The sequence below is a fragment of the Aerococcus sp. HMSC10H05 genome (assembly GCF_001806975.1).
GTDB lineage: Bacteria > Bacillota > Bacilli > Lactobacillales > Aerococcaceae > Aerococcus > Aerococcus viridans_B.
In genome coordinates this window covers 57,672-112,184 of the sequence record NZ_KV786992.1, presented here as the reverse complement: position 1 = coordinate 112,184, position 54,513 = coordinate 57,672, and the positions used below count along the sequence as shown (strand labels likewise).

58 protein-coding genes, 1 tRNA gene, 1 pseudogene and 1 riboswitch (1 of these 61 cut by a window edge) are annotated in these 54,513 nt (G+C 37.0%); of the genes and pseudogenes, 34 read left to right on the top strand and 26 right to left on the bottom strand.

Annotated features, from left to right (window positions below; translation table 11 throughout):
- Window positions 1-254: 254 nt before the first annotated feature.
- On the bottom strand, window positions 255-1,751 hold the full coding sequence (locus tag HMPREF3116_RS06715; protein ID WP_083272797.1) for an ISLre2 family transposase: 1,497 nt from the start codon (window positions 1,749-1,751) through the stop codon (window positions 255-257).
- A 91-nt stretch (window positions 1,752-1,842) separates the two neighbouring features.
- On the opposite strand from HMPREF3116_RS06715, the gene HMPREF3116_RS06710 reads away from it, so the two are divergent.
- From HMPREF3116_RS06710 to HMPREF3116_RS06690, 5 genes are all read left to right on the top strand, one after another.
- Window positions 1,843-3,870: a DHH family phosphoesterase gene (locus HMPREF3116_RS06710; RefSeq protein WP_070468593.1), complete on the top strand. Its 2,028-nt coding sequence runs from the start codon at window positions 1,843-1,845 to the stop codon at window positions 3,868-3,870.
- 2 nt (window positions 3,871-3,872) lie between these two features.
- On the top strand, window positions 3,873-4,325 hold the full coding sequence (gene rplI / locus HMPREF3116_RS06705; protein ID WP_070468591.1) for a 50S ribosomal protein L9: 453 nt from the start codon (window positions 3,873-3,875) through the stop codon (window positions 4,323-4,325).
- A 119-nt stretch (window positions 4,326-4,444) separates the two neighbouring features.
- On the top strand, window positions 4,445-5,833 hold the full coding sequence (gene dnaB / locus HMPREF3116_RS06700; RefSeq protein WP_070468590.1) for a replicative DNA helicase: 1,389 nt from the start codon (window positions 4,445-4,447) through the stop codon (window positions 5,831-5,833).
- Between the two features lie 18 nt (window positions 5,834-5,851).
- Complete coding sequence (locus HMPREF3116_RS06695) at window positions 5,852-7,144, top strand: adenylosuccinate synthase (RefSeq protein ID WP_070468588.1); 1,293 nt, start codon at window positions 5,852-5,854, stop codon at window positions 7,142-7,144.
- Window positions 7,145-7,444: 300 nt separating this feature from the next.
- Window positions 7,445-7,517: transfer RNA gene (locus tag HMPREF3116_RS06690), tRNA-Lys, on the top strand.
- A gap of 466 nt (window positions 7,518-7,983) precedes the next feature.
- Here HMPREF3116_RS06690 and HMPREF3116_RS06685 read toward each other — a convergent pair.
- From HMPREF3116_RS06685 to HMPREF3116_RS06640, 11 genes are all read right to left on the bottom strand, one after another.
- Window positions 7,984-8,547: a hypothetical protein gene (locus HMPREF3116_RS06685; protein ID WP_070468586.1), complete on the bottom strand. Its 564-nt coding sequence runs from the start codon at window positions 8,545-8,547 to the stop codon at window positions 7,984-7,986.
- A gap of 10 nt (window positions 8,548-8,557) precedes the next feature.
- The gene (locus HMPREF3116_RS06680; RefSeq protein WP_070468584.1) at window positions 8,558-8,923 is read right to left on the bottom strand and encodes a hypothetical protein; all 366 of its coding nucleotides are present in this window, start codon (window positions 8,921-8,923) and stop codon (window positions 8,558-8,560) included.
- A 141-nt stretch (window positions 8,924-9,064) separates the two neighbouring features.
- Entirely contained in the window at window positions 9,065-9,628 is a 564-nt protein-coding gene (locus HMPREF3116_RS06675; protein WP_070468582.1) for a hypothetical protein, read from the bottom strand.
- Window positions 9,629-9,642: 14 nt separating this feature from the next.
- Window positions 9,643-9,834 carry a hypothetical protein gene (locus HMPREF3116_RS09215; RefSeq protein ID WP_070468581.1) on the bottom strand — a complete coding sequence of 64 codons (192 nt, stop codon included), beginning with the start codon at window positions 9,832-9,834 and terminating at the stop codon, window positions 9,643-9,645.
- Between the two features lie 82 nt (window positions 9,835-9,916).
- Window positions 9,917-10,075, bottom strand: a complete 159-nt coding sequence (locus tag HMPREF3116_RS09000) for a hypothetical protein (protein WP_168125807.1) — start codon at window positions 10,073-10,075, stop codon at window positions 9,917-9,919.
- Between the two features lie 124 nt (window positions 10,076-10,199).
- Window positions 10,200-10,625 carry a hypothetical protein gene (locus HMPREF3116_RS06665; protein ID WP_070468580.1) on the bottom strand — a complete coding sequence of 142 codons (426 nt, stop codon included), beginning with the start codon at window positions 10,623-10,625 and terminating at the stop codon, window positions 10,200-10,202.
- Window positions 10,626-10,937: 312 nt separating this feature from the next.
- A complete protein-coding gene (locus HMPREF3116_RS06660; RefSeq protein ID WP_070468578.1) occupies window positions 10,938-12,260 on the bottom strand; it encodes a virulence-associated E family protein in 1,323 nt (440 codons plus the stop codon).
- Window position 12,261: 1 nt separating this feature from the next.
- Entirely contained in the window at window positions 12,262-13,137 is an 876-nt protein-coding gene (locus tag HMPREF3116_RS06655) for a primase C-terminal domain-containing protein (protein ID WP_070468576.1), read from the bottom strand.
- Window positions 13,138-13,305: 168 nt separating this feature from the next.
- Window positions 13,306-13,590, bottom strand: coding sequence for a hypothetical protein (locus HMPREF3116_RS06650; RefSeq protein WP_070468575.1), 285 nt, complete (start codon window positions 13,588-13,590; stop codon window positions 13,306-13,308).
- Between the two features lie 185 nt (window positions 13,591-13,775).
- Window positions 13,776-14,054 (bottom strand): helix-turn-helix domain-containing protein, encoded by a 279-nt coding sequence (locus HMPREF3116_RS06645; protein ID WP_070468573.1) that lies wholly within the window; start codon window positions 14,052-14,054, stop codon window positions 13,776-13,778.
- 223 nt (window positions 14,055-14,277) lie between these two features.
- Complete coding sequence (locus HMPREF3116_RS06640; RefSeq protein WP_070468571.1) at window positions 14,278-14,490, bottom strand: helix-turn-helix domain-containing protein; 213 nt, start codon at window positions 14,488-14,490, stop codon at window positions 14,278-14,280.
- A gap of 146 nt (window positions 14,491-14,636) precedes the next feature.
- Here HMPREF3116_RS06640 and HMPREF3116_RS06635 point away from each other — a divergent pair, with 146 nt between their 5' ends.
- The 8 genes from HMPREF3116_RS06635 to thiW all read left to right on the top strand — a co-directional run bounded on the left by HMPREF3116_RS06635 (window position 14,637) and on the right by thiW (window position 20,857).
- Entirely contained in the window at window positions 14,637-15,338 is a 702-nt protein-coding gene (locus HMPREF3116_RS06635; protein WP_070468569.1) for a helix-turn-helix domain-containing protein, read from the top strand.
- Window positions 15,339-15,386: 48 nt separating this feature from the next.
- Window positions 15,387-16,553, top strand: coding sequence for a tyrosine-type recombinase/integrase (locus HMPREF3116_RS06630; RefSeq protein ID WP_070468567.1), 1,167 nt, complete (start codon window positions 15,387-15,389; stop codon window positions 16,551-16,553).
- Window positions 16,554-16,847: 294 nt separating this feature from the next.
- A riboswitch (TPP riboswitch) is annotated at window positions 16,848-16,936 on the top strand.
- 122 nt (window positions 16,937-17,058) lie between these two features.
- Window positions 17,059-17,631, top strand: a complete 573-nt coding sequence (locus HMPREF3116_RS06625; RefSeq protein WP_083272795.1) for an ECF transporter S component — start codon at window positions 17,059-17,061, stop codon at window positions 17,629-17,631.
- A complete protein-coding gene (locus HMPREF3116_RS06620) occupies window positions 17,628-18,983 on the top strand; it encodes an ATP-binding cassette domain-containing protein (protein WP_070468563.1) in 1,356 nt (451 codons plus the stop codon). Before HMPREF3116_RS06625 ends, HMPREF3116_RS06620 begins: the two co-directional genes overlap by 4 nt.
- A 5-nt stretch (window positions 18,984-18,988) precedes the next feature.
- On the top strand, window positions 18,989-19,192 hold the full coding sequence (locus HMPREF3116_RS09210; protein WP_246819065.1) for a hypothetical protein: 204 nt from the start codon (window positions 18,989-18,991) through the stop codon (window positions 19,190-19,192).
- 6 nt (window positions 19,193-19,198) lie between these two features.
- Window positions 19,199-19,651 (top strand): energy-coupling factor transporter transmembrane component T, encoded by a 453-nt coding sequence (locus HMPREF3116_RS09205; protein ID WP_256365718.1) that lies wholly within the window; start codon window positions 19,199-19,201, stop codon window positions 19,649-19,651.
- Window positions 19,651-20,340: a thiaminase II gene (tenA, locus tag HMPREF3116_RS06610; protein ID WP_070468562.1), complete on the top strand. Its 690-nt coding sequence runs from the start codon at window positions 19,651-19,653 to the stop codon at window positions 20,338-20,340. The genes HMPREF3116_RS09205 and tenA overlap by 1 nt, the downstream gene beginning before the upstream one ends.
- Window positions 20,336-20,857: an energy coupling factor transporter S component ThiW gene (thiW, locus tag HMPREF3116_RS06605; protein ID WP_070468601.1), complete on the top strand. Its 522-nt coding sequence runs from the start codon at window positions 20,336-20,338 to the stop codon at window positions 20,855-20,857. Before tenA ends, thiW begins: the two co-directional genes overlap by 5 nt.
- A 215-nt stretch (window positions 20,858-21,072) precedes the next feature.
- Here thiW and HMPREF3116_RS06600 read toward each other — a convergent pair.
- The 3 genes and pseudogenes from HMPREF3116_RS06600 to HMPREF3116_RS06590 all read right to left on the bottom strand — a co-directional run bounded on the left by HMPREF3116_RS06600 (window position 21,073) and on the right by HMPREF3116_RS06590 (window position 23,552).
- Window positions 21,073-21,930 (bottom strand): annotated as a pseudogene (locus tag HMPREF3116_RS06600) (aldo/keto reductase).
- Window positions 21,931-22,130: 200 nt separating this feature from the next.
- Window positions 22,131-22,646: a type 1 glutamine amidotransferase domain-containing protein gene (locus HMPREF3116_RS06595; RefSeq protein ID WP_070468560.1), complete on the bottom strand. Its 516-nt coding sequence runs from the start codon at window positions 22,644-22,646 to the stop codon at window positions 22,131-22,133.
- 252 nt (window positions 22,647-22,898) lie between these two features.
- Complete coding sequence (locus HMPREF3116_RS06590; RefSeq protein ID WP_246819063.1) at window positions 22,899-23,552, bottom strand: deoxynucleoside kinase; 654 nt, start codon at window positions 23,550-23,552, stop codon at window positions 22,899-22,901.
- A 168-nt stretch (window positions 23,553-23,720) separates the two neighbouring features.
- Here HMPREF3116_RS06590 and HMPREF3116_RS06585 point away from each other — a divergent pair, with 168 nt between their 5' ends.
- The 8 genes from HMPREF3116_RS06585 (at window position 23,721) to HMPREF3116_RS06555 (ending at window position 29,626) form a co-directional block, all read left to right on the top strand.
- The gene (locus HMPREF3116_RS06585) at window positions 23,721-24,497 is read left to right on the top strand and encodes a threonine/serine exporter family protein (protein ID WP_070468556.1); all 777 of its coding nucleotides are present in this window, start codon (window positions 23,721-23,723) and stop codon (window positions 24,495-24,497) included.
- Window positions 24,497-25,021, top strand: coding sequence for a threonine/serine exporter family protein (locus HMPREF3116_RS06580; protein WP_070468555.1), 525 nt, complete (start codon window positions 24,497-24,499; stop codon window positions 25,019-25,021). The genes HMPREF3116_RS06585 and HMPREF3116_RS06580 overlap by 1 nt, the downstream gene beginning before the upstream one ends.
- A gap of 127 nt (window positions 25,022-25,148) precedes the next feature.
- Window positions 25,149-25,736, top strand: a complete 588-nt coding sequence (locus HMPREF3116_RS09200) for an alpha/beta fold hydrolase (protein ID WP_246819062.1) — start codon at window positions 25,149-25,151, stop codon at window positions 25,734-25,736.
- Window positions 25,690-26,331 carry an alpha/beta fold hydrolase gene (locus HMPREF3116_RS09195; RefSeq protein WP_246819061.1) on the top strand — a complete coding sequence of 214 codons (642 nt, stop codon included), beginning with the start codon at window positions 25,690-25,692 and terminating at the stop codon, window positions 26,329-26,331. Before HMPREF3116_RS09200 ends, HMPREF3116_RS09195 begins: the two co-directional genes overlap by 47 nt.
- Window positions 26,332-26,421: 90 nt before the next feature.
- On the top strand, window positions 26,422-27,246 hold the full coding sequence (locus HMPREF3116_RS06570) for an immunity protein Imm33 domain-containing protein (RefSeq protein WP_070468553.1): 825 nt from the start codon (window positions 26,422-26,424) through the stop codon (window positions 27,244-27,246).
- Window positions 27,247-27,285: 39 nt separating this feature from the next.
- Complete coding sequence (locus HMPREF3116_RS06565; RefSeq protein ID WP_070468551.1) at window positions 27,286-27,654, top strand: CidA/LrgA family protein; 369 nt, start codon at window positions 27,286-27,288, stop codon at window positions 27,652-27,654.
- Window positions 27,654-28,346 carry an LrgB family protein gene (locus HMPREF3116_RS06560; protein ID WP_070468549.1) on the top strand — a complete coding sequence of 231 codons (693 nt, stop codon included), beginning with the start codon at window positions 27,654-27,656 and terminating at the stop codon, window positions 28,344-28,346. Before HMPREF3116_RS06565 ends, HMPREF3116_RS06560 begins: the two co-directional genes overlap by 1 nt.
- A gap of 260 nt (window positions 28,347-28,606) precedes the next feature.
- The gene (locus HMPREF3116_RS06555) at window positions 28,607-29,626 is read left to right on the top strand and encodes a branched-chain amino acid aminotransferase (RefSeq protein WP_070468547.1); all 1,020 of its coding nucleotides are present in this window, start codon (window positions 28,607-28,609) and stop codon (window positions 29,624-29,626) included.
- A 308-nt stretch (window positions 29,627-29,934) separates the two neighbouring features.
- Here HMPREF3116_RS06555 and HMPREF3116_RS06550 read toward each other — a convergent pair whose 3' ends face one another.
- The 3 genes from HMPREF3116_RS06550 to HMPREF3116_RS06540 form a co-directional block, all read right to left on the bottom strand.
- The gene (locus HMPREF3116_RS06550) at window positions 29,935-30,438 is read right to left on the bottom strand and encodes a nucleoside 2-deoxyribosyltransferase (RefSeq protein ID WP_070468545.1); all 504 of its coding nucleotides are present in this window, start codon (window positions 30,436-30,438) and stop codon (window positions 29,935-29,937) included.
- Window positions 30,439-30,507: 69 nt separating this feature from the next.
- Window positions 30,508-31,173: an HD domain-containing protein gene (locus HMPREF3116_RS06545; RefSeq protein WP_070468543.1), complete on the bottom strand. Its 666-nt coding sequence runs from the start codon at window positions 31,171-31,173 to the stop codon at window positions 30,508-30,510.
- Window positions 31,174-31,201: 28 nt separating this feature from the next.
- Window positions 31,202-31,876 (bottom strand): deoxynucleoside kinase, encoded by a 675-nt coding sequence (locus tag HMPREF3116_RS06540; protein WP_070468541.1) that lies wholly within the window; start codon window positions 31,874-31,876, stop codon window positions 31,202-31,204.
- A gap of 420 nt (window positions 31,877-32,296) precedes the next feature.
- On the opposite strand from HMPREF3116_RS06540, the gene HMPREF3116_RS06535 reads away from it, so the two are divergent.
- Window positions 32,297-34,402, top strand: coding sequence for a copper-translocating P-type ATPase (locus tag HMPREF3116_RS06535; protein ID WP_083272792.1), 2,106 nt, complete (start codon window positions 32,297-32,299; stop codon window positions 34,400-34,402).
- Between the two features lie 319 nt (window positions 34,403-34,721).
- Here HMPREF3116_RS06535 and dhaL read toward each other — a convergent pair whose 3' ends face one another.
- From dhaL to dhaM, 3 genes are all read right to left on the bottom strand, one after another.
- Window positions 34,722-35,297, bottom strand: coding sequence for a dihydroxyacetone kinase subunit DhaL (gene dhaL / locus HMPREF3116_RS06530; RefSeq protein WP_070468539.1), 576 nt, complete (start codon window positions 35,295-35,297; stop codon window positions 34,722-34,724).
- A gap of 24 nt (window positions 35,298-35,321) precedes the next feature.
- The gene (gene dhaK, locus HMPREF3116_RS06525; protein ID WP_070468538.1) at window positions 35,322-36,314 is read right to left on the bottom strand and encodes a dihydroxyacetone kinase subunit DhaK; all 993 of its coding nucleotides are present in this window, start codon (window positions 36,312-36,314) and stop codon (window positions 35,322-35,324) included.
- Between the two features lie 76 nt (window positions 36,315-36,390).
- Window positions 36,391-36,777 carry a dihydroxyacetone kinase phosphoryl donor subunit DhaM gene (dhaM, locus tag HMPREF3116_RS06520; protein ID WP_070468537.1) on the bottom strand — a complete coding sequence of 129 codons (387 nt, stop codon included), beginning with the start codon at window positions 36,775-36,777 and terminating at the stop codon, window positions 36,391-36,393.
- Window positions 36,778-36,996: 219 nt separating this feature from the next.
- Here dhaM and HMPREF3116_RS06515 point away from each other — a divergent pair, with 219 nt between their 5' ends.
- Window positions 36,997-38,181, top strand: a complete 1,185-nt coding sequence (locus HMPREF3116_RS06515; protein WP_070468536.1) for a MalY/PatB family protein — start codon at window positions 36,997-36,999, stop codon at window positions 38,179-38,181.
- A gap of 90 nt (window positions 38,182-38,271) precedes the next feature.
- On the opposite strand, the gene HMPREF3116_RS06510 is transcribed toward HMPREF3116_RS06515, so the two are convergent.
- Window positions 38,272-39,177, bottom strand: coding sequence for a cation diffusion facilitator family transporter (locus HMPREF3116_RS06510; RefSeq protein ID WP_070468535.1), 906 nt, complete (start codon window positions 39,175-39,177; stop codon window positions 38,272-38,274).
- Window positions 39,178-39,390: 213 nt separating this feature from the next.
- On the opposite strand from HMPREF3116_RS06510, the gene HMPREF3116_RS06505 reads away from it, so the two are divergent.
- The 8 genes from HMPREF3116_RS06505 to HMPREF3116_RS06470 all read left to right on the top strand — a co-directional run bounded on the left by HMPREF3116_RS06505 (window position 39,391) and on the right by HMPREF3116_RS06470 (window position 46,666).
- Window positions 39,391-39,765: a MerR family transcriptional regulator gene (locus HMPREF3116_RS06505; protein ID WP_070468534.1), complete on the top strand. Its 375-nt coding sequence runs from the start codon at window positions 39,391-39,393 to the stop codon at window positions 39,763-39,765.
- Between the two features lie 70 nt (window positions 39,766-39,835).
- On the top strand, window positions 39,836-41,056 hold the full coding sequence (locus HMPREF3116_RS06500) for an LL-diaminopimelate aminotransferase (RefSeq protein ID WP_070468532.1): 1,221 nt from the start codon (window positions 39,836-39,838) through the stop codon (window positions 41,054-41,056).
- Between the two features lie 202 nt (window positions 41,057-41,258).
- A complete protein-coding gene (locus HMPREF3116_RS06495) occupies window positions 41,259-42,101 on the top strand; it encodes a MetQ/NlpA family ABC transporter substrate-binding protein (protein ID WP_070468530.1) in 843 nt (280 codons plus the stop codon).
- Window positions 42,102-42,546: 445 nt separating this feature from the next.
- The gene (locus tag HMPREF3116_RS06490) at window positions 42,547-43,536 is read left to right on the top strand and encodes a mannose/fructose/sorbose PTS transporter subunit IIA (protein WP_070468528.1); all 990 of its coding nucleotides are present in this window, start codon (window positions 42,547-42,549) and stop codon (window positions 43,534-43,536) included.
- A gap of 19 nt (window positions 43,537-43,555) precedes the next feature.
- On the top strand, window positions 43,556-44,365 hold the full coding sequence (locus tag HMPREF3116_RS06485) for a mannose/fructose/sorbose family PTS transporter subunit IIC (protein ID WP_070468526.1): 810 nt from the start codon (window positions 43,556-43,558) through the stop codon (window positions 44,363-44,365).
- 12 nt (window positions 44,366-44,377) lie between these two features.
- Window positions 44,378-45,325, top strand: a complete 948-nt coding sequence (locus tag HMPREF3116_RS06480; RefSeq protein WP_070468525.1) for a PTS system mannose/fructose/sorbose family transporter subunit IID — start codon at window positions 44,378-44,380, stop codon at window positions 45,323-45,325.
- A 1-nt stretch (window position 45,326) separates the two neighbouring features.
- Window positions 45,327-45,710, top strand: coding sequence for a DUF956 family protein (locus tag HMPREF3116_RS06475; RefSeq protein ID WP_070468523.1), 384 nt, complete (start codon window positions 45,327-45,329; stop codon window positions 45,708-45,710).
- 5 nt (window positions 45,711-45,715) lie between these two features.
- Entirely contained in the window at window positions 45,716-46,666 is a 951-nt protein-coding gene (locus HMPREF3116_RS06470; RefSeq protein WP_070468521.1) for a type I phosphomannose isomerase catalytic subunit, read from the top strand.
- A gap of 103 nt (window positions 46,667-46,769) precedes the next feature.
- Here HMPREF3116_RS06470 and HMPREF3116_RS06465 read toward each other — a convergent pair whose 3' ends face one another.
- A complete protein-coding gene (locus HMPREF3116_RS06465) occupies window positions 46,770-47,561 on the bottom strand; it encodes a formate/nitrite transporter family protein (RefSeq protein WP_070468519.1) in 792 nt (263 codons plus the stop codon).
- Between the two features lie 357 nt (window positions 47,562-47,918).
- Here HMPREF3116_RS06465 and HMPREF3116_RS06460 point away from each other — a divergent pair, with 357 nt between their 5' ends.
- A complete protein-coding gene (locus tag HMPREF3116_RS06460) occupies window positions 47,919-48,410 on the top strand; it encodes a cupin domain-containing protein (protein ID WP_070468517.1) in 492 nt (163 codons plus the stop codon).
- A 209-nt stretch (window positions 48,411-48,619) separates the two neighbouring features.
- Here HMPREF3116_RS06460 and pgeF read toward each other — a convergent pair whose 3' ends face one another.
- Window positions 48,620-49,387, bottom strand: coding sequence for a peptidoglycan editing factor PgeF (pgeF, locus tag HMPREF3116_RS06455; protein ID WP_070468515.1), 768 nt, complete (start codon window positions 49,385-49,387; stop codon window positions 48,620-48,622).
- A 124-nt stretch (window positions 49,388-49,511) separates the two neighbouring features.
- Between pgeF and HMPREF3116_RS06450 the strand changes: the two genes are divergently transcribed.
- Window positions 49,512-52,439, top strand: a complete 2,928-nt coding sequence (locus tag HMPREF3116_RS06450; RefSeq protein ID WP_070468513.1) for an insulinase family protein — start codon at window positions 49,512-49,514, stop codon at window positions 52,437-52,439.
- Between the two features lie 83 nt (window positions 52,440-52,522).
- Here HMPREF3116_RS06450 and HMPREF3116_RS06445 read toward each other — a convergent pair whose 3' ends face one another.
- On the bottom strand, window positions 52,523-52,714 hold the full coding sequence (locus HMPREF3116_RS06445) for a hypothetical protein (protein WP_070468511.1): 192 nt from the start codon (window positions 52,712-52,714) through the stop codon (window positions 52,523-52,525).
- 14 nt (window positions 52,715-52,728) lie between these two features.
- Complete coding sequence (locus HMPREF3116_RS06440; RefSeq protein WP_070468508.1) at window positions 52,729-53,400, bottom strand: hypothetical protein; 672 nt, start codon at window positions 53,398-53,400, stop codon at window positions 52,729-52,731.
- Window positions 53,401-53,823: 423 nt separating this feature from the next.
- On the opposite strand from HMPREF3116_RS06440, the gene HMPREF3116_RS06435 reads away from it, so the two are divergent.
- Window positions 53,824-54,513, top strand: partial view of an alpha-amylase gene (locus HMPREF3116_RS06435; protein WP_371440307.1) — the 5' portion only. 867 nt of this gene lie beyond the right edge of the window; only the first 690 of its 1,557 coding nucleotides appear in the window; the start codon lies at window positions 53,824-53,826; the stop codon falls past the right edge of the window.

Genomic DNA, 54,513 nt, shown 5'->3' with positions numbered 1-54,513 from the left:
TTATTAAAGGCACTTGTAATGGAGGGGGCTTTTTGGCGCACGATTTCGTTAGAAATATACAAGATTGAAAATCGTGTATAAGTGCGCCCTTTGTCTTGAACTTAGCACGTTACACCAATTTTTTTAAATGGTGTATAAGGGTTGCGTCAAGTTACTGTTGGATTTTATTTCCCCAGTTAATTTTGTGCTTTTCTCTGCCTTAGACCATATAAGCGGAAGTTCCGCCTATATGGTCTAAGGCAGAATGCTGCTATCTAGCTAAAAGTACGTTTCAATACACCTAACGGTGAAGAAGATGAACCATAATTCACTATTGAGCCATTGTGAATAGCTGTATATTCGGCTTTCTTAGCACCGGTAATACGGTCATCTAGTTGAATAACCTTTCGTTCTTTTTGTTTCTGTTTATTTGTCAATAATACTAACTGATCAATTTGTCCACCATTTAATTTATAGACTCTTAACTTAGCGATATTTTCAGCACCTTTTATAGACCATCCTAAGGGTCTTGAACTCAATCTACTACTTAAGATATGACTAACGTGCCCTTCAGCACTACATGAAATATAACCAGGCCTATATTGATTTTGAATGGCGGTCCAATGATTGAGTAGATATTTTCGATTTGCTTCTAGCGCTTTTTTCTCACTACTTGAGAGATCAGGATCAGATAAACGTGGATCAAAATATCGTTTCACTTTTCCCTTTTGATTAAATCTAATCCATCTCCGTAGAAGACCTAAGGTCTCTTTTGCTTTAGGACCTAAACCAACTACACTACGCACTGTAGCCTGTTTAGTATGGAATGGGTCTAAGACAAATGTTGTATTGGCAGGAAGATAATCCACACCAGATTTTATCCAACTTGCGCCATCACCACTTAAAAATATTTGCTTTATATTTTGAGTATCATAAGTTTCTTCAATAAATGCTGAAACTTCTAGCCAAAGTTCATCATTATTTGGATACCAACCCGTAAAACATCGCTCTATATTTAAAACATGTCTTTTATCAGTAGATTTTTCATGATTAAAACCAGTCTGAACATAGACTAACTTCATTTGTTTATTTGAACTATCTTGCATAGCAACATGATCTTCATCGGCTTCAATATACAGATATTGTGGTGTTCTTTTTTCAATCGTTTCTTCTAACGGAAGTTCAATACTTTCTCTAGAAAGTTTATGAACTAAATTATACGTGGTTTGCTTACTATGAATACTGATATTTTCTATTTTATCGATAGCTTGTTGGTACGACATATCCTTCGCATTTTCTATGATTTGACTTTGTAGGTTATTATCAATCCTCTGATGAGGTTCAATTTCTAATAAGTCATCTAATAAATACGTAAAGTTATCTGTAGTTTTATTCCGATAGTAAGCTCTGGAATACTCAATATCACCGAATTTAGTGGCAATGACCTTAAGGTCATTACTACGATGAATCCAATAGTTCTGCTTTCTATCAGAACTTTCTCGAATAACCTCTTCTACATCTGAAAGTACTGACTGCACCATTTCTACAATTAATTCATTTAAACTTTTTTCAGTTAATTTTGTCATTTCATCAAAATTTATAGTGTTATTAATTAGTTTGTTAAAAAGAAATGATTGTAAGTCTGTCACTGTTTGATTAATATATGCTAAACTAAGCAAAGGAATCCCCACTTTCGATTTTTGGTTTGCGCTTAAATTGTAACATGGGGGTTCTTTTTTTATGCTCAATTTTCCAACAGTAACTTGACGCATCCCAACACATGTATAAATATGAATGTTTTTTAAGATTATGTTAAAATGGTATATATTAAAGTGCCGAATTTTTACCTAAAGGAGATTATTTATGAAAAGAGAGAATTGGCAGCCTAAAATCCCTTCTTTCTTATTGAAGTCGGCAATTATATGGCCACTTATTATTGCATTATTATTATTAATTATTGTTATTGGTATTAGTGCAAGCGTTAGTTTACAAATGGGTTTTGTAATTGTTAGTTTGATTATAGTAATAATAGGCCTACTTGGTTTTAGCTTGGTCCAGATGTTAAATGCTATTAGCGAGTACATCTTAGGATTGAGTAATCAAATTAAATCTGTCCAAAGTGAAATTCTATTAAATATGCCTATTGGCATCGTTGTCTTCGATGAAAATGAACCAATTATTGAATGGGTTAACCCATTTTTACAAAAATATTTTTATCAGAAAGAAATTATTGGATTATATATTAATGATTTGGATGAAGATATTTTTGAATTATATAAAGAATTTCAAGAAGATTCTTCATTAAACTCAAAACGATTTCAATGGAAAAATGCACATTTTGAAGTGACTTATTTAAGAGATGAACATGCCCTATATTTTATTGATACTACGAAGTATGGCATCATTGCAGAGAATGCAGATTTAGGTCGTATTGTGATTGGTCATATTGTAGTTGATAATTATGATGAAACTGTTTCTTCCATGAATGATAGAAGAAAATCAACTATCGATAACTTAGTGACTAGTGATTTATCTAAATGGGCTAAACATTATGACTCTTATATTAAGCGCTTGGATGATGACCATTTCTTGTTAGTGTCGACTTATGGTCAACTGATACGAATGGAGGAAGATAAGTTTGTGGTAGTAGACAATCTTCGGGAAAAAACCTCAAAGGCGAATACGCCGCTAACTATTTCCATGGGGATTTCGTATCAAGAAAAAGAAGATGTTATTGATGTAGGAGAAATTTCTGATCAAGGGCAATCAAACTTAGATCTTGCACAAAGTCGTGGTGGAGATCAAGTTGTTGTAAGAACTAAGAATCAAAAAGCACGTTACTATGGTGGTAAGACTAACCCAATGGAAAAACGTACTCGTGTGCGTTCACGTCAAATTGCCAATACTATCTCTACAATGATTCAAAACGCATCTTCTGTATTTGTTATGGGGCATGATTATCCAGATATGGATGCACTCGGTGCGTGTTTAGGTATTCGACGAATTGCACAAATGAATAACCAAATGGGCTATGTTATTATCGATGAAAGTCGGATTAATGATGATATTGAACGTTTATTAGTAGAATTACGCAAGGATGAAACCATCGCTGAAGCTATTATATCTCCTGAACAAGCAGAAGAATTAATGGCACAAGATTCACTATTGTTCTTAGTAGATGTTCACCGACCTTCAATCACTGTGGCACCTGACTTGATAACTCCAAATAGACCTGTTATTATTATTGACCATCATCGTAAGGGAGAAGAAGTACCGGATAATATATTATTAGAATATATTGAACCATATGCTTCTTCAGCAAGTGAATTAATTACAGAGTTTTTTGAATATCAAAATCAAGAAAGTGAGCCAATTCAGCGTATTGAAGCAACTGCTATGTTAGCAGGTATGATTGTTGATACGCGAAATTTCTCTTTACGAACTGGATCAAGAACTTTCGATGCTGCAAGTTACTTAAAATCTGTAGGGGCTGATTCTTTTATGATTCAAAACTTACTGAAGGAAGATTTAGCGGACTATATTAAACGTAATGAGTTGATAGAAAATGTTGAACTCATTTCAGGCAACCTTGGTATTGCAAGTGGTGAAGATAAAGAGGTCTATGATTCGGTTACTGCAGCTCAGGCAGCAGATACCTTATTATCAATGCGTAATGTGGATGCATCATTTGTAGTTTATTTAAGGGAAGATGGTCGTGTAGGCATATCCGCACGTAGTCTTGGAACGATTAACGTTCAACGTATAATGGAAGAATTAGGTGGCGGTGGTCACTTATCGAATGCTGCTACACAAATTTCAGATGTGACTGTCTCTGAAGCAGTAGACATGTTAAAATCTGTTATTATGGTTAAAGACGAGGAGGACGAATAATTATGAAGGTTATTTTTCTACAAGATGTTAAAAATCAAGGTAAAAAGGGTCAAATAAAAGAAGTCCCTAATGGTTACGCACAAAACTTTTTATTAAAAAAAGGTTTAGCAAAAGAAGCTACTGCTAGTGCTATTTCTGCACAACGAGGCAAAGAAAAGGCTAATGAAAAACAAGCACAAGAAGAGTTGCAAGAGGCAAAAGATTTAAAAGCAAAAATCGAAGACGAGGAAACAGTCGTTACGATTACAGCTAAAGGTGGCGAGGATGGTCGTTTATTCGGTTCAGTCCCGTCTAAACAAATTGCTACAGGAATGTTGAAGCAATATGGTATTAAGTTAGACAAACGTAAAATGGATTTGAATGAACCTATCCGTACATTTGGATATACAAATGTACCTGTAAAATTACATCATGAGGTTGAAGCAACTATTCGCGTACACATCGTTGAAGAGTAGGGCTGGTCTTTCTATAGATAGGAGGCTTGGATTTGAATCCCAGCCTCCTATTTTATTTGAATTTATTATCAATTTGATGCTGCTTTTTTGTATAATAGTTAGGTAATGGAGGTGCTGATGTGGCGGAGAATTTAGAACATACTACACCGCCTCAAAGTATAGAGGCTGAGCAAGCTGTGCTCGGTGCCATTTTACTTGATTCCGATGTGTTCATTTCAGTGCTAGAGTATGTTTCTGCCGATGATTTTTATAGTCGTGCAAATCAACTTATTTTTGAAGCGATGGAAGAACTAAACCGGGATGATGAGGCAATTGATGCGTTAACAGTTCAACAAAAATTAAATAACATGCACATGCTTGAAAATGTTGGCGGCTATGAGTATATTTTCCAACTGGCAAATGATACACCAACTGCAGCGAATGCGGAATACTATGCTCGTATAGTTGAAGAAAAATCTTTATTAAGAAAGCTAATTCAAGCATCTAATAAAATTGCCCGCGAAAGTTTTGAGCAAGAAGAGTCAGTATCCGTTATTCTAGATGAAGCTGAAAAATCTATCTTAAAAGTAGCTGAGAACCGAAATCGAAATGGTTTTATCCATATTCGAGATGTCGTGTTTGAATCTATGCAAAATTTAGATGACTTATCTAAAAATGGTCAAGAGGTAACCGGTATTCCAACTGGTTATCCTGATTTAGATGCCATGACAGCTGGATTGCAACCAGAAGAATTAATTATTTTAGCTGCACGTCCGGCCGTTGGTAAGACTGCTTTTGCTTTGAATATCGCACAAAATGTTGCGACAAAGCAAGATGGCGTTGTTGCAGTCTTTTCTTTGGAGATGGGGGCTGAATCTCTGGTTAATCGTATGATTTGCGCAGAAGGGAGTATAAATGCAGGTCATTTACGGACTGGTCAATTAACGGAAGATGAGTGGTCAGATTTGATTGTTGCTTCAGGAGCACTATCTGAAGCAGATATTTATATTGATGATACACCGGGTATTCGAGTAACTGAAATTCGTTCTAAGAGTAGACGTCTACTTAAAGAACGCGGGCGACTTGATTTAATTGTGATAGATTACCTTCAATTGATTGAAGGTTCAGGTAAGCGAAATGAAAATAGACAACAAGAAGTTTCTGAAATTTCTAGACAATTAAAGAAAATTGCTAAAGAATTACACGTACCTGTAATTGCTTTATCTCAATTATCACGTGGTGTTGAACAGCGTCAGGATAAACGTCCAGTTCTTTCTGACATTCGTGAATCGGGATCTATTGAACAGGATGCGGATATTGTAGCCTTCCTGTATCGTGATGATTATTACGAACGTGGTGATGGTGAAGATGATGATGGTGGCGAACCGAAACTAGAAGATAATATCGTTGAGGTTATTATTGAAAAAAACCGATCCGGTGCGCGTGGAACAGTGAAACTTATTTTTACAAAAGAATTTAACAAATTTTCATCAGTGAGCTTTAGAACTGATGATGAAATGTTTGCATAACAGAGAGGAAAATCATTTATGTCAGGGATTGTCGTAGTAGGTACACAGTGGGGAGACGAAGGAAAAGGTAAAATTACCGACTTTCTAGCCAAAGATGCATCTGTGATTGTACGTTACCAAGGTGGGGACAACGCAGGTCACACGATTCAATTTGATGGCACCAAGTACGCATTACATTTAATTCCATCGGGTATCTTTTCGTCTGAGAAGTTATCTGTTATCGGTAACGGCGTTGTTATAAATCCGAAAGCATTGATTAAAGAATTGAATTACCTAAAAGACCATGGCATTGATGTAAAAGGCTTACGCATTTCAGACCGTGCCCATGTGATTTTACCTTACCATATTGAATTAGACCGCCTTCAAGAAGAAGCTAAAGGTGACGAGAAAATTGGTACGACAATTAAGGGGATTGGACCAGCTTATACTGATAAAGCTAGCCGTAGTGGTATTCGCGTATGTGACTTATTGGAAAAAGATACTTTTGCAGCGAAGTTAAAAGCTAATCTTGATTATTACAATCAAATTATTACTAAAATATATGGCGACCAACCGATAGATTTTGAAGAAGTCTATGCTGAATACTACGCTTATGGTCAAGAAATTAAGCACTTTGTAGCAGATACTTCAGTGATTATTAATGACTACTTAGACCGTGGTGAAAATGTATTATTTGAAGGTGCTCAAGGAAATCTATTAGATATCGACCAAGGTACATACCCATATGTAACGTCATCTAACCCAGTTTCAGGTGGTGCGACAGTTGGTACTGGTGTTGGACCAACACGCTTTAACAAAGTTGTTGGTGTAGCGAAAGCTTATACTTCTCGTGTTGGTGAAGGTGCCTTCCCAACTGAATTATTTGATGCTGTGGGAGATCAAATCAGAGAAGTTGGGCGCGAATTTGGTACAACTACTGGCCGTCCACGCCGTGTTGGTTGGTTTGACTCTGTTGTGATGCGTCACTCTAAACGTATCTCTGGATTAACTGATTTATCGTTGAATTCAATCGATGTATTGTCAGGGTTAGAAACAGTGAAAATTTGTGTAGCCTATGAAACAGCAGACGGTACACGTATTGAACATTATCCAGCTAGTTTGCAACAATTAGCTGAATGTACACCAATTTATGAAGAGTTACCAGGTTGGAATGAAGATATTACTGCTTGCAAGACTTTAGAGGATTTACCAGCAAATGCACGTCAATATGTTAAACGTGTATCGGAATTAGTTGGTGTAAATATTGCGACATTCTCTGTGGGTCCAGATCGGACGCAAACAAATATTTTAGAAGATATTTGGAATAGTTAATTTAATTAAAAAGTGGGACTATGGAGGGTTCCATGATTGGTTGGATTTGCTTCCGATTCATTTGGAATATTACTGGTGAATTACGTGAAAAGATGGCAGCTTGGAAAGACAGCCGTACTGCTGATCTAGAGGACTAGCTTATTCATATGTTTTAGTAAACTTAGTGGCCAAGGAATGAAGTATGAGCTTATCCTTGGCCATTTTTATGATAAAAAAGTATGATTTTTAAGTGTAATGTCTTGCATGTTTGTCAAAATGGGTGTAAAATTTTAGTGTTGCAGATGACAAATCAATCAATTCGGACTGGTAGCTCAGTTGGTAGAGCAACGGACTCTTAATCCGTGGGTCCAGGGTTCGAGCCCCTGTCAGTCCATAAGGTGCTTTTTAAAGAAATGAAAAGTAACATAAACCATTGATATAATAGGGTTTATAGAAAAGTTGAGAAACATTGAGTTAAAAAATCTCATGAGTAATCATGAGGGATATCATGAGAGATTATAGGAACTCAAAATAAAAGAGTGCTACCCATTTTCAAGATAGTAAAATTCGCTATTGGCTATATAGGCTAATAGCTTTTTTTATTCTTCTAAAGTCGTGCTTTACTACATTAGGGTGCAAAATACCCTTTAGGGGCTCCGATTATTATGAATACCTTACGAAAACCTTACTGTATACCCAACAATACCCAACAATCACCTTGGTAAAACCTTGCTATTTCATAAAATTCATGCCCTAAACTTGCCCTGTTAGCACAATCCCCTCTTATTCTCCAACCATTTCTATGTTTACCTTACCAAAACCTTACCTACCTTTGGAAAACCTTAGGTATTCTTAGGGTATTATGCCAATAATGCCATTAGTTCATCTTCAACATTACTCAACACGCTTATCTTTGTTTCTTTTGGCGTATCCCAATCGTCACTATTCAACATTTGCGTTATATCGTCCTCATTTAAGTCAAGGCTAGCAATTTCATTATCAGCTTGTTGCTGTGCCAAGGTACGCTTATGTTGGGCAATATAGTAATCGATTTCCTGTATCTCTTGGTAAATCATAGCCTCATAATCGGTTAAAGTATCGTGTTTTAAGAGGGTTTTAAGCGTTGGGTAGTCAATGGTAGGTAAAACCTCTTTAAACAGCTTGTAACGCATTCTAAGCGCCTGTAATTGCCTATCAAGGGCTTCTTTTTCCATTACCAATAGAATGACAAAACGTTCAATATTTATAGCATGCGTATAATCATCAATTGTAAAACCGTACTTTGCTGTACCTGTAAATGAATGCTTGTTATAAGCCATTGTTCTGTGTTCTTGGCACTTTGCTTCTAGTCGCTTGATATTATAGGGCAAAGCAACATAACCCCGTATAGCATGCTTAATTTCCTTGTCAGTTACACCTACCATTTCGCCCCTCCTATCTTCTTGAATACTGTTCTTCTGACTCTTCGAAATAATATTCATACATCAGTAAGCAAACCTGTGTCATTTGTTTGTTGAATTCTTTTCGGCTTATCCCCACCATTTCGCAATAATCATCATACTTCATGAGTTTATTCGTGTATGCAGTCCCTACATGTCTTTTATTTCCATACGCTTCAACTATTTCAGTATGTTCATAGAAAAAACTATAAATAAACTGTAATAGTGGCTTAGGCGCTTTCTTTAACGTGGCCATTATTCTGTTATAGTCATTAATTTCAAACTTGCTTAATTCATCTTTGTATGTGGCATATATCTTCCACTTTTTAAGTACATATTTAGGTCTGCTATGAAAAGACACGGTAAGCCTCCTTTCTTCTCTCTTTGTTCATTCTCTTTTTTTAATGTGTCGGAAATGACGGAATGATTATTCTTCAGGGTATATACCATAGCATTACCTAGCATAAAGGGTAATTTACACTATCAATATCATACAATTGGGCTATTTTTCAGCAAGAATTTTCTTTGCTTTATTTGCTAACTGTTTTAATTCCGTCAACGTGTTATTGCTCATAGCTAGTGAATTATGTATATGAGAAGATTCATACACATTATGTTTGTTATCGCCTAATGCTTCACTAAGTCCTAGCTCCTCGGCTGTGTTATATGTCTGTTGATTGCGTGTGTTTACTGCCTGTTGGTAAGCGATGCTCATATCAACAAAAGTTACGAATAAGGCTCTATATTCATCTCTTAGGTTAGTAAATTCTTTATCTTCATTCACTAGGGCTGATTGCATAGCTATATACGCTTGGTTTACATCAACAGGGTTAAAATTGGTAGTTTTTAATGTACGGTCTAATTGATTAATAGTTGATTTTAGTTCAGTAATATAAGCTTTTATATCATTTCTTCGCTTGCTATCCTTAAAGTTAAGCTCTTTATCCTCTAGGGTGATTAGCTCTTTCTCCAACTTCGCTAGTTCTTCTTGATACCCTTTCAAGGCTTCACGTTTTTGGATATATGGTTTTAAAGTATCTTGAAATTGTTGTTTTTCTTTTTGCATGTTTATTCCCTCCGTTATTTAAATAAGTTCATATTTTCAGCAATTAATTTTTGGCGTTCTTTAGTATCTTTTACTTTTAGAATGTCAGATTTTGTTAAGGTTGGCTGTTCCTTTTGTTTACGCAATACTTCAATTTCTTTTAGCAATTCCACATTTTCGCTTGCGAGCTTAGCATTCTTCTCTACTAAAGTTTGGTAGTTTTCCATTTATTTAATCTCCTCTATCCATTAAAAAAAGGAGGACAAAAACACGTTTAAATGTTCTTGCCCTCCGTTGTTCGGTCAGACGTTATTTAGTTTGTTTTACTTCCTCTATTAAGGTTGCTTTTCCATTAGCATACTTGATTGTTACACTCCCAAAATCGGGCGCCTTTACTCTCTCTATTTTACCATTTTTAGTAAGAATAATATATCCGTCTAGCACTAGTTGCTCTAGGTTCTCACTCATATATTCACCCCTTTTTTAATGTGCCAGAAAAGGCAGAATGTTAGCAAAGGTTAGCTCTTGTAACCCTCTCTTTTTAATGGCTCCAATTTATCCGAATACTACTTTTTACTACAATAATCGAGGTCTATGTGTTCTTTATCTCTTTTGTTGGTTTACGTTCATAATCAAATTTGAAAGTGGTTTGAATAGGTCTGTTAGCTGGTGTAAGCTTGTATTTTTCTTTGTAAGCCTGTGCGGTTTGAATATCACTATTTCTAACCTTATTTGCACGTAATATCATGGAATTGGCTTGTTCCTCTAGTGAACGAATGCCATTTAGCTTTTCTTCTTCTGTTTCTGGTATGTAATACCCGCTATGCGTGCTATCTCGTGAGGAACAAATAACAATGCCGTACTTCATAATTAAATCATTGATAAGGAGGTAAAACTCTCTATCCGTTATACCCCCTAAAATAACTAATTCATCTTTACTAATCATTGTTGCTGACCCAATTGGAATAGCACTTAAAATTAATTGATACTTTTCAGGTAGTTCAACAAGTTCTTGCATGCTCTCACTCCTTTTTTTGTCCTACATTTTCCAACATTTTATCTAGGTTGTAATTAGTGTAATTACTTATAATTACATTTTTAACCGCTTGAAAACGTTGTTATATTAATGTTTATATTAATTTTGTAATTTGTAATTTGTAATTGCGTAAAACTTTCCCTAATATATTTTTTATACGTATACCTATATATCTATATAAATATAAAAATTTATAAAATAGTAATTACATAATTACAAATAGACCTCCGTCTTACTCCCACAAGGGGGAAAATGTAATTTCATCTATAATTACAAGCTATTACAAAATTACACTTATGCTTTTCGATAACCTTGTTCTGCCTTTCCATTAATGCGCACAGTTTGATAGCTCCATTCGGGTTGGTTATCCATATATCCTTTTATCTTTGCGTACTTACCTTGTGCTTGGTGGTAACTAGCATTAAGGTTAAATACAACGGATAAAATTTCCTTAGTGGTTGTACGGTCTATGTGGTGACCACCACCAAAATATTCGCCGTTTTGATAATTAAGGTAGCTCTTACGTTTATCTTCAAGCTTTAAGTTGTTCCAATGTTCACTTACTGGCATATTCAGGTAGTTTTCTATTTCCTCTATATCCAACCCTTTGAATTGGGCATTTCCTCTATATGTTTCGGCTATTTTATTGATTGCTTCATTTCGGTCAACGTGAATTTGGGCTTTTTCCTCAAAATATAGGTGTTTGGCTTCTGCCCATATTTGTTGAATAGTATCGTCTGTTAAATCAAACGGGCTTTTTGTAGCTTTATCCGCCTCTAACGGGATAGGGAAGAACCGTCTGTTACCTGTAAAGTCTGTTAGATACTCATTAGCGTTCGTTGTCCCTATAAAGACGTTCGTACGTGGTAGGGTGCTTACGTTCTTCTCATAAGGCAACCTTACTTTGTCCTCTGATGAGCTTAGAAAGCCTTTGGTGTTCTCTATTTCTGACTTTCTAAGACTGGCTAACTCGCTTAGTTCTACTATCCATGCGCCTATCAGTAATTGGTTATCATCTTTGTGTTGCCCCATGCCTTTTAGGCTGTCTACAAAATACTCTCCCGCTAACTTACCTGCTAAAGTGGACTTACCCGCCCCTTGTGAGCCCTCGAGAATGGGGACAATTTCAAACTTGATACCTGGATAGTAAACACGGGCTATACCACCACATAACCACCGCTTAGCCACCTCCCTGTTGTATTCATCATCAGTCGCTCCTAAGTAGTCTATAAATAGGGTTTCTACACGTTTTACGCCGTCCCATGGCTTAGCCTCTATAAAATCCTTTATCGGGTGGTAGGGTTTATCTTGGGCAATGGTCATCACCACATCCTCAATATCGTTCTGAACAAATTTCAAGTTATATTCATCATCAATTTTCACCCTAAGCACTTTTAAGTGCATTTCATCAATAGGTCGTTTGTTAATAGTCGGTATTCTCGCAAATTCATCAAACCCTAGCTGTTGCCCAATAGGTAACATGCTGATGATTACACGTAAGTTGTATAAAGACTTGGTAATGTTGCCGTTACTACTTTTACGGAACAGCCCCGTGGTGTTGCTCTCTTTCTGAACATTTTCAATTTGTTGAATAATATCTTGGGGAAATTCTGCCATATTATGCCCCCTTTCTTTGTTTTCGTTCTTCTGCCCTTACAACACTATTAATCACGTTTACTAGCTCATTGTGTGGAAATGGTGGCGTACAGTGATTGTCTGCCCAATCGACACATAGATTGTAAATAGCATGGGCGTTTACATTCGCTTTAATCAATATGCCAACCGCTTGGGTGAAGAAAACGTTCCTTCCAGGCTCTTGAATACCCTCCATATAAACTTGGTCTAATAATTTTGGTATGCGCCCCTTAGATTGCGGGTTAAACGATTTCATTGGCGGGGTAGGTTCTTGTTTTTTATCAGCAATAATCGGATATGGTTTCCCTGTATCGTTTATCACTACCTCGTAAGGTAATCGCCCATTGTCTACTGGTAGCCCCTGTAATTGAGAATAGGTACTTGCTGATTGGTCACAATATTCACTCGGAAACAGGCTATATACTTGCTGTGTGGTCGCTTGGGTTTCCGCTTGGGTCATTGGGCTTGGGGGTGCAAGAACAACCCGTATACGCCCTGAATTAGGGCTATTTCGTATCGTTCCCCATGCCATATATTGGTAGTCTGAAAGTTTTTCATGTATCATCTTTAGCATATCTTCATACGGCATAGGCTTAGCGTTCGCTTGAGCTTCAAAATCAAGCGTAATAAGCGTTCTGTTAACTAAATTAGCGTTGTTTCTACCCTTGCTTATATTTCTAAGCGTACCGCCTAAAAAATAGGTCATACCTTTCTTTATTTCCTCTAACTCGGTATCTTCTCCTTGCACTTTCATAGGGGTAGAAGAATTTAACAAAGCTTTCAAGGTATTAAAATCAGTTCCTTGTTGATTAAGTGGTGTTAACTCTTTTGTATTTAAACCTTTGCTAATATAAATCACTCTTTTACCCCCTAATCGAATAAGCCCCATTGTGCACATTTTAGGAGGCTATAAGCCCCAACTAGACCGCACGCAATTGCTAGCTTCATATCTACAAACAATATAAGTATTAATGATAATGAGAACGTATAGCACCATTGCCATTGCTTAAAATTCTTGAATTGTTGCTTAGTCATCATTTTTTGCATGGGCAGTATCCTCCTCGATTTCAATATTATTCAAATCTTGAATTTCTAGTAATTTAGAAAGCGTGTTGTCACTTAGATAGGTCATATAGTCAATTAAACGTGCTGTTTCTGTGGCTAGTGCAACAGCGCTATTATGGTCGTTATTTTGTTTATATTTCATAACATACTGGTCTATTTTGGCTAGATATTCATATAGCATTTTATTTTCTAAAATAGCCCCATAAGTTACGGTATTCAGGTTGTCTTTATGTTCTAATTTATCCATGTTCATGCTCCTTTATATACAAACATTGTTTTTGAGTTAAGTTTTCTGTATAATAAAGGCATAAAAAGGCTTAAAACTGTGGTTAGTTATTAGCTATTGGACTTAGGGAGTTGGTGCTCTGCTAAGTCTTTTTTTATGCCCTAAGTTTTGTTTTTTTCTAGTGAATGTGGGTAGCACTCATTTATTTAATTTACTCTGTGTTGTGATATAAAATTATTCAATTCTACTTTCTTTATGTATTGCTTGTTATTTACCCGATATACAGGTAAACCCTCAGCAATGAAGTTATTCATAAATGTGTTGTTTGATACGCTCACGAATTGACATGCCTCTTTAATCGTTAAATACTCTTTCATATAGCCAAAATCGCGTTTTGCCTCCTCCATTGCGGAAACATATACGTCTTTTAATTCCTCTTTCAGACGGTCATTAAATTCGGGAGGAATTTGCAATTGTAAACTCATTTATTTTTCTCCTTTCTTTCCTCTATACCTACTTGTTTGCCGTATTCGTAAACTTCTAGCAAACTATTGATAAATTCTTATCTTGCGTTACTGTCTGCCATTGATAACAATGCTATGTTTTCCGAATGAGAAAAAAATATACCAATCACATTCTTACGTTCTTCTTCCGTTGCCACGTTCTCACCACCTTTCAATGCCTTTAGGTGTCAGGTTTTGTCAGGTTCTATACCTCTACTACATAAGGCACTCTAGCTAGTAATTCATCTAGTGAGCAACCTAGGTAATCGGCAATTTTTATAAGTGTCATGCTATTAGGGTCATCTACCCGTTCGTAATACAAGCGAGTCAGTGTCGATTTTGCAATACCAGTAGCTTTGTGCACGTCTGAAATTTTTTTATGTTTAATTGCAAGAATGATAGAAAAATTATTTTTCATTTAAATACTCTCCTTTCCTTTAGTCACGTTCGGTCATGACTATATATGACCATAATAGAGCATAAAAAAACTAATTGCAAGCAAAAATGACTATTCGTGACCATATTTTTTTGGTAAGATTAGATTAAAGGGAATGAGGTGAAGTTATGAGTGAAACTTTAGGAAAAAGAATTGAAAGTATTAGGCTTGAGTTAGGCTTAAATAAAACAGAATTTGGTAAACTGTTTAACACAACGGGTAGCCTAGTGAAAAAATGGGAAAATGACCAAGTTGTACCTAATGAAAGTAGGCTTCTAGCAATCGCTAATTTGAAATCGTGGTCAGTAGAAGAATTGCTACATGGTACTTATGACGAACGTTTTATAAAACTAAAAATAGAAACGGCTTTGAAGTATTTTGATTATGAGGCTGATGAAAGTAAAAACGACGAAATTATTGAAGAGGCTATTAGAATTTATAATGAAAATAACGAATTATATCATTTTGACCATATTCAAACTGGATATGCAAATATAGAAGAATTAAGTGCTGTTGCACAAGCGTTAAAAAATTTAAAAGTTAAAAGTGAAATTTCTTCAACAGTAATAGAATTGGCTTTGTTACTGGGATATGTAGAAAAAATTGTTAATGACAAAATTACATTATCTGTTCTTTATTCCAATGTTGACGTTTCGGCGAAAAATATTTCAAGAATTGAGAATGTATTCAAAAGTATATACAGTGAATTATGGGAGTATTCAAAAAATGTAAGTAATGACCCCAATAATCAATTTAATATTTTGTTTAAATCAGCTAGTGATTATATTCTTGGTGAATTAGATTTACTTGATATAGAACGAAATATTTAAAAACTTTTCCTTTCTTGAATGTGGGTAGCACTCTAGAAAGGTGATAACATGGCAAGTTATAAAGAATATTCAACGTCTAAGGGTAGTTTTTGGCATGTTAGGGGGTATTTAGGCATTGACCCGCTGACTGGTAAACAAGTCTATGCTAATAGAAAAGGTTTCGAAACAAAAAAAGAAGCTAAACATTACTACAATAATGCTAAGCTTCAATTTGATAATGGAGTATATGATACTAGTAAACCAATCAGACAAACTTTTGAGGCTGTTTATAATGAATGGTTAGATATCTATGCTGATGATGTTGAAAGTAGTACCTTGAATAAGACTAAGCAATATTTTAGATTACATATATTGCCTAAATTTGGATATATTCTCATTGATAAGATTGATAGCAACTTATTACAACAAACTCTAAAAGAATGGCGTTTAAAGTATAAAAGCTTTAAAAAGTTCTATAACTATACATGTAGGGTACTCGATTATGCTCATTTTAAAGGGTATATCACTGAAAACCCTAAGACTAAGGTTATTGTACCAAAAGGCAAGGTTCAATATAAACAAACTAAGACAACAGAAGATTTTTATACTAAAGACGAGTTAAATCAATTCTTACAATATGCTGAGCAGTATTCAAAAGATTTAGACAACGGTATGTGGTACACCTTTTTCCGAATGTTGGCATTTGTTGGTATTCGGCGAGGTGAAGCGCTAGCCCTTACTTGGAACGATATCAATTTCAAAGAAAAAACAATAAACATAAATAAAGCTTTGAAAGTAGGGGACAATAATGTCCCTTACATTGGGAATACTAAGAATAGTAATAGTAACCGTATCCTTACCCTAGATGATATTACAATAAGTATATTGAAACGTTGGAAAGTTCAGCAAGCGAGAATATTATTAGGGTTTGGCTATAACGTAACTGTCCCTAACCAATTGCTATTTTCTAAGTTAGACAATACGCACTTAGATGTTTCTAGTCCTCGTAACAGGTTAGAACGAATATGTGAGAAAAATAATTTCAAAATGATAAATATTCACGGTTTTCGTCATACCCATTGCTCATTACTATTTGAGGCTGACGTTCCACTTAAAGATGTTATGGAAAGAATGGGACATTCTGATATTCAAACTACTATGAATGTTTATACTCACGTTACAAAAGATAGTAAAGATAAATCAGCTCAAAAGTTCGCAAAATATGTTAATTTTTAAGAAAACATGAGCCATATCATGAGAGGTAGGAGATATCAGGTATCAAAAACATCTACAAACCTTGATATATCAATATTCTTATAGGATAAGGGTTCGAGCCCCTGTCGGTCCATCTTATAAAAGGCGTTGTATCAGAGTTTGTATACTTTGGTATGACGCTATTTTTTTTAAAAATTATAATGAAAAACACCTATGAAAATAAATATTGCTATAAACAATTGCAAAAAAATAATATTTATTTTGAGGTTTCCTTTTTCATATTGATATGGTAGTATCGGATACAAATGAATATAGTAGTGACATTTGGGGTGCAAAAAGCTGAGATTATACCCATTGAACCTGAAACAGTTAATACTGGCGAAGGGAAATGTAGCATGTTTTATGTATGAAAAACTGTCAGATATATAGTATCTGTACGGTTTATTAAAGTATTTAGAACAAGTAGCAAAGTTTTTGCTCACCCCTTATGCCTCTATTATTAAATATAGGAAAAGGGGTTTTTTTGTTGGAAAAATTTAGATGGACATTACCAGATGTTATCTTCTTAGCATTTCTAGCTTTCTTATTTGGTGCAGTATTTATGGGAGCTGGTGTCTTATATGCCTTTTTAGTATCTGTGCTTACGCCATTTGGTTTAACGCCATTTGCTAATGAAATTTTATTTGGTATGTGGACAATTGCCGCACCGGTAGCAGGAATGTTGATTCCAAAAGTAGCTAGTGCATTATTAGGTGAGGTATTTGCCGCTTTAGCAGAAATGTTATACGGCTCATATTTCGGTGCCGGTGTTTTAATTTCTGGTTTAATACAGGGGTTAGGTACGGAAGCAGGTTTCTTTGTTACAAAATACAAACGATACGATACGGTTACCTTAATTTATGGTGCTATTGGTACCACTGTCTTTAGCTTTGCCTATGAAATTTTTAAGTTTGGCTATGCCACTTATGGCATTGGTATGGTGGTTGCTTTATTTTTAGTTCGTTTTATCTCAGTAGCATTTTTCGGTGTATTTTTAACACAAAAAATTGTTGCTTTATTTAGTAGCATACAAAAGCAAGGGATTAGGATGAATCAATGAGCGGTGTCGTGAATATTCAAAATTTGACTGTAAAGAACAATGAACTAGTTATTTTAAATAATATTTTTTGTGAGTGGGCATTTGGAGAATTTATTTTATTGACTGGCGATAGTGGAAGTGGAAAAAGCACATTTATGCATACGATTGCTGGCTTTAATGGTATGCCTTTTCAAGGTAACATTTTGTTTGATGATCAGCCGATTCAGGAATATTCCAACGCTGAAAAAGCACAGAAAATAGGTTTGATGTTTCAAAATCCAGCACAACAATTTACCATGAACACATTAGAGCGGGAATTATACTTTGTTTTGGAAAATTGTGGTATTCCCTATGACTTGGCTAAAGAGAGGATAAGAGAAGCAGTAGATGAAATGGGTACTGCATATTTATTACAACAAGATTTGATGACTTTATCAGGAGGAGAGAAGCAACGGGCAGCATTAACCATTTTAATTGCTGTAGATGCACCAATTCTTTTATTGGATGAACCCTTTGCCAGTATAGACCCAGCGTCACGAATATTTTTGATGGATATGCTAGGAAAATTGAGAGATAAAGGCAAGTTGATTGTCATTGTAGACCATGATATGAGTCATTATAGACCACTGGTAGACCGCTTTTTGATGATGAAAAATGGTTGTCTCATGGAAACAGATATAACGCACTTGCCTGAAGAAGTACTTATCCCACAATTAAAATGTAACAATGGGAGTCAATCGCCGATATTTACATTAGATCATATCAAGATTAAGCAAGGAGATAAGACTTTGCTTAATCAAGAAGCGTTTATTTTCCAAAAAGGGGTAACGACCTTAACTGGTGATAATGGTGCGGGTAAATCCACGTTATTAAAATCAATGGCGCAACTATATCCCTATAAGGGGCGGATGTGTTTTAAAGGCAAACGACTATCGAAGTTTGTCAGTAAGAAACGTTTATACGAGTCGCTGACACTAGCTGTACAAGATGCATCACAACAATTTGTCACACTGACAGTTAGGGATGAAGTCACGTTTCCCAAACAAAAAAATAGTGAAATCAATGCACGTCAATTGCAGGCTTTTGAAGATTTGAATATGACACATATCTTAGATCGGAGTTTATTTCACCTAAGCGAAGGACAAAAGAAGATGGTGCAGTTAATTTCTTTACTCGGTTTAGACCATCAATTCTTGATGTTAGATGAACCGTTTTCGGGATTGGATCAAAAATCTTGTGATTACTTTGCGCGATGGATATTGGAAAAGAAAAATCAAACTGATTTCCTAATTGTTTCTCACCGACTAACACCACTAGAAGGTATTAGTGATCATCATATTCATTTGTCTAAGCAATTGTTAGAGGAGGTTTGATAGATATGGAAGAGCGAACAAGCAGTATTCCAGCGATTATTTTCTTAGTATTTCTTTTAACGATTGAAATTTCTTTTACCTATTCTATTTGGTTGAATCTATATATTGTTTGTGTTGTGATGGTTTATTTAACTTTTAAAAAGCGATTTTCAATCATGTTTTTTTTACTTGCGGTGCCTTTTATCCCAGCAATTACCACATTTTGGTAAGTTTATATTCAAGGAAGTGGTTTATCAGATGCATGGCTACTATTAACGAGAACCTATGCTTTTGTAGCTTTGGGAGTAGGATTTATGGCTTCTGTAGACTTACAAGATTGCTTACTCATATTGGAGCAATATAAACTACCTGCCATATTTATATATGGATTGCTAGTGGTGATTCATGCAGTCCCTGAAATTCAAAGAGAAATCAAAAATATGCACGATGCTAGTTTATTAAGGGGCAAAAGGTTGTATCCTTGGTCAACTTTATACTATGTAAAAGTAATTTTTTTAGCCCTTAATTGGCGAGATCGCTATGCAGAAGCCATGTATTCTAGAGGTTTTTCTGAAAATCAACCTCGACTACACTATCAATATTGGAAGGTATCACCGGTATCTGTCATATTATCTATTGGCTTAATCATATTTGGGAACATTTTAATGAGATTGGAGTATTTTATTTAATGAAAGAGACATTTATTGAAATTGTACGAAAGCAAACGACACCATATTGGGAGGGTAGTTTTAGTCATCCCTTCATCGTGCAGTTAGAAGATGGGACTTTACCGATTGAAAACTTTCGTTACTATTTGATACAAGATGCCTATTATCTACGTCACTTTTCAGCACTTTATAAGCGTGTAGCTGAGATAACCAGTAATCCGATTTTGAAAACTCAAATGTTGGATAATGCTAATGATTTAGCTGAAGGTGAGCTGGCTATCCGTGCCAAGTTTTTTGAAGAATTGGGGATCACTGATACTGAATTAAAAGAAACAGGTGTTGCTCCCACAGCTTATCATTACGTTTCTCATATGTATCGTCAGTTAGTTGAAAATAATGATGCGGTTGCTGCTGCAAGTTTATTACCTTGTTCTTGGCTTTATTTTGAAATTGGGCAAAAATTAAGACAGTCGAACGAGCCTTCTCCTGTACCAATTTATCAGGATTGGATTGAAACATATGGTGGGGACGAGGCCCGAGTGGCAATAGAGCAAGAATGCACATTGCTTAACCAATTATATGCTGAAAGTAGTCAAGAAGATAAAGAAAGTATGATTTCAGCCTTTGTAATTAGTGCAAGAATGGAGTTTAATTTCTGGGAGATGGCCTTTAATTTCGAGAAATGGCCGGTGGGTATAGCGAATGATTAAAGACTATAAAATTGAAAAAATGAGCATTTTAGCTATGATGATTGCCATGGATGTTGTCTTATCCCCCTTATTACGGGTTGAAGGTATTGCACCTATGTCGAGTGTCATGAATGTGATTGCAGCAGTTTTGATGGGACCGGTATATGGCACCTTGATGGCCTTATCATGTGGTATTCTCAGAATGATATTGTTTGGGATTCCACCTTTAGCATTAACAGGTGCAGTCTTTGGTGCTTTTCTATCTGGTATTGGCTATCGATTAACAAGTAAATACTTAGCTGCAATTATAGGAGAATTTATCGGTACCGGTTTGGTTGGTTCACTCCTCTCTTACCCGGTAATGGTATGGTTTACAGGGTCTGCTCAGGGTATGTATTGGTTTGTATATACACCTAGATTTATCATCGGTGCACTTTCTGGATCGATAATGGCTTATTTTATTTTGATCAGACTCGATAAGTTAGCATATATCCAGCACGTGAAAGGCATATTTTGGCCTACAATTAAAAAAATTTAGTCCGTTTATCCTGAAATCAAAAAGAAGGTGAGACAAAAGTCGTATAGAATTGACGTACTGAACCAAAAGGCGAACAATAATGAAATATTATTGGAGACATTTGGGAAGTATCGGACAATGCTGACTTTTGGAATCCAATGATAAACGTTCTTATATAGCAAAGAGAGGCTGGGATATTTTTGTATCAGCCTCTTTTTTGATTTGAAATATGAGGATTAATCTTGATTAAATACAGGGAAGACTTTACTATCACCATAATCGGCAATCTTTTCCATATTTCTTAATATGTCCATGTCTTCTGCAGAGATTTCGAAATCAACTTGGGCATTATTTTCAATATGTGCTTTATTGGTTGATTTTGGCAAAGGTAAAGTACCTAGTTGAAGCGTGTAACGGATAGCTAATTGTGGTATAGATACTTGATATTTATCTGCCATTTTCTTAATTGCATCGATTTTAAAAATTTCTCCATGTCCGATTGGTGAGTAGGCTTCTACTAAAATGTCATGGTCTTGACTGAATTGAATTAATTCAGCGGGGGTATTACCGATATGAACTAGAATTTAATTAACAGCTGGTTTAATTGTACCGTTATCTAAAATATTCTGTAAGTCATCTTTTTCAAAGTTAGAAACACCAATAGCACGAACTTTTTGTTCTTTTAATGCGGTTTCTAAGGCTTTCCAAGCTGCTAAATTTCCTTGATCATAGTTGGCTTTACGGAATTCAGCCCATGGTTGTGGGGCATGAATGATCATTAAGTCAATATAATCAACAGCTAAATCATTGATAGATTGATCAATAGAGGCCAGTACACCATCATAAACTTTTAATTCTGCCGCAATTTTTGAAGTAACGAAAATATCCTCACGATTTAATCCAGAAGCGCGTAGGCCGTGGCCAACACCAACTTCGTTTCCATAAGCTTGTGCTGTGTCAATGTGACGGTAACCTAAATCTAAAGCATCTTTTACTGACTGTGCAGCAGTTTCATCATCCATCAACCAAGTGCCAAAAGCAATTTTTGGAATTTCAATACCATTATTTAGCGTATATGTTTCATTTAGAATCATAATAAAAGTTCCTTTCTTGTTTCAAATTTCATTGTTACAAGCATATCCTACACCTTAAAGTCTACTTTAGGTCAAAGCAGAAGTTCTATATTTGCTAACATGCTAGGTTGAATACTAATTTATTCGTTTAACTAAAAAAGCGCTACACCAATTTTGGTGCAACGCTTTGCTTAGCATCATGCGATAAAATGCATGTTATCTTATTTTAGTGCATCGACAATAGCTTGATCAAATGCAGGTAAGTCTTCAGGCGTACGGCTAGAAATTAATTTACCAACTTCATCGATCACAACTTCTTTATCATAGAAATTTGCACCAGCATTTTTCACATCAATGGCCACTTGTTTCACTGCGGTAATGTCTTTACCTTTTAAGGTTTCGGCATTTACCAATAATTGAGGACCATGGCAGATAGTGAAAATCCATTTGTTGTTGCTGTCAAAATGACGTACAAATTCTAACATGCTGTCATATTTACGTAATTGGTCAGGTGAATAGCCACCAGGAATTAATAAGGCATCGAAATCTTTCGCTTCTACTTCATCGATAGATTTTTCAATGGTTACCTCAGTTCCTTCAGCTTTCCCACGGACAGTTTCACCAGCTTTCATGCCGATGGTGACGACTTCGTGTCCAGCTGCTTCTAAAGCTTTCTTTGGTTCAGTATATTCAGAGTCTTCAAATAAGTTAGCCAATACAGTTGCAATTCTTGCCATAATTTATAGCCTCCTTAAAGCTTTGATACTTATATACTAAAGGATATATACATAGCATGCAAAGGAAACGAATTATAAATGTATTTGCCCACTATAATGAATAAGCGCTATTTTCTCATTGAACAATTAATTGGATGTATAGGTCAATATAGTTTAAGTATTCAACTTTCTAGCTGTGATTGCAGGTGCTAAATCGAATAATATTTCTTGGTTAAAGTCAGCATTGAATGAATAGCACCTTTTTCTAATAAATTAGGATGGTGAATTTTCCAAGAGTGTTGACCATTTGTCATGAATCTTCTTAGCAACGATTTCTTGGTCACTACTGGTTAGGATATCGTATTGGCTAACATCAATAGCCATTTTAGCTGAATGGTCATAGTTTTCGTACCATTCATCGTATAGGCTGTGGAGTTGCTTATAGTAGGCTAGTAAATCTGGTCGACCTTCTATTTGTTCATATGGACGACCACGACGCTTGATTTTCTCAAGGATTAAATCGAAAGGCGCATGTAAATAGACAAGTAATTCTGGTGATTGATTGGTTGATTCTGAAATAATACGAACATCATCCATCATATTGGCTAATAGATCTTGATATAATTCCCATTCTACATCTGATATATTGCCATTTATATTATTTACCTGAGTAAATAAAGCATCTTCATAAATTGACCGGTCTAAGATTGCACGTTCATATGTCATCCCGCGTTTAATACTTTTAACGCGTTGGTTTAAAAAGTAAATTTGCAGTGAAAAAGCATATTTCGTTGGTTCGCTGTAGTATGCATCTAAAATTGGATTTTCTGATACTTCCTCAAAAAGAGGTTCTGCTTGAAACATTTCTGCCATATGGTTGGTATAGGTTGTCTTACCAACACCAATCATGCCTGCCATGGTAATCATATTCAATTGCTCCTTCATCTAATTAGTCGGAGCAATTATAGCATAAATTTGACTTGACTTGGATAAAGAGACTTGTTGAAAAGGATACGTTTACATGGTAAATGACCGCTTTATTCTTTGATGACCTATGGTACAATAGCCGTGGATTATGAGAAAGGGTGGGTCAAGATGGTAGATTTAAATAAGAAAATATTAGAAACTGCCTTGTTAGCTGGGCAAATTATGACAGAAAGTAATGCAGAATCATATCGTGTTGAAGATACGATGAACCGTATTTTAACAACATCAAATGCAGCATATGCCATGGCAATCTCGCTTTCAACAGGTTTATATATAACCCTTGATGACCCATCTTTTGAAGGTTCTGGGTTTACTGGTATTAAGAGAATTACACGCCGTTCTAACAATTTAAATAAAATTACCCAAGTGAATCATATTTCACGTGAATTGACTTCCGGTAATATGTCAATTGACGAAGCTTATGAGCGGTTACAGGTTATTCGATTCCATCAGCCGCAATATTCAAAATTACAAGTATCCATTGGGGTAGTTGGTTTAGCTGCAGCCTTCTCTTTCCTTTTTGGGGGCGGTATTAACGAATTAATCATGAGTACAATGAATGGTTTTATTTTAGCCTTATTATACCGTCTAGAAGATAAATACTATATTAGTGAAGGCTTTTCAAATATTATTCAAGCACTTGTTGTAACAGTGGCTGCTTATTTAATGCAAGCCTATGTATTATCGAATACAGATATCAATATTGTAATTATTTCTACATTGATGCCAATGGTTCCAGGTACAGCCATAACGAACTCCTTACGAGATATTTTTCATGAGGATTACATTGCGGGTGTTTCTAGAGCAACAGAGGCCTTCTTGAACGCCTTAATGATTGCCTTAGGCGCTGCACTGGGTCTGGCGTTGATCGGAGGTTTATATTAATGACTACAATGGATATTATTTTCCAACTAATAGGTGCTTATGGGGTAGGTTTGTTCGCAATTTTAACGATTGAAGGGCCACGAAAAGTTTTATTTTGGACACCTTTCATTAATGTTGCTGGTTGGGCTAGTTATTTGATAAGTTTACATATTGGTGGTTTTTCAATAACAATGGCGACTTATTTTGGTTCTTTGGTTATTGCGTTAATCTCTCAAATGTATGCACGTATTTTCAGAGAACCGGTAACAGTTTTCTTTATTCCAGCGTTCTTCCTCTTTGTGCCAGGAGGGGGCATGTATCGAACGGCGTTAGCGTTTATTCAAGGAGATACAGCTCAAGGCCTTACTGAACTAGGAGGTACACTATTTACTGCCTTGGCGATTGCGCTTGCAGTTTATACATCAGATACTTTTATACAAATTATTAATAAACAAAAGTTCCCAAAATTTATCCGGAAAAACTACCGTGTGATACCTAAAGTAGGGAAGAAAAGTGAAAAGAAAATCGAGAAAAAGATTAAATAGATTAGACTTATTTCTATATAATAATTCGAAATAAGCTGACAGCGGATGGCCATTTCAATTTTAGGACGTATGTGATTTGTCACTGCGTCTTTTTCTATTATAATGATAGAAAAGAGGGGGAGTCAGTATGGAAAACTGGTTTATATTGTTGGTAACCAGTATTGTACTTACTGGTTGTGGGTTCAATCACCAGGATACGGGTGTAGATTTGGATACGGCGAATGTTGGTGAAGAAGTTTCTAGCTTGGATGAAGAGGAGAACTTTTTCACGGAAGCTTTTGGGGCCAATGGAGAAGAGGTATTGAAGCAATTTAATGTAAAAGAGGCTGATTTACCGGCGGTTGAACTAAGAGATTCAGGCATTCAAGAGAGTCATTTTTTGCGTTTGAATGGGCTAGACCAGTATGTGTATGAGGTGGGTCAGGGTGAGGGCTTACCGGTGGTGATCTTTCTTCATGGAGGACCAGGATTTTCATATACGGACCAGGCGGATACTTTGGCAGGTTTATATGATCAAGTGAATATACTTTTTTGGGATCAGATTGGTGCAGGAAAAACGTATGAAGCTAATCCAAGTGCAGAACCTAATATAATCGATTTACAGGCTTCTTTAACAGATTTAGTTGCTTATACCAAGGCCCGTTATGGGGTTGATCGAGTGGGTATTATTGGTCATTCATGGGGGGGCAGCATTAGGGGCTTCTTATGTGCTTGACTATCCAGATGATGTGGCTTTTTATGTGGGCATTGGACAAGTGGTAACGCCAGTTGAGGATGAGGCAGTGGCTTTAAGTCAGACGCGCGAATTGGCGACAAGCTTAGGACGTCAAGATCTACTTGATCAATTAAGTGAGATTTCAACTGACTATCCTAATCCAAATGATTTTTTGACTTTAGCTTATGAGGCAGCGATTTTACGGTCAGTTCAGCGTGAATTAGGGTTTGGAACAGCTGATTTTGTCCAATATTTACCTTTATTGTTAACCAATAAGATAGATAAACTATCTGAAAATGATCAGGAAATGCTAGACCGTATGCTACTTAACCAGCGTTTGTATCGAGAGTTATTGGCGATAGATATCTATGCAAGGGACCTCGAATTGAGTGTGCCATTTTATCTAATTTCTGGGGAAAATGATATCCAAGTACCAAAAATTCAGTCAGAAAAATTAATTGAAAGGGTTCAAGCACCGACAAAAGAAATGATCATTATACCGGATGCGGGGCATACCCCAATGATCGATCAAGAAAAGGACTTTATACAATCGCTAACAACCATTATAAACCGGACATTTTCGGCAAATGGATGATTATTTTTTACCAATATTTATGCTAAAATGTATACAGACAAATCTATACAACAATAACATTTAATCTACAACAATATGCGGAGGATAAATATGACCAAGCAATTGATTCCAAACGGCGGTAATTGTTTAGCTTCAGTAGCCCTACTTGAAGGTAAGCAACCACTATTATGGGCCTTCCGTGAAAAGAGCTTGATGCCAAGTGATAGTGGTTGGCGTTTTTTTGCTGCGACGGATACGCAAACTGAAATTATGGACGGAAAGAGTGTACTTCTTGTCGATATTAATAAAGTCGCTGAACTGGAACCAACTGTAGCGGGTATTTATTGGTATCCAGAAGGAGCTGATTTTCAATTAGCCAGTAAAGATGGCAACAAATATTTCGTGTACAACGATACCTTTGAAAGAGTTGTACCGGCAACTAACTATAAAGACTTACCTCATTCGTCAAAAGTCTTCGCGCAACATTTTAATGAGGCTACAACAATATCAAGCCCTAATGCTATGGCTGAAAGTTTACAATTATCAGCTGAAAAAGTAGATATGCTGAAACTATTAGATTTAATGCATACAAACGATGCAGGAAATCTATCAGATATAGAAATTTTTATGAATGCTGGCCTATTATTTGGCTTCGTAGCTATGCGAAATAAATCCCTGCATATGACCTTATCAGATGGGCAATTGGATGATATCGTGGGCATCATGATGGATTACTTTAATCTAAACCGAGAGAAAGCCAATGCTTATGTTTACCATTATACTAACTTAAAGCACGATGGGACAGCGGTTGCTGAACAACAATTGACGATGTATGGGGGCAAAATGTATGAGTGGTTAAATGTTGACGACTTTCATGCAATCAAAAATGAGTATGCCAACCTCGTGATGCATCATCGCAAAGCCAAAATGGTTTAGCGGATTTTACAGAATTTAAACAGAATGGAGCGTTAAAAAGTGAAGTATCTCAAGCAAGCTTTTATTATTATTATGATTACTTTAATCGCTGAAGTATTATCACACACATTACCTTTACCATTGCCAGCCTCGATTTACGGCATGCTGATATTATTTGTCTGCTTAATGACTGGTGTGATTAAGCTGGAACAAGTTGAAAATGTTGGTGAATGGTTAATCGCTGTGATGCCTGCCATGTTCGTAGTGCCAGGTGCGGGTTTTATTACCTCTTGGTCAAGTTTACAGCCGCATTTGTTATCTTGGTCAGTGATTATTTCGGTGACAACTATTCTTGTAATGATCGTTGCTGGTCTTATAGCGCAATCACTACAAAAACGTCAGAATGCTAAGAACGGAGGAGAAAAATAATGAATAGTTTATTTGATTTATTCCCCTCGTTTGGCTTATTCCTAACTTTAGGTGTATATATGATTGCCATGTGGATAAACAAGAAATTAAAATCACCGATTGCTAACCCATTGTTAATCGCAGTGATTTTAATTATTGCGATCTTAGTTATTGGCAAGGTGAATGTGCCTGTTTATCAAGAGAGTGCGAGCTTTGTGTCTTATCTGTTAACACCAGCAACGATATCTTTAGCGATTCCAGTATATAAACAACGACACATTTTAAAAGAAAATTTCTGGACAATTATCATTACAGTTGTGGTAGCGATGATTACAGCTGTTGCGAGTGTCTTGATTGTTGCGCTTATCTTTAATATGGAGGAAGAAATTTTACGTTCGGTATTATCTAAATCAGTAACAACAGCGATCGCTATTGATATTACCGAAATTATTGGTGGTATTACACCAATCATTGTCGGTTCAGTTGTTTTGACGGGTATCTTTGGTGTTGTGGTGAACGAATGGATCTTCAAACTGCTAAAAATTGATTCATATTTTGCACGTGGTTTAGCTATGGGGACTTCAAGTCACGCCATGGGTACAGCAGAATCAATGAAAATTAATGAACTTCAAGGTGCAATGTCTAGTATCGCCATGGTAATATCTGGTATTGTGATTGCTATTTTAGTACCAATCGTCGCAGGTTTCCTATAAGAATAGGGAAGTATTAATGACTACATATATTTCCAAAAGTGTTGTCTATTTTGGACGACACTTTTTATTTGTCTCTAAAAGGCAAAAAACAAAATTAGATTTATTCTCATTTTATTGGAAATATACTACCCTTTTTCTCATAAATAGTGTTAAACTTATAGCATATTGATGCATTGTATGACGGATCTATTTATGAAGATAAATGCTATCTAAACCGACATAAATTGCACATAAACACATGATTTGAAAGGATGAGCAACATGACAGTAGATATCAAATGGGCAGAATTAGGTTTTGAATATATGAACTTGCCATACCGTTGGCGTGCCTATTGGAAAGATGGCGAATGGTATAAGAGTGGTTTGGAAACTGAAAATACGATTCAGATTGAAGAAGGGGCACCAATCTTACATTATGGACAAGGCGCTTTTGAAGGGTTGAAGGCATTTAAAACAAAAGAAGGTGATATCCAAATCTTTCGTCCTGACCAAAATGCGAAACGTTTAAATGCATCAGCAGCCCGTTTAGTGATGCCTGAAGTACCAGAAGAAGACTTTATTCACGCGGTTAAAGAAGTAGTTAAAGCCAATGCCGAATATGTGCCACCATATGGTACAGGTGCATCATTCTATCTTCGTCCAACTTTAATTGGCGTAGGAGACAATATTGGTGTACATGCAGCAAAAGAATATATCTTTACAGTATTTGCCATGCCTGTTGGTCCTTACTTCAAGGGTGGAATGGTGCCAACAGCCTTTACAACATCTGAATTTGATCGTGCGGCACCTCATGGTACAGGTGCAGCGAAGGTTGGCGGAAATTATGCGGGTAGTTTACAACCAGGTATCGAAGCCAGAGAAAAAGGTTATTCTGACGTTGTATATTTAGATCCGGCTACACATACAAAAATTGAAGAAGTAGGTTCTGCAAACTTCTTTGGGATTGAAAAAGATACCAATAAATTTGTAACCCCTAAGTCTCCTTCAATCTTACCGTCAATCACTAAGTATTCATTACTTTGGTTAGCTGAACATCGTTTAGGCTTAGAAGTTGAAGAGGGCGATGTGTATATTGATGATTTAGACCGCTTTAGTGAAGCAGGAGCATGTGGTACAGCGGCTGTCATTTCACCAGTATCATTTATTACGCATAACGACCATAAACATGTATTCTATTCAGAAACTGAAGTAGGCCCAATCACAAAAAAATTGTATGATGAATTAGTGGGCATTCAAAATGGTGACGTTGAAGCACCTAAAGGTTGGATTGTTAAAGTTTAAATCAGACTAGAACGATCAATAGTGATTAGCCTATTAAAAAAATGAATTGTTTGTTTGATTTTGAATGAAATATTAAAAGCATGAAAGGGATGTAATATTCCTTTCATGCTTTTTTGATATACAAAAAGAAGGTGAGACAAAAGTCGTTTAGAATTGACGTACTGAACCAAAAGGCGAACAATAATGAAATATTATTGGAGACATTTGGGAAGTATCGGACAATGCTGACTTTTGGAATCCAATGATAAACGTTCTTATATAGCAAAGAGAGGCTGAGATATTTTTGTCCCAGCCTCTTATTTCTATTTTTAGATAACATCCATGTCTGGAAGTGGGTTTGTTGGGAAGTGATTGAAGTCATAGGTTGCTAATTCATTGATGTCAGTCATGAAGTAAGTACCGCCACGTGCAATCATCAAGTTTAATTCTTTACCTTCTAAACCATTTTCACTTAATAAGACAACGATAGCTGGTTTGTGCATCGCACGCATAAAACCTAACTCAAAGGCTGTGCCGTCATCAACATTTTCAACATCATATAAGAAAACACCAGCATCTGCAGTATTCATTGCAGATAGGTCGTTTTGGTAAGTCGCTACTTGCCATTCAAATGAACCAAAAATACCTTCTGGATCACGGTCAAAAGATGTATCTTTGTATTGGTGATCAAATGGGAAATGAACAACATCAACAGTTGGGTTTGCATTTAAAGCTTTTGTCGCTTCCTCTACACGGCGAACTTGGTCAGGATTGAAAAAAGGCGTTGCTAGATATAGCTTAGTGCTTGCTGAAATGTCTTTACGTTTATCCAATGATATAACCTCTTTCTTAAATTTAAAAATACTTGCTAATGATATTCTACAATAAATAATGTAAAATGTTTAAATATTTCCTTGCCATTCAGTCATAAATTGGTCAAGAAATTGTCGCATAAAGAGTGTTCGTTCATGCGCAATCTCTTTACCAGCTTCTGTATTCATAGAATGTTCCAGTTTTAGTAGTTTTTCATAAAAATGATTAATTGCAGTGGAAGGATGGTTGCGATAATTATCCTTATTTTTCACGTCAATCACAGGGATATTTGGATTATAAATTTCATTATTAGCGTGACCGCCATAGGCAAAAGTGCGCGCAATACCCATTGCACCAAGGGCATCGATTCGGTCTGCATCCTGAACATATTGGCCTTCAACTGACAAATCATACTGTGTAGTTAAGTTTTTTGAGTAGGACATATGTTGTATGGTATAAAGAATATTTTCTCGACTAGTTGGTGAAAGGTGTAACGTATCTAACAATTGTTCAACTTCCATTTGGCTAAAAATAATATCTGAAACGAGCTTGTCATCGATTGTATCATGTAAATATGCAGCAGCTTCAATGACGATTAAAGCTTCAGTATTACCATCACCATAATCTGCTATATACAAGGCTTTAGCGAGTTTAGCAACTCGGTCTGCATGCCAGTAATCATGACCAGTAGGGTCAAAAGCCATGCGTTCTCTTACAAAATCTTGAATTTTCTTAAGTCGTATTACCATTTCCATTTGTTCATCTCCTTAAACAAACAGTTTGCTATTCAAATGCGTCAGCAGTCACAATATCATTTGCAATCATAAAGTTTTTAATATCTTGAATTAAGACATGTTGATGGTGGGGATACTTGACTAAGTCATATTTTTCCATATCAATGAACATCACTTTAGATTGATGATAGTGATTTTTCACCCAATTATCATAACCAGACCATAAGCGGTGGTAATAGTCGATAAGTTCTTCCCCTTGTTCAAAGTCACGTCCACGATTATTTATGCGGGTCATAACAGTTTCAAAAGAACCATGTAGATATAGCATTAAATCAGGATGCTTGCGCGGAATTTCGGATAATTCTTCCATCATATTACGAGATAGATTTTCGTAAATTGAAAATTCTTCTTCACTAATACGTCCAATATCAGTATTCACTCTTGCAAAGTACCAATCTTCAAAAATCGATCGGTCTAAAACCGACTTATCTTCCCTAGAAGCTTGCTTGATTGTTTTAAATCGTGAATTCAAAAAATCTAATTGTGTTAAAAATGGATAACGCTTCAGCAATTGCTCTTCTGGACTGGCTTTGTAAAAATAGGGCAGCATAATGTTATCTTCAACTGATTCATAGAAGGGTTTAAAGTCTAATTCATCTCTGATTAAATTTGTGACGGTGGTTTTACCTAGTCCGATCATCCCACCAACGGTTATCATTGTCATTATATAACTCCTAACTTTTAAAAAAAGAAAACCTTTTATTGGTAAAGGTATCTTAGTGTAATCATATGTGAACTGTTTTTGTCATGAGTAGTGTCTTCTTGCTATACCATGAAAAAAGCACATAACACAATATATAGTGTTTGTATAACAATAATATAACATATATAGTACTTCATACAAGAGGCATTTATAATGATGCAAGGGTCAAAAAGTAAAAGAAAAGAAAGATACTTCTCTGTATTTTATAAATTTCAGTGATAAGAAATTTCAGGACGCCATTACCTATCCCTTTTAAGATAGGATAGGTAAAACTATTTGCATTTTCAAAAGAATAAAACTATACTAGAATTAAGTACAGTTTACAAATGTAAACATAATTTACGATTATATAGTGATTACATAGTATGGAGGTAGAGAATATTGGATAAAGATAATAATGCAAAACATCATCACAATATGCACCATGATCATGGCAACGAACATATGCATCACGAAGAGCATAACCATAACCACCATGATCATAGTGGTCACGGTGATCACGGTGGTCATGGACATGGTGGACATGGCGCTCATATGATGGCTGATTTTAAGCAACGTTTCTGGGTAGTGTTAGTATTATCTATCCCGTTAGCAATTATTGCACCTATGTCGATGCACTTGCTTGGTTATCATATTGATTTTCCTGGGCAAGGGCTTTTAGAATTTGGCCTTGCTACTATTGTATTCTTTTACGGAGGTAAACCCTTCTTAAGTCATGCTTGGCATGAATTGAAATCAGGGGTTCCGGGTATGATGATGCTGATTTCTCTAGCGATTGTCGCAGCTTATGTCTATTCGGTTTTAACCACCTTCTTCATTAGTGGCATGAACTATTATTTTGAACTTGCTAGCTTGATATTGATTATGTTGGCGGGACATTACATTGAGATGAAGGCGCAAATGTCAGCTGGTAATGCCGTTGAATCACTAGCCAAGCTCTTACCATCAGATGCTGAAGTGATTCATGAAGACGGATCAACAAGTGAAGTAAAAGTCGACCAATTGAAGAAGGGCGACCGTATCTTCATCCGGCCAGGTGCGAAGATTCCTATCGACGCTACAGTTTATGAAGGGCATTCTGAAGTAGATGAATCAATGTTGACTGGCGAATCTGTCCCCGTATTAAAAGAAGCGGGTGCGCAGATTGTTGGGGGTGCTATTAATGGGGATGGTATTCTAAAAGCTACTGTAACGAAAACGGGTACAGATACTTATTTAGCGCAAATTATTAACTTAGTTACTGACGCGCAAGCACAAAAATCTAAGGCACAATCAATTGCTGATGTTTGGGCTAAATATCTATTTTATATCGCTTTAGTTGCAGGGATTATCGCCTTTGTTGCGTGGACGGGTGTTGACGGCTATTTAATGGGCTTACAGTTTATGGTAGCAACCTTTGTTATTGCCTGTCCGCATGCACTTGGGTTGGCAGTTCCCTTGGTAAATGCTGAATCTACGTCCTTAGCTGCTGAATCTGGTTTATTTATTCAAAACCGTATCGCTTTTGAAGATGCACATAAGATTGATAAGATCGTTTTTGATAAAACAGGTACTCTTACTCAAGGTGAATTTGGGGTAGATGAGATTACTGTGATGGATGATAAGTTTAATGAAACGTCTCTTTTGCAAATTGTCTACGCGATTGAAAGTCAATCTGAGCATCCAATTGCTCGAGGTATCGTGAAAGAAGCTGAAAGTAGAAAGCTTGAAAAATTACAGGTTGCTGATTATCACAATTTAACCGGTAAGGGGCTTGAAGGGACTGTAAATGGGAAAAACATTCAAATCCTCAGTCCGAAAGCTACTAGACAAGCAGGTTATACATTTGATGAAGCAGCCTTTGAAGCTTCTGCTTCTAAAGGTAGAACCATTGTCTTTGTCATCTATGACCAGGTGCTAGTGGGTGCTATTGCAGTATCCGATATTGTTCGTGAAGAGGCTAAAGCAGTGGTAGCTGAATTGCAAAATAAAGGCATTCAAGTATTGATGTTAACCGGTGATAACCAACAAGTTGCAGATTCAGTAGGAGAAACACTTCATTTAGATGGTGTCTTCGCAGAAGTTTTATCAGATGAAAAAGCCGACAAAATCAAATCACTACAAGCTGACGGTGGACGTGTTGCTATGGTTGGTGATGGTGTTAACGATGCGCCAGCTCTCGCGCAAGCTGATTTAGGAATTGCTATTGGTGCAGGGACAGATGTAGCAAGGGAAACAGGTGATATCATCTTGGTTGATTCAAATATCCATGATGTTTTAAATATCCTGAACCTATCAAAAGCAACCAAACAAAAAATTAACCAAAACCTTATGTGGGGAGCGGGCTATAATGTGGTGGCTATTCCACTAGCGGCTGGTGTTTTAGCTGGATTAGGTATTGTCCTTGGACCAGCTTTGTCAGCTATTATTATGTCCTTGTCTACCGTTGTCTGTGCAGTGAATGCACGGATGTTGCATCGTACTTATAAGAAGGTGCAGAACAAATAAATTAGAGTAGAAATGATGTACATGCTAAATAGTGTTTCCTATTAGTATTATCATTACTATGCCAAAATTTGATTAATTTATTAAAAGGTACTCTTTGAGAAAACCGTGTAATTCATTACATGGATGAACCAAGTTCTAGGGCGCCCGTCATTGTATTGAGTTAATTGATGTGAATATCGCACGATGTTGAAGAATGACTTGTTTCAACGATACGCTTGAGAATTCCTATTTTGATGAAAAAACCATTATTATAAAGGCCATAAATGATATAAAAACCCCTTTTGACACCAAAATGTCAGAAGGGGTTTTGTAATAACGATTAAACATTTGCCTGGATTAAGGCTTCAAATAAGTATTTACTTGATTCGGCTCCTGGATCCGGTTCACCAATAGACCGTTCCCCATAGTAAGAAGCACGACCTTTTGTTGCTTTAAGCTCAGTCGTTTTAGCAGAAGCCTCATCTAAAACCTCTTGATTTAAGCTATTAGCTTTAAGGGCTTCAACTGCCGGATGCCAAATATCAACCATCGTTTTTTCACCAGGTTCTGCTTTACCTCTTTGTTGAATTTTATCTAACCCAGCTGCAAAAATATCCGCGATATTATCTGAGTTCTTAGCTGTTGTTGCCATAGCTAGGAAAGCAGAACCATATAACGGACCGGATGCACCACCAATCTTACTCATGAGGGTTTGTGCAACAGTCATAAAAAGAGCAGATACATCCGCAGGTTGTTTATTTTTTAAGGCTTCCTTAGTCGCAACTGCACCGCGAGCCATATTGTTACCGTGGTCTCCGTCACCGATTTTTTGGTCTAAATCAGATAAATAAGCTTTTTCTTCTATTAAACGGTCAAACCATTGGTCTAACCAAGTCATTGTTTCATTTACATCCATATATGACATCCTCTCTTAACTAAACTATCCCCAGGCAGCAGTATTTACCGGTGCTTGTAGTGCTTGTACCCAGTCAGTATCTTCGACTTTTAGCAAGGTTAGAGACGCCCCCTGCATTTCCAGTGAGGTCATCAAGTCTCCTACCTTCACAAAATCAATTTCTAGCCCTTCATCTGCCAACTGTTCTTGAATATCATTCCAGAATAGGTAAAGTTCCATTAATGGAGTACCCCCCATCCCATTGACCAATACAGCGAAACGGTCTCCAGCTGACCAGCTGAATTCTTCTTTTAGTCGGCCAATTAATTCCGCAGCCATTTCTTTTGCAGGCTTGATTTTCTCACGACGGTAACCTGGTTCTCCGTGAATCCCAATACCATATTCAAATTCATCATTTGCAATGTCAAAACCTGGTTTCCCTACTTCAGGAACGGTTGCAGCTGTCAAAGCAAGACCGATAGATTTAAGATTGTCATTCACCTTTTCTGCAATGGCTTTTAAGTCACTTAGAGATTTACCGTGATCTGCGTAGTAGCCTAGGATTTTATGCATGAAGATTGTTCCGGCAATCCCGCGGCGACCGGCAGTATAAGTAGAATCTTCCATAGCGATATCGTCATCCACGATGATTGCGGCGGTTTCAATACCTTCAGCTTCCGCAAATTCTTGAGCGATTTCAAAGTTCATCACATCTCCGGTATAGTTTTTGATGACTACGAAGACACCAGCCCCATTATCAGCAGCTTTTATCCCTTCTAAAATTTGGTCTGGTGTTGGGGAAGTAAAGACCTCTCCAGAAACGGCAGCTGATAGCATCCCTTTACCGACGAAACCTGCGTGACTCGGTTCGTGTCCAGATCCACCACCAGAAACAATACCCACAATATCAGGCGTTTCTACTGTCCGGTATAGGACTTGAGTATCTGGCACTTGGGCAAGAATATCCGCATGGGCACTGGCTAAACCTTTGACCATTTGGCTGACAACATCACCGGGCTGGTTGATAATTTTTTTCATGAAAAAACCTCCTTAGGGATTAGACAATATAGTTATCATCAACAATTTTAAATAATATAAGCACACGTGAGAATGCTTAGCTTTGTTCCTTAATGGCTACTAAAATCTGCTCTGGTGTCCGGTTGATCGTCGATTGAACAGCACCTATGTAAGCACCTTCTACAAGAGGACCTTCAACTAAATGAACATGGGCTTTTAGGTCATCTTCGACGAAGTCTAGGGCAGTTTCAGCAGATAAGACGGCAGACCCCATATCCGTAAAGATGAAGATTTCTTTATCCGAATTGGCAAAAATGGCATCTGTTATCTTACTTACGGATGTACCTATCTCACCATCATCGGTACCACCTGCAGATATGACTGAAAAGGTATTGTTATCATCAGGTACCATGGTTTCAAGCAATTCTTTTAAACCTTCTGTGATGGTTTGACTATGGGACACTAATATTAATAGATTTGTCATATGCGAAAGCCTCCAAATGTAAGTTACTTCAAATTATCTGTACACGCTTACATTTTAACAAGAAAAATCTCTTCCAACAAGTAACAGCTATTAGAAGTTATTTTTTTGATAGGCTAAAACGATTAAAAGTAAACGATTGTCCCTTTTATCAAACAGTTGAGGAGTATGATAGAATGAGCATAACAAAGATAAGGGTAAACAATTATAGGAGGCAGGAAAATGGTAGATATTTTAAAAGATTATAGCCCAGATCGTTCAAACACTAAAGCAATGAAGTGGCATGACTTGCCTCAACAATTTGGCGAGGATAATTTATTGCCTGTTTGGATTGCGGATATGGACTTTGCACCCGCAAGAGAAATTCAAGCTGCTTTGCGCGCTTTTGTTGAAGAGCAATATTATGGTTATTACTCAGTGCCAGAAACTTACTATAAAGCTATTGTAGATTGGACGAAAGCGCACTACAATTATGAAACGAAGGCAGAGTGGTATCGATTTGCACCGGGGGTTTGTACAGGGATCGCCTTTGGCTTACAAGCGTTTACTGAAGAAGGCGATAAAATTTTAATTCAAAATCCTGTTTATAATCCTTTCCGTACGGTAATTGAAGAAGCCAACCGGACTTTAGTGATGCAAGATCTATTAGGAGATGATGTTACAGGTTATACTATGGATTTTGATGCACTGGAAGCAGCCTTTAAAGATGATGATATTAAAGTATTTCTATTTTGTTCACCGCAGAACCCAACTGGTCGTGTTTGGACTAAAGATGAGGTTACACGAGTTGTTGAACTGTGCCAAACATATGGTGTATTGTTATTTACTGATGAAATCCACCGTGACTTAATTATGCCTGGACATACACATGTTGCTGTGGGGACGATTGACCCAGACTTTGATCAATATGTGCTTTTTGCCTCACCATCTAAAACATTTAATTTAGCGGGCTTAAACCATTCATTCATAGTCGTACCAAATGATACCTTACGCCAAACATTAGATGCTTACTTACATAGTATCCACTTAACAGTTGGACAACCTGCTGGTTATATCGGGGCAGAAGCAGCTTATACTTATGGTGCTGACTGGTTAGAAGGGGTGAATCAGGTCATTTGGGATAACTATCTATTATTAAAAGATAAATTAAAAGAAGCTCTACCCAAAGTGACTATTGCTGATTTACAAGGTACCTATTTAGCTTGGCTTGATTTGGGCGCTTATGTTTCAGCAGATAATTTAAAACATGTAGTACAAGAAAAGGCACGTTTAGGCGTTAATTACGGTAGTTTATATTGGCCAACTAAAACGGATGAAACGCATATCCGCATTAACTTAGCGACTACACCAGAAATTATTGGTCAAGCTGCAGATAATTTAATTAAAGCTATTCAAGAAGCATCATAATAAAGAGCAACTAAATTTTCATCTAATTGAAAAAGAAAAACACCTCGATTATCTGATGTTAGGTCAGTTAATCGAGGTGTTTTTACCCATTTATTGTTTGAAAGGTTCGACGTGAACATCGGTTGCGGTGACATTTTGCGTATCTTGTAAGACGATTTCTACACGCTCCGTGATATCATGACCTGCTTGGACACTGATATTTGGATCAACCAAGATGGTGATGTCGATATATACATTAGCACCATAATTGCGGCCACGAATATCAGATACGGCTTGTACGCCTGGGATTTTTTCAACGATATCGCGATAAGTAGTTAATGCTTCTTGAGGAAAGCCATCTGAAAGTGAAAAGGCAGATTCTTTGAAGATATCGTAACCTGATTTAATGATGATTAACCCAACAACAATAGCCATAGCGCCATCTAACCAAACGATGCCAGTACGACTAAGGACAACGGATAGCGCTGTGGCGAAAGAAGTCAGCGCATCCGATAAGTTATCTTTAGCAGAGGCTTTTAAACTAGGGCTATTCAATCTTTTACCTAGACGGTTGTTGTACCAAAATACGCCTGACATGATAAAACCTGAACTTAAACCAACAATAGCATTGATCACAGTTGGTGTGGCGTACTCTTGATTGATCAAAGCAGTAGTTGAATCAATGGTTACGGTAATCCCGATATACAGAATGACAAAGGACATGATGAGGGTTGTAAGGGTTTCGATTTTATAGTGACCGTAACGGTGGTTATGGTCAGCAGGACGCTGAGATAAAATCATCCCCACAAGTAATACAATGGATGTGAAAGAGTCAGTAAAGTTATTTAAACCATCAGCAAATACAGCATCAGAGTTAAAGCTATAACCAACAATTAATTTAGTAGTAGAAATAATGATATAAGTTACAATGCTTAAGTAAATGCCTCTTCTAGCATAATGTTGGGTTGATTTAGTGGTGTTAGACTGTTGTTTAGGGGAAAAATTTTGCTTGTTCACTGTTGGTAGCACTCCTTTAATAACTGATAACACATTGAAAAAAATCAATTCTTTCCATTATACGTACTCATAATCTATTATTCAAGCGTTTTTAACGCATTTTTCTTTAAATCATTTCTATATGAAATTAATCAAAATTATGATTGACTTAATATGTCAAGTAATATAACATGAGATTAAAACACAATTAAAAAAGAATGAAGGTGAGTTGGCATGAAGGAAAAAGAGCTACGACGTACACTAGCAGTTTTCCCAATTGGGACAGTTGTACAGCTAACAGATTTGACACCCAGACAGGTACGTTATTATGAAGAGCAAAAGTTAATTAAGCCAAAACGTTCAGAAACAAACCGTCGGATGTATTCCTTGAATGATGTCGATCGATTATTAGAAATCAAAGATTATTTAAATGAAGGCATGAGTATTCAAGCAATTTACAATACGTATAATCGTCAACATACACAACCTAAGGTGACGGATACAAAGCAGCTGACCGATGAAGATGTCCGCCGAATTCTATATAATGAGATTTTAAATCAAGGTGGTTTCCGAAATGCTGGAGCCGACCAAGATTATCCATTTCGTTAATCCTCGGTTAGTTGAAGATGGCGTGAAAGTGATTAAAAAATTAGTATATATCATATAGAGGAGATTTTTTATGAACCAAATTAATAAAGATTACCAACGATTACCAGGCTCTTATTTATTCGCAGAAGTAAAACGTCGTCAAGAAGCTTATGAAAAAGCACATCCAGATCAAAACGTGATTCGTTTAGGTGTAGGTGATGTGACCCTACCTTTAGCACCGGCAGTTATTGAAGCTTTACACCAGGCTGTTGACGAACAAGCGGATGCTGCCACTTTCAAAGGGTATGCGCCAGATCATGGTTATGACTTTTTACGAGAAGCTATTCAAAAGAATGACTTTGCAGCACGTGGTGCAGATATAGCAGTGGATGAAATCGTGATTTCTGATGGTGCTAAATCTGATTCTTCAAATATCCAAGAAATTTTTGGTCCAGACATCAAAATTGCTGTTGGAGACCCAGTTTACCCAGTGTATATTGATTCGAATATCATGGCTGGACGTGGTGGTGACTATGATGAAGAAACTGGTAAATGGTCTGATTTAGTTTATTTATCAGCCACAGCGGAAAATAACTTTAAACCAGCTTTACCTGAGGAGCCAGTTGACTTAGTATACCTTTGCTATCCAAATAATCCTACAGGGACAACCTTAAATACAGCTGACTTACAAAAATGGGTGGATTGGGCAAACGAAAATGATGCCATTATCATTTTTGACTCAGCGTATGAATCATTTATTACCGAAGAGGATGTACCACATTCCATTTTTGAATTACCTGGTTCACGTACTTGTGCGATTGAAATCCGTTCATTCTCAAAACGAGCTGGATTTACTGGTGTACGCTTAGGCGCAACCATTATTCCAAAAGAGCTAGAAATTGATGGGGTATCTTTATTAGATCTTTGGAAACGTCGTGTTTCAACGAAATTTAATGGTGCACCTTACATCGTGCAACGTGCAGGAGAAGCGAGCTATTCTAAAGAAGGAAAAGCGCAAATTGAAGAAATGTTAGCTTACTACCGTCGCAATGCTCGCCTAATCAAAGAAGGATTAGAAACAGCAGGATATGAAGTATTTGGTGGTGTGAACGCCCCTTACGTTTGGTTGAAAACACCTCAAGGCATGGATTCATGGGACTTCTTTGACTTTCTACTAGAAAATGCTCAAATTGTTGGGACACCTGGTGTTGGTTTTGGACCTTCAGGAGCAGGCTACTTCCGATTAACAGCCTTCAATACATACGAAAAAACTGCAGAAGCTGTTGAACGTATCAAAGCTTTAAACAAATAAATATCATCTTCAAGGGAAAAGGATCTGTGGTATCAATATCGCAGACCTTTTTTTGCTTGTGTATAGATTTACTTATCCTCCTATTCACTCAATCATCGCTTTTATCGATTATTCTTGAGTGATTATGCATAAACTAGCTATCTAATTAGACATGTTAAGATGGCAGTAATGGCTTTAAATAAAGTTTTGGGAGAAATAAATGATGAAGAAAGCTTTATGGTTGATAACAGGAGCTACCTTTTTCCTAGCTGCATGTGGCAATGGTGAATCAGCAGAGTTGGATCAGATATCTGTTGCGTCACGGGGGTCGGATGTAGAAATATGGGACTATATAGCAGAGTCAGATGCAGCTACAGAAGCAGGTTTAGCGATTGAAGTGATTTCAATTGATGGTGATGGGGTTCAAACGAATACTGCAACGGCTGAAGGCGAGGTAGATGCTAACGCCTTTCAGAATCTAGGTTACATGGAAACGTTCAATGAAAATTCAACCAACCAACTAGTACCAATTGCGACAACTTACCGAGAACCCATGGGAATTTACTCTGATCAATATACAGCCATTGATCAGGTGGCTGAGGGAGATTTAGTCGGAATTTCTACTAATAGTGCTAGTCAAGCCCGTGAATTATCGGTACTTGCAGGTGCTGGTATCATTACTTTAGTGGATGACTTTGATCCTAATGCAGGAACAATCAACGATATCGCAGAAAATCCCCTAAATTTAGAATTTATTGAGGTAGATGAATTACAATTAGCCCGTAGTTTACCTGATTTAAATCTGGCGGTCATAGGGAATACGATTGCCCTAGAATCAGGATTAAATGTTACGAAAGATGCGATTTATGTGGAAGAATTAGATGAGCATGCAAATGGCACAATTAATGTGATTGCTACTGCAGCCGGTAATGAAGATGACGAAAATCTACAGAAACTAAGTGCTTTATACCATTCTGATGAAGTCCAAACATTTATTGCTGAAACTTTTGATGGGACAAAGTTAGAAGTAGAAATCCCTATTGAAGAAGTATGGTCAGTAGATTAAGTAATAGGTATGTCAAGATCAGTGTCATATTTTCTGTCATCATTGTAGGGTGAAATGACTTTTCTGGTTAGATTTGGTATTATTTTATACAAGGAATGAATTATGCGCAAAGTACAGAATCTATACAAAATCTGATTTTGCCCATTTTTTGATATATATGAGAAAACTTTAATCGAAAGATAAAAGAAAAATTTGCAAACTTTATAACTTATACAACATGTTAAGAAAAAAACTGATTTAACAGCATTTATAACTATTTTTTGAGTAAAAGAGTCTGTTTAATTGTTTTAAAGTCTAGTCATTCGCAATCTTTTGCAAAAAAATGACGGATTTTGACAAAAATCCTGATTTTCTTTAGTATTTTATGATTGTATTTGGAAGATTTTACTTATATACTTGGAAACGGATACAGGTGTCCAAATTTTATTTAGGGAGGTTTAATAGGATGATAGGAATTATTTTAGCGAGTCACGGTAAGTTCGCTGAAGGCATTAAACAATCTGCTGAGATGATTTTCGGAGAGCAAGAAAATCTGCAAGCAGTGACCTTTATGCCTGAAGAAGGGCCAGATGATTTACGTGCCCACCTTTTGGAAGCAGTCGAATCTTTCGATGATACGTTACAAATTCTATTTTTAGTTGATTTGTGGGGAGGGTCACCATTCAACCAGGCCAATGCAATTCACGAAGAAATGCCAGAACGTACGGCAATTGTAAGTGGATTAAATCTACCGATGCTCTTGGAAGCTTTGGGACAACGCTTTGCTTCTGACCAAGTAGCAGATGTTGCCAAACACATTTTAACAAGAGATGTGGCAGGTATTCGTGTAAAACCTGAAGCGCTAGGTGAAGGTATTGATGCCCCAGCTGAGGTAGCTAATGAGGAAGGCGAAGAAGCGCAAGTAGGTACCTTAAAACCGGGTACAGTGTTAGGCGACGGCAAAATCAAGTATGTACTAGCGCGTGTAGATACACGTTTATTACATGGGCAAGTAGCTACTGGTTGGGTACGTTCAGTAAATCCTAACCGTATTATTGTCGTATCTGACAAAGTAGCTAAAGATGATATGCGAAAATCATTGATTCAACAAGCTGCACCATCAGGTATTCGTGCAAACACTATTCCAGTATCTAAACTAGCTGAAGTTGATAAAGATCCACGTTTTGGTAATACAAAGGCATTATTATTATTTGAAACTCCACAAGACGTATTAGCAGCAATTGAAGCTGGTGTAGATATTAAGGAAGTTAACTTAGGGTCAATGGCCCACACTAAAGGGAAAACAATGATTTCAAGATCATTGTCTGTAGACGAAGAAGATGTAGCAACTTTACAAAAATTAAAAGACCTAGGGGTTAAATTTGATGTGCGTAAAGTCCCAGCAGATTCAGATGAAAACTTAGACAAACTGTTGAAAAATCATGATTTAATTTAAAAGGGAGGTCGACAGAAAGATGGATATTTCAATTTTTTCAGCTATAGCTATTTGTATTATTGCATTATTCGCTGGTTTTGAAAGTGTGTTGGACTCTTTCCAATTACACCAACCAATTCTTGTTTGTACATTAATTGGTCTTGCAACAGGTAACTTAACAGAAGGATTACTATTAGGTGGTCAATTACAATTAATCGCTTTGGGTTGGATGAATATCGGGGCAGCGCAAGCGCCGGATGCCGCTCTAGCAGGTGTAATCGCAGGTATTTTAGTATTAACTAAAGGTGCTTCTGTATCTGAAGGTATTGCAATTGCAGTGCCTTTAGCAATCGTTGGTCAAGTATTAACAATCTTCGTTCGTACAATGACAGTAGGTTTGGCGCATTATGCGGATGCTCAAGCGGAAAAAGGTTCTATTCGCGGTGTTGAATCTGCAAATATGATGGCTTTAGCCTTACAAGGTTTACGTGTAATGATTCCAGCAATCGCTACTTTAGCCTTACCAGCTTCAGCTGTGCAAGGTGCGTTAGCTGCTATTCCAGACTGGATTACAGGTGGTTTAGCTGTTGGTGGTGGTATGATCGTTGCTGTAGGTTACGCAATGGTTATCAACATGATGGCAACAAAAACGACATGGCCATTCTTCTTTATTGGCTTTGCGTTAGCAGCTGTAACAGAATTAAACTTAGTGGCAATGGGTATTATCGGTGTTGCCTTAGCACTTATCTACATTGAATTATCTCCACAATTTAATGGCGGTGGCGGTTCAGGATCTGGTGGTTCAGGTTCAGTTGAGGCCCAATTAGATGCCATTTTAGAAGATTATTAAGGAGGGGAAGACATGACCGAAGAAGTAACAAAGCGTGTATCATTAACGAAAAAAGACCGTATAATTGCAAACTGGCGATTAACTTTCGTTCAAGCTTCATGGAACTACGAACGTATGCATAACGTTGGTTGGGCCTATGTACTAGCCCCAGCAATCAAAAAATTATATACAAGTAAAGAAGAACGTACAGCAGCTTTACAACGTCACTTGGAATTCATTAACTCTCACCCTTATGTTGAAGCACCTATTTTAGGGGTAACTTTAGCTATGGAAGAAGAAAAGGCCAATGGTACAGATATTGAAGACCAAGCCATCCAAGGGGTTAAAGTTGGTATGATGGGACCACTTGCTGGTGTGGGTGACCCAATTTTCTGGGGTACTTTACGTCCAGTAATTGGTGCTTTTGCTGCATCACTTGCTTTAAGTCAATCGATGCTTGGACCGATTCTATTCTTTGTACTTTGGAACTTAATCCGTGTAGCCTTCACTTGGTATACTCAAGAATTAGGTTACCGTGCCGGTTCTGAAATTACAAAAGACTTATCTGGTGGGATTATTCAAAAAATCACTGTTGGGGCATCTATTCTAGGGATGTTCGTTATGGGGGTATTGGTACCTCGTTGGACAACAATGAATTTCCCAAGAGTCATTTCTGAAGTAACCAATCAAGAAGACACTATTGTAAACTTTGATGGTTTAGTTCAAGCAGCTAATAACAATAACGTCACTGCAGATAGCTTCCGTGATGTGATTAATCAAATTTCATCAGGTCAGTTAGTGAATACAACAACCCAAACAACATTAGGTGATGTATTTAACCAATTATTACCTGGTATGATGCCGTTACTATTAACCTTATTATGTATGTACTTATTAAAACGTAAAGTCAGCGCAACTACCTTGATTTTCTCTATCTTTGCGGTCGGTATCGTGCTTTACGTACTAGGAATCATGGGTTAAGATGACAGCTCAATTAAATACTGAAGTAACGTTCGTCTCCAAAGCAAATGCGATGATTAATCCTATCGATCCCAAATCAGGTTTACTGATGGTGGGCGATAAGGGTGTCGAATTTCGTGAGGAGAACGGACCAGGCTTCATTCAAATTCCATGGGTTAACATTTCACGTATTCGCGTGCAAATGTTCTTCAAAGGACGATATGTCCGCGGCTTCTATTTTGAAACCGATGAAGGGCAACTCCTGGAATTTGTTGTTGATGAAGCTAAAGATAGTCTGCGGGCAATGCGCAAGTATCTGCCCCGAGAAAAATTTGTCGCACAACAAAGTAACCTGGCTAATCTGTTTAAAAATCCTTTTAAACGCCGAAAAAAAGACAAGGAGTAGTGATGATGCAAGGACCCATATTCTTAAAGCCTTACCTAGAAGAAAAAATCTGGGGTGGGCAGAAATTACGCAGTCAATTTAAATTGGATATCCCATCAAACCAAACGGGAGAAGCGTGGGTCATTTCAGGACATGAACATGGGCAATCTGTTGTGACATCACCGGAATCTCTTGCTGGTCTAACACTTTCTGATTTATACCATCAACATCCAGACTTGTTCCTAGGTCAAGCGACTGATCGTTTTCCATTATTAATTAAAATTATTGATGCTAAAGAAGACTTATCCGTACAAGTTCATCCTGATGACGCGTATGGACTAGCGCATGAAAATGATCTTGGGAAAACTGAATGTTGGTATGTTATGGATGCTGATCCAGGTGCTTACCTAATTTACGGCCATAATGCACGGAACAAAGCACAATTTCTAGAAATGGTTGAGGACAATGAGTGGGACCAACTCTTACGAAAGGTACCTGTTCATGCTGGCGACTTTTTCGCAGTACCAGCTGGTACTATCCACGCTATTGGTGGTGGCGTATTAATCCTAGAAACACAACAGAGTTCTAATACAACTTACCGAGTTTATGATTATGGACGTAAAGATGCGCAAGGTAATGAACGTGACCTACACATCCAACAATCAGCGGATGTGACCATGTTCCCTCACCAAGATACTTTAGCAGATGGACGAACAACCGAATTACCAGGTGGATCAATCCAAGAATTTTGGACTAACGAATACTTCTCTGTGGCAAAATGGACAGTCGAGGATAATTTGCATATCAATTTATCTGACAAGTACCAATTATGTACTGTTCTTGATGGTCAAGGGCAAGTAACGGTTGGTGACAAAACTTGGGCTGTAAAAGCAGCTGATGCCTTTATCTTGCCAAGTGGTTTAAGTGAGGTAATACTTACCGGTCAATTCAGTTTAATGGTTGCAGAAGAAGCATAAAATTTAGCATACAAAAATAGCTCAAGGGATAAGCGTTGGCTTTCATATCCCTTGGGCTATTTTTAATATATTCTAGTTAAGGAAGTGGCAGTGTGAACTTCGGTTAGTCAAGATAAGGGGCATCATGACTATTCAAGAAACTATAACCCAGCCCCATAATGACACCACCACCTATTAAATTCCCGATAAAGGCGATAGTCCAATTCATCAACACAGCGACTAAATTCATCTCATTACCTGAGAAGAAAGCTAAACTCATTAGGGAGAAGTTTGCAATAATATGCTCAAAACCACCATAAACAAAGAGAAAAATAACAGCAATAATGAAGAACAAGCGTGCAGTATCATCTTTCATTTTCATTTGTCCCATGATGGTGATATTTACAAATATATTTGCAAGAATCCCATCTATGAATAAGGTCCAAATATCTTTATCTAATTTAGCGTTAATAACTGTCATTAGCGCTGAGTCGGCATTAAAATAATGTGCTGCACTTGAATTGCCAATAAGAATACCTACAATAATAGCACCTAGTAAATTCATTAGCGTACAAATAACGATGATTGTTAAAGCTTTTGACCATGTTAAATATCGACGATGTGCACCTGTGAAGAGGTACATCATATTTGAAGTAGCTAGTTCACCGTTTAAATAAATAATCATTGCTAATCCTATGGGGAATATGAGGGCATAAGTGATTTTACCCAAAGGAGGATAGTCTAAAGCAATGACATCCCAAAGTATCATGCCGATTGCGGTTGGTAAGGTTAAGAAAAACCCCGCATATATTGCCCTCAACAAATATTTTGTTTTTGATTGGTCAAAAAGAGTATCTTTTTTGCTAACTGCACCATCGATTTTGTTCATAAAAGTTGAAATAGGCTTATCGCTCATGTCTTAACTCCTTGTCATCATTTTTCAATACTAGGAAAATCTTCTCTCAAGGATAGACTACCATAGAATGCAGGCGATTATTTTTAAGATTTATAGATTTACTATTTTTAGTAAAGTAAATCGTGACTTTATGATAAAACACTCACAATATTAAATTTTTTGTACTTGTTTGTACACTTTGAAATTGAAATAAAGTTATGATTCATTAGATTTTTTATGACTTCTCTTTTACTATTTTTTCGTGATATTTGTAAGAATGAGCTTCTCTTTATCTTGTTCTTCAATAAAAGTCGTGCAAAGTGCTGATAAAATAGATACTATTGAAGGTGAAAAGCAAATATTTGGAGGCGACAATGAATGAAAGATAAATCAATTTGGATTGATCACTATAATATGGCAGGTCATGAAGAAGGAGGCTTTTTCTATCAGGTTCTAAAATCTGATCAGACTATTCAATTAGAAGGACAGCAACCACGTGCTTTATACACCAGCATTTATTTCCTGTTAACGAGCAATAATCCTTCACGTTTTCACCGGTTAACTGCCGATGAGGTTTGGTACTACCACTATGGTAGCCCATTAACTGTTCATATGATTACACCTGAAGGCGACTACCAACAAGTTACTCTTGGAACAGATGTAGAAAAAGGGCAAGTTTTACAAGCCGTGGTTCCTAAGAATACGATTTTTGGCTCAAGCGTTGAAGAAGATAACAGCTATGCCTTAGTTTCATGTATGGTTAGTCCAGGCTTTGAATATGATGACTTTGAATTATTTAAACGATCTGATTTACTTGAAGCATATCCAGATTACTCAGATATTATTCATCGCCTAACCCTAGAAGACTAATTACTAGTAGTCCTTAAATGATTCTTAAAAAATTGGGCACATATTTAACATAATTTTCTTTGAAAACTTCATTATATCTTCAAAAGTATGGCCTATTATATAAGCATACCCAATAAAGAAACCAAACTTTTCTTCATAAATCTTTCTCCTCCCAAATTGAAAGATACTAAAAAACCAGCTGGCTCCCAACAGCTGGTTTTTTTATGTCTTTATACATTTTTTCTAGTAATAAAAGAAAAATGTCTGCCGGGCGTTTTATTTAATCGGTAGGAGAATCCCTCTGTCATAGTGAACGTATCTTGGTTAGACTTGGTAATATGCTCTTTTAGGAAACCAACACGTTTTAGTTGCTCAACAATAGTCGCTTGATTGTCAACCAAATATTTTTGACGCTTATCATCCCAACGAATAAAGTCATCTGCATAACCTAATGCTTTGAATTGATCTACCACATCTTGGTCTACTTCAAATGATTCTTGGGCGATAGATGGACCAAGAATAGCTTTGATATTGCCCATATAGATATTTGGTTGTTGGCTTTTGATTTGAGCGAAAGTCGTAGCTATTACGTCTTGAACAGTCCCTCTCCAGCCTGAATGAATGGCGCCGATTAATCCAGTACTTTCATCATAAAATAAAATGGGCACACAGTCTGCAGTAAACACACCAATTACAATATCAGGTTCGTAAGTAAATAGTGCATCTACATCGTCTATTGCATCTTCAGTTGTTTTAGTGCCGCGTCCTTGGTCGTTAGCTTTCACTTGGTAAGCCTTGTTGGAATGGGTCTGGTTAGCGAAAACAAATTGAGTGGTATCTACATGTAACGCTTCTGCTAGTGCTTGACGGTTAGCGATAACCATCATCTTATCCTCTCCGGTGTGTAAGGCTAAATTACCATCTAGCGCTTGGTTAGGGTCTTTTAGGCTGGTACCAGCAGTAATATTATCTGGTGTTTCATAAAATTGGACTGTCATGAAAATCATCCTTTCATGGTGTGTTTTTTTCTATTATAGCAAATAAGCGGTCTAGCTAATAAAATCTCGCAAAAACTGTTAAAATAAATGGAAATAAGAAAATGACCGATAAGGAGATTATGATATGACAATCAACTTGAAAAAAGGGGACCAAATGCACGGATTTACGCTTGTGGATAGCCAATTTATTCAAGATGCTAATGCCCAAGTTCACACTTTCACCCATGAACAATCAGGGGGGCAAGTGATTTGGGTAGAAAACGATGATCAAAATCGTACTTTTGGGATAGGTTTTAAAACGCCACCGAAAGACTCAACCGGTGTAGCTCATATCGTGGAGCACTCAGTACTTTCTGGGTCACGTAAATATCCAGCTAAGGATCCGTTTATGACTATGTTGAAAACGTCTATGAATACATTCTTGAATGCTATGACTTTTTCAGATATGACCATTTATCCAGTTTCATCTATGAATGAGGAAGATTTCCATAATTTAACGGATGTTTATTTAGACGCCGTTTTCTTTCCCAAAATGATGACTGAGGAACACATTTTCCGTCAAGAAGGTTGGCATAAAGAATTATTCGATGTAGATGAACCAATCATTTATAATGGGGTAGTTTATAACGAAATGCGTGGGGCTTATTCTGATGCAGAACGCATTATTATGCAGGATGTAACAGCCAATATGCACCCTAATTCTACTTATGCCCATGAATCAGGTGGCTATCCTTATGATATTCCTAACTTGACCTTTGAAAACTTTAAACAATTCCATGCTGATCATTACCGTCCAGACAATGCTTTAGCCTATGTCTACGGGGATATTGATATTGACCGCACTTTGCGTCAGATTAACGGCGATTTCTTTAGTGAATTCTCAACAATTAATCATGAGAAAATTCAATTTGACTTGCCTAAAACAGCCGAAGGTCACCGCGAATATCAAGCCTTTTATAACGCGGATGAACGCAAAACGAGTGAACAAGATTCTTACTTGACCTACATGACCCATGTGGGTACATCAACAGATTTAACCGATAACTATGTGGCCAATATTTTAAGCGATGCCTTAATTGAAGCGGAAGCAGCCCCAATCCGTTTAGCCCTAATTGAAGCTGGTTTAGCAGAGGAAGTTGAAGCGATGGGTTCTGATGGCTACTATCTAGATTTTGGTTTAGTTTTAAAACAATTTAACCCAGAGAATAAGGACAAGGCTTTAGCAGTGATTAAAGCAACTTTAAATGACCTAGTAGCTAATGGCATCAACCGCGACCTTCTTGAAGGGGTTATCAATACTCGTGAATTTGCAGCCCGTCAAGCTGGTGGTGCGATGAAGGGGATTACTTATGAAATTCAAATGACTATGGCTTGGCGCTATGACATGTCCCCAACTGAAGTCTTGCATTTTTCAAAATACTTCGATGATTTAAGAGCGAAGTTGGACACAGACTTCTATGAAAGATGGATTCAAGACAACTTGTTGGATGCAGCTACTAGTCTAGTGGGTATTTACCAACCAAAAGCGGGCTTATTTAAAACGCAAGATGCGCAATTAACTGCCCAGTTAGCTGCAGAAAAAGCGGCTATGACTGACCAAGACATCCAAGCATTAATTGAGGAAAACCACGCATTGCGGAACTACCAAGATACACCGGACACAGAAGAAGCCCGTAAAACCTTACCAAAATTAGCTATTTCTGATGTACCACGGACAACAAAAGCGATTGCCGAAGAGGTATTGACTGGTCAACAAGGGGTGCCAGTCCTTTTCCATGAACAAGATGCTTCAGGGATTCGTTATGTACAGATGGCTTATCGGTTAGACCATATTACAGCAGAAGATTTACCATATGTGAACTATCTAGCGATTTTATTAGGGTTATTGGACACAGATAATTATGATTATCGTCAAATGGATATTGAAATGATGAAGGCGACTGCTGGGATTTCTATGCGACCTAAAGTCTTTATCCGTGAAGGTTCCAAAGATGATTATGTACCAGTGTTAGTGGCATCATTTGCGGCGATTGGTGACCATTCTGCTCGTGGTTTTGAACTGTTACAAGATACGATGACATTTACAGACTTTTCTGATAAGGCACGGATTTTAAATGTCTTACAACGGACGAAATTTAATATGAGTCAGTCGTATGAAGGGGCCGGTCACCGGGTGGCGATTTCTAGATTACGGTCTTTCTACTCGCAAGCGGCTAAGTATGAAGATGTGATTGCTGGTTTAACATTCTATGACCATATGACGGATTTAATTGAAAACTTCTCAACTAAGGCAGATGCTTTTATCGAGAAATTGAGAGAAGTGAATGGCAAAATATGGGATCCACGTATGTTGACAGTTAGTTTAACAGCTGACGGTGTAGATCAATCAGCCTTGCTTGATCAGGTCAACCACTTCATTGACCAAGCAAAACCAGCCGATAGTGTTGAACCTGTAAATGTCCAGTTTGACTTAGTCGGCAACCATTATCATGAGGCGATTCAAACCAACGGTAATGTACAATACGTATCGGTGGGGGGACCTGTGCCAGTTGAAGACTATAATGGCCGGTATGTCGTTTTTGCCAATATTTTATCGAAAGATTACTTACACGAAAATATTCGTGCTAAAGGTGGCGCTTATGGTGCTGGTTTAAGCCTGACTGCAGCGGGGGACGTGACCACTTATTCTTACCGTGACCCGAATGTGGATAAGACAGTAGCGGTATATCAAAACTTACCAGCCTTCTTAGAAAATCCAGGTTTAAGTCAAGATGATCTAGAACAATTAATTATTGGCTCTATGACTAGCTTCCACTATCCATTAACACCGGCTAGCGTGAACAATCTGATGGTGACACGCCACTTCAGAGGGATGACAAAAGATATGGTAGACGCACGCTTAAGCCAAGCCTTGGATACTAAAGTAGCTGATCTAATTGCCTTCAAAGCACAAATACAAACTGCGCTAGATGCAGATAATTTAGTCGTCTTTGGAAATAAGCAAAAAATTGAGGAATCTAAGCAAGTATTCAATCATAAACGTACGATTTAAGAAAAAGTAAAAGGCCGGGATACACTTCCCGGCCTCTTTGTGTCCAAATAGATAGTCTATTTAGAAAATATTATTTATTTTGTTTATTGTAGGCCTAAAGCCTCTCCAAATGTGAGGGCAATGAAAGCCAATAGTAATAAGACGCCACCGACTACCTTTAATCGGGCTTGTTGTGCAGCAGTCATCCCTTCAGGAGTTTGCCCCTTCCAGACAATATATACGTTTACTAAAATACATAAAATGGCGAAGATTGTTCCGACCAAATAACGGCTCATATAGGCTCCTTTAATTATAATTGCGATAATTTCACTTCGATTGTTGTTGTTACTGCTTGATTGTCGATACGACTAGTACCAGAAATCGTCCATTCAACTGCTCTAATTTCATTGGTGTAACGATCAGTCACAAGTTGGATTTGGTGGTTGGCATCATTATTGTAAGACTGACTTACAAAAGAGTTTAATAAGTTGGTTAATTGCACATTTTCACCAGAAAAACTAACGGTTTGATTATTTAAAGACCCAGTCCATTGTCCAATTGTATCTAGCGTCGTTAATAAACTGTGCATTTGATTTAGAGATAAGACATTTAAACGGTTCAGATGTGAATCATTCGTTAAACTTTGTTGCCATTCGCCGCCATTTTCCTTGTAAGCGGATTGGGCATTACTTGTTTCAACTTGTAAGATCGTATCATTATTACTAGAAGCAGTATTCTTTTTAATGAAAGTTCCAGAAAAGTTATCCGTATTTTCATAAGATAAGGTCGACATGACCGTTTCAGTATTTGCGGGTTCAGATGTGACCTGTTCGATTGTTGTGGATTGTTTGTAAGCAGTTGTTTCAGACAAAGTTTCGTTAACAGCATTGCCTAGTTCAGTAGAGGATTCACGCGCTTCAACGTGGTTACCAACTAGTAACATGATGCATGCTAATAAAACCCATTTCAATAGTTTTCGCATTTTAGGCATCCTTTATATCTATATTTTAAGTATTTCGAAGATCGGGAATGTTTATAGCGATATACGCCAATGGTGATTTCACCTAATATTTTTATTCTATCGGACTTCTGTGAAGATTTAAAGACCAAATGCCTAAAATATTACATTAATTTATATTGATTTCACAACTTTGGAAGGGGTCACAGATTTTTGAAAAATACTTGCAGTATTTTGCTGGCTTATGACGTATAAACTAGTAAAAGATTAAAAATATTAATGTGGTAGCTTGCAAGGCCTAAAATTATCTCATTGAAGAAACTTTCGGTATAATAACTGTAATGTGATATTGAATCTAATCAATCCACAAAGCAAGAAAGTGAAATAGAGTCGTGAAAAAATAGGGATAGACATTAAGATTAGGCGAAAGCGGGGGCTAACGATATGGTGATGAACGGTGTATTAATGCAATATTTTGAGTGGGACTTACCCGATGATGGTAGTTTATGGAAAAAGTTAGCGGAAGATGCAGCACACTTGGCATCAATCGGGATTTCTCATGTGTGGATGCCACCAGCAACTAAAGGTCAATCGAGTAATGACGTTGGTTACGGCGCTTACGACTTATTTGATATTGGGGAATTCGATCAAAAAGGGACGGTTCGTACCAAATACGGGACTCGAGCAGAATACCAAGCGGCAATTGATGCCTTACATGAACAGGACATTTGGGTGTTAGCGGATGCTGTTTTAAACCATAAGGGTGGGGCTGATGAAACAGAAGTATTCCAAGCCTACCCAATGAACCCAACAAATCGGCAAGAAAAGCTTGGTGAAGCGCGCGATATTGAAGGGTGGACTAAGTTTACTTTTCCAGGTCGAAATGGTGAGTATTCAGACTTTATTTGGGATTTTAACTGCTTCTCTGGGACTGACTTTGACCAACGAACAGGTGAAAGTGGTATCTTTATGATTAAAGGTGAGCATAAAGGGTGGGCAGATAATGAAGAAGTGGACGGTGAGCACGGTAACTTCGACTACTTAATGTTTTCGGATATTGATTATGATAATCCCTATGTTCAAGAAGAAGTCTTAAAATGGGCACGTTGGTACTTAGATTCTTTTAATTTAAATGGT

Bases quoted from the DNA above. Each gene is read 5' to 3' on its own strand.
- HMPREF3116_RS09215 (WP_070468581.1), bottom strand. From the start codon at position 9,834: ATGGAAAACTACCAAACTTTAGTAGAGAAGAATGCTAAGCTCGCAAGC.
- HMPREF3116_RS06470 (WP_070468521.1), top strand. From the start codon at position 45,716: ATGCAAGGACCCATATTCTTAAAGCCTTACCTAGAAGAAAAAATCTGG.
- HMPREF3116_RS06645 (WP_070468573.1), bottom strand. From the start codon at position 14,054: ATGAGTTTACAATTGCAAATTCCTCCCGAATTTAATGACCGTCTGAAA.
- HMPREF3116_RS06695 (WP_070468588.1), top strand. From the start codon at position 5,852: ATGTCAGGGATTGTCGTAGTAGGTACACAGTGGGGAGACGAAGGAAAA.
- HMPREF3116_RS06635 (WP_070468569.1), top strand. From the start codon at position 14,637: ATGAGTGAAACTTTAGGAAAAAGAATTGAAAGTATTAGGCTTGAGTTA.
- HMPREF3116_RS06445 (WP_070468511.1), bottom strand. From the start codon at position 52,714: ATGAGCCGTTATTTGGTCGGAACAATCTTCGCCATTTTATGTATTTTA.
- HMPREF3116_RS06490 (WP_070468528.1), top strand. From the start codon at position 42,547: ATGATAGGAATTATTTTAGCGAGTCACGGTAAGTTCGCTGAAGGCATT.
- HMPREF3116_RS06505 (WP_070468534.1), top strand. From the start codon at position 39,391: ATGAAGGAAAAAGAGCTACGACGTACACTAGCAGTTTTCCCAATTGGG.
- HMPREF3116_RS06710 (WP_070468593.1), top strand. From the start codon at position 1,843: ATGAAAAGAGAGAATTGGCAGCCTAAAATCCCTTCTTTCTTATTGAAG.
- HMPREF3116_RS06560 (WP_070468549.1), top strand. From the start codon at position 27,654: ATGAATAGTTTATTTGATTTATTCCCCTCGTTTGGCTTATTCCTAACT.
- tenA (WP_070468562.1), top strand. From the start codon at position 19,651: ATGAAAGAGACATTTATTGAAATTGTACGAAAGCAAACGACACCATAT.
- HMPREF3116_RS06460 (WP_070468517.1), top strand. From the start codon at position 47,919: ATGAAAGATAAATCAATTTGGATTGATCACTATAATATGGCAGGTCAT.
- HMPREF3116_RS06440 (WP_070468508.1), bottom strand. From the start codon at position 53,400: ATGCGAAAACTATTGAAATGGGTTTTATTAGCATGCATCATGTTACTA.
- HMPREF3116_RS06480 (WP_070468525.1), top strand. From the start codon at position 44,378: ATGACCGAAGAAGTAACAAAGCGTGTATCATTAACGAAAAAAGACCGT.
- HMPREF3116_RS06450 (WP_070468513.1), top strand. From the start codon at position 49,512: ATGACAATCAACTTGAAAAAAGGGGACCAAATGCACGGATTTACGCTT.
- HMPREF3116_RS09000 (WP_168125807.1), bottom strand. From the start codon at position 10,075: ATGAGTGAGAACCTAGAGCAACTAGTGCTAGACGGATATATTATTCTT.
- HMPREF3116_RS06590 (WP_246819063.1), bottom strand. From the start codon at position 23,552: ATGATTACCATGGCAGGCATGATTGGTGTTGGTAAGACAACCTATACC.
- HMPREF3116_RS06715 (WP_083272797.1), bottom strand. From the start codon at position 1,751: ATGCGTCAAGTTACTGTTGGAAAATTGAGCATAAAAAAAGAACCCCCA.
- dhaK (WP_070468538.1), bottom strand. From the start codon at position 36,314: ATGAAAAAAATTATCAACCAGCCCGGTGATGTTGTCAGCCAAATGGTC.
- HMPREF3116_RS06595 (WP_070468560.1), bottom strand. From the start codon at position 22,646: ATGGCAAGAATTGCAACTGTATTGGCTAACTTATTTGAAGACTCTGAA.
- HMPREF3116_RS06500 (WP_070468532.1), top strand. From the start codon at position 39,836: ATGAACCAAATTAATAAAGATTACCAACGATTACCAGGCTCTTATTTA.
- HMPREF3116_RS06660 (WP_070468578.1), bottom strand. From the start codon at position 12,260: ATGGCAGAATTTCCCCAAGATATTATTCAACAAATTGAAAATGTTCAG.
- HMPREF3116_RS06555 (WP_070468547.1), top strand. From the start codon at position 28,607: ATGACAGTAGATATCAAATGGGCAGAATTAGGTTTTGAATATATGAAC.
- HMPREF3116_RS06540 (WP_070468541.1), bottom strand. From the start codon at position 31,876: ATGACAATGATAACCGTTGGTGGGATGATCGGACTAGGTAAAACCACC.
- HMPREF3116_RS06580 (WP_070468555.1), top strand. From the start codon at position 24,497: ATGACTACAATGGATATTATTTTCCAACTAATAGGTGCTTATGGGGTA.
- HMPREF3116_RS06685 (WP_070468586.1), bottom strand. From the start codon at position 8,547: ATGGTAGGTGTAACTGACAAGGAAATTAAGCATGCTATACGGGGTTAT.
- HMPREF3116_RS06620 (WP_070468563.1), top strand. From the start codon at position 17,628: ATGAGCGGTGTCGTGAATATTCAAAATTTGACTGTAAAGAACAATGAA.
- HMPREF3116_RS06640 (WP_070468571.1), bottom strand. From the start codon at position 14,490: ATGAAAAATAATTTTTCTATCATTCTTGCAATTAAACATAAAAAAATT.
- rplI (WP_070468591.1), top strand. From the start codon at position 3,873: ATGAAGGTTATTTTTCTACAAGATGTTAAAAATCAAGGTAAAAAGGGT.
- HMPREF3116_RS09200 (WP_246819062.1), top strand. From the start codon at position 25,149: ATGGAAAACTGGTTTATATTGTTGGTAACCAGTATTGTACTTACTGGT.
- HMPREF3116_RS06515 (WP_070468536.1), top strand. From the start codon at position 36,997: ATGGTAGATATTTTAAAAGATTATAGCCCAGATCGTTCAAACACTAAA.
- HMPREF3116_RS06485 (WP_070468526.1), top strand. From the start codon at position 43,556: ATGGATATTTCAATTTTTTCAGCTATAGCTATTTGTATTATTGCATTA.
- HMPREF3116_RS06650 (WP_070468575.1), bottom strand. From the start codon at position 13,590: ATGGATAAATTAGAACATAAAGACAACCTGAATACCGTAACTTATGGG.
- HMPREF3116_RS06630 (WP_070468567.1), top strand. From the start codon at position 15,387: ATGGCAAGTTATAAAGAATATTCAACGTCTAAGGGTAGTTTTTGGCAT.
- pgeF (WP_070468515.1), bottom strand. From the start codon at position 49,387: ATGACAGTCCAATTTTATGAAACACCAGATAATATTACTGCTGGTACC.
- HMPREF3116_RS06675 (WP_070468582.1), bottom strand. From the start codon at position 9,628: ATGCAAAAAGAAAAACAACAATTTCAAGATACTTTAAAACCATATATC.
- HMPREF3116_RS06570 (WP_070468553.1), top strand. From the start codon at position 26,422: ATGACCAAGCAATTGATTCCAAACGGCGGTAATTGTTTAGCTTCAGTA.
- HMPREF3116_RS09210 (WP_246819065.1), top strand. From the start codon at position 18,989: ATGGAAGAGCGAACAAGCAGTATTCCAGCGATTATTTTCTTAGTATTT.
- HMPREF3116_RS06465 (WP_070468519.1), bottom strand. From the start codon at position 47,561: ATGAGCGATAAGCCTATTTCAACTTTTATGAACAAAATCGATGGTGCA.
- HMPREF3116_RS06475 (WP_070468523.1), top strand. From the start codon at position 45,327: ATGACAGCTCAATTAAATACTGAAGTAACGTTCGTCTCCAAAGCAAAT.
- HMPREF3116_RS06585 (WP_070468556.1), top strand. From the start codon at position 23,721: ATGGTAGATTTAAATAAGAAAATATTAGAAACTGCCTTGTTAGCTGGG.
- HMPREF3116_RS06495 (WP_070468530.1), top strand. From the start codon at position 41,259: ATGAAGAAAGCTTTATGGTTGATAACAGGAGCTACCTTTTTCCTAGCT.
- dhaM (WP_070468537.1), bottom strand. From the start codon at position 36,777: ATGACAAATCTATTAATATTAGTGTCCCATAGTCAAACCATCACAGAA.
- dhaL (WP_070468539.1), bottom strand. From the start codon at position 35,297: ATGGATGTAAATGAAACAATGACTTGGTTAGACCAATGGTTTGACCGT.
- HMPREF3116_RS06545 (WP_070468543.1), bottom strand. From the start codon at position 31,173: ATGGAAATGGTAATACGACTTAAGAAAATTCAAGATTTTGTAAGAGAA.
- HMPREF3116_RS06665 (WP_070468580.1), bottom strand. From the start codon at position 10,625: ATGCAAGAACTTGTTGAACTACCTGAAAAGTATCAATTAATTTTAAGT.